Origin of the sequence: Bradyrhizobium sp. B120 (genome assembly GCF_049075665.1) — a bacterium.
Classification (GTDB): domain Bacteria; phylum Pseudomonadota; class Alphaproteobacteria; order Rhizobiales; family Xanthobacteraceae; genus Bradyrhizobium.
Map to the genome: position 1 here is coordinate 4,428,052 of NZ_CP185242.1, position 54,792 is coordinate 4,482,843.

Sequence of the window (54,792 nt, forward strand, 5' to 3'; positions counted from 1 at the left end):
GGGATCCTCGCCACGGCCGATTGCCTGGCCCGTGATCTCGGCGATATCGGCGGCATCGCGCAGCCCCATGTTGAGCCCCTGCGCGCCGATCGGCGGCAGCACATGGGCGGATTCGCCGACCAGCGCGATCCGGTCCTTGGCGAATTGCCGGGGCCGCTCGATGGCGAGCGGAAACACGTGGCGGCCGCCCTGGACCTCGACGCGGCCGAGAATCGAATGCGACTGTCGCTCGGCCGCTTCGGACAACTCGTCATCGCCAAGCGCCTTCAGCCGCTCGGCCTCCTTGGGCGCCGAGACCCAGACCACGCTGCTGCGGTTGCCGCTCAGCGGCACGAACACGCAGGGGCCATGCTCGGTGTGAAACTCGGTCGAGATGTTGTTGTGCGGCCGGCTGTGGCTGATGTTGAAGGTGAGGGCGGATTGGCCGAGCTCGCGGCTGACCACCTCGATGCCGGCGGCCTCGCGCGAGAGTGAATTGCGGCCGTCGGCGCCGACCACGAGCCGGGCCGATAACGTCTGGCCCTGCCGCGTCGCCACGGTGACCGCGGCATCATCCGGCTGCACCGAGGCAGCCTCGTCGTCGAACCGGGTCAGCGCGGCCATCTCGCCGGCACGGTCCTCGAGCGCCGCCACCAGCGAGCGGTTGTCGATGTTGAAGCCGAACTGCTCGCGGCCGATCTCGTCGGAGGAGAACCGCACCTCCGGCGCGCGGATCAGGCGGCCGGTGTCGTCGACGAGGCGCATGGTCTTGAGCGCGGCAGCCTTGTCGCTGCAGCGCCGCCAGACGTCGAGCCGCTCCAGGATCTCGGTCGAGGCGCCAAGCAGCGCGGTGGTCCGGTTGTCGGCATAGGGGGCGCGGCGCGCCAACAGCGCGGTACGCGCGCCGGCGTCGGCGAGGGCAATCGCAGCCGTCAATCCGGCCGGACCACCGCCTATTACGATAACGTCATAATCCTGCGAGCTGTCGGTCATATCAGCACATTTGACATGCCTGGCCCGATTTTCAAGCCATCGGTAACCACCAAGCGTCTCCAACGATCTGCGCGGCGGAACGCCGCAAGACTGCATATGCAAAGGTGGCCGATTCCTGATAGCACTTCGGCCGATGGAGCACTCGAGCCAGCCGGATGCGTTGCCAGAACGGATGCGGACCGCCGCATTCTCCGTTCATATCTTCACGGCACTCGGCGCCGGGGTCGCGCTGCTGGCGATGCTGGAGGCGGTTCGCGAGCACTGGGCCAACATGTTCGCCTGGCTCGGGGTCGCACTGATCATCGACGGGATCGACGGCCCGCTGGCGCGCCGGCTCGACGTGGTACGGCTGCAGCCGAACTGGTCGGGCGAGGTGCTCGACCTGGTGGTTGATTTCGTCACCTATGTGTTCGTGCCGGCCTATGCGATCACCGCGAGCGGCATGTTGCTGCCGCTGGCCGCGCCGGTGCTCGGTATCGGCATCGTGGTGTCCAGTGCGCTGTATTTCGCCGACCGCCGCATGAAGGCCGACGACAACCATTTCCGCGGCTTCCCGGCGCTGTGGAATGCGGCGGCGTTCTATCTGTTCCTGCTGCATCTGCCGCCGGTGCTGTCGACGATCGTGGTCGCGCTCCTGATCGTGCTGACCTTTGCGCCGTTCCATGTGCTGCACCCGTTCCGTGTGGTGCGGCTGCGCTGGCTGACGCTGTGGCTGCTTGGCGCCTGGGCGCTGCTCGGCATGTACACGCTCGCCAACGATTTCGTGGTCGGAGCCCCGATCACCTTCGGCCTCTGCGCCATCGCGGTCTACATCGTCGGCAGCGACACCCTGATCCGCCGGATGAAGGCCTTCAGAGCATGATGCAATTGATCACCAGCCCGGAAGCCTGGGCGGCGCTGCTGACCCTGACTGCGCTCGAGATCGTGCTCGGCATAGACAACGTCATCTTCCTGTCGGTGCTGGTCTCGCGGATTCCGCAGCCGCAGGCCAACCGCGCGCGGCAGATCGGCCTGCTGCTGGCGCTGGTGTTCCGCATCATCCTGCTCAGCGTCCTGGTCTGGCTGATCGGGCTGACGCAGCCTGTGATCACCATCGAGAGTGTCGCGCTGTCGTGGCGCGATATCATCCTGATCGGCGGCGGCCTGTTCCTGATCGCCAAGGCGACCCACGAGATCCACGGCGAGGTCGAGGCGCGTGACGCCGAGGACAATGACAAGCCGAGCCCGAACGCGTTCTTCTGGGTGATCGTGCAGATCATCATCATCGACCTGGTGTTCTCGCTGGATTCAATCATCACCGCGATCGGCATGGCGCAGGACATCGAGATCATGATCGCGGCGGTCGTGATCGCCTGCGCGATCATGTACATCTCGTCGGGACCGGTGGCGCGGTTTGTCGCGGAGCATCCGACCACCAAGATGCTGGCACTGGCGTTCCTGGTGCTGATCGGCGTGGCACTGGTCGCCGACGGATTCAAATTCCACATCCCGCGCGGCTACATCTATTTCGCCATCGCATTCTCGGCGGCAGTCGAGATGTTCAACGTGCTGGCCAGGCGCAACCGCAACAAGCCGGCGGGCTAGTCCCCGGTTCCGGCCGCTTGGTTGACAAGCCGGCGCCGATGGCATTCGCTCGTTTGACGCCGAGATCTGAGGGAGCGACGATATGACCAAGGCTGTGCGGGTGCACAAGGTGGGGGGCCCCGAGGTCCTAACCTATGAGGACGTCGAGGTGGGGGCGCCGGGGACCGGCGAGGTCCGCATCCGCCAGCATGCGGTCGGGCTGAACTTCATCGACGTCTATTTCCGCACCGGCCTCTACAAGGCGCCCGGCCTGCCGTTCATCGCCGGCAACGAAGCCGCCGGCGAGGTCGTGGCCGTCGGTCCGGGGGTGACCAATTTCCACCCCGGCGATCGCGTTGCCTATTACTACAACCTCGGCGGTTACGCCTCAGAGCGCGTCATCCCGGCCGACAAGCTGGTCAAGCTGCCCGACCACATCACGTATGAGCAGGGCGCCGTGCTGATGCTCAAGGGGCTCACGGTCTGGTACCTCCTGCACAAGACCTTCAAGGTCGAGCAGGGCCATCGGGTGTTGATCCACGCCGCGGCCGGCGGCATCGGGCTGCTGGCCTGCCAGTGGGCCCACGCGCTCGGCGCGCATGTCATCGGCACCGTCGGCTCGAAGGCGAAGGCCGATATCGCGCTCGCCAATGGCTGCGACCACGTCATCCTCTACAACGAGGAGAATTTCGTCGAACGCGTCAAGCAGATCAGCCGCGGCGAGCTCTGCGATGTCGTCTATGACGGCGTCGGCAAGACCACGTTCCCGGGATCGCTGTCGTGCCTGCGGCCACGCGGCCTGTTCGTCTCGTTCGGCAACGCCTCCGGGCCGGTGCCGCCGTTCCCGCTCGCTGAGCTGAACAACCACGGCTCGCTGTTCGCGACGCGGCCGAAGCTCAACGACTATGTCGGCACCCGCAAGGAATTGCTTGAAGGCGCCGACACGCTGTTCGCCGCCGTGATCAACGGCAAGCTGCACGTGCCGATCAACCACGCCTATGCGCTCAAGGACGTCGCCAAGGCGCATATCGATCTGGAGAGCCGGGCGACCACGGGTGCGGCGATTCTGCGGCCGTAAGTCTCGCCGTCATTGCGAGCCACCCGGTCGGCGCAAAGCGCCGCCGGATGACAGGCTCCGCGAAGCAATCCACCTCTCCACCCGGGGACAGGTGGATTGCTTCGTCGCTTCGCTCCTCGCAATGACGGAGTGGACGGCTACGCCACCCGCCGCGCCGCACCGACCTTCGTCAGCACCCCATCCAGACAATCAATCATCGCGGAAATCTCCTCCCGCGTCACGTTGAGCGCCGGCATGAAGCGCAGCGTGTCCGGCTGCGGGGAGTTGACCAGCACGCCGGCCGCGAACGCCTCGGCGACGACGGCCGCGCCGATCGGTATCTTGAGATCGAGCGCCAGCAGCAGGCCGCGGCCTCTGATCTCGCCGAGCCCGTGCCGCGCCGACAATCGCTGCAATTCACGCTCGAGCAGCAGGCCGGTGTCGGTGACCGACTTCAGGAAATCGGGCCGGCCGATCTGATCGAGCACCACAAGCCCGGCGGCGCACATCAGGGGATTGCCGTTGAAGGTGCCGCCCTGATCGCCGTGATCGAAGCAGGAGGCATGCTCGGTCGCAAGCAGCGCTGCGAGCGGCACGCCGCCGCCGATGCCCTTGCCGAGCGTCATGATGTCGGGCTCGATTCCGGCGTGCTCATAGCCAAACAGCTTTCCGGTCCGGCCCATGCCGGTCTGGATCTCGTCGACGATCAGCAGCAGGCCACGCTGCTGGGTCACCGCCCGCAACTCTTGCAGGAACGCGTCGGTCGCAGGCCACACGCCGGCTTCGCCCTGGATCGGCTCCAGCATGACCGCGACCGTCGATGACGTGATCAGCTGCCGCACCGACTCGATGTCGTTCAGCCGCGCCTTCCGGAAGCCCGAAACCTTCGGCTCGAACAGCGGCTCGAACGCCTTCTTGCCCGAGGCCGACATGGTCGCGAGCGTCCGGCCGTGGAAGCCGCCTTCGAAGGTGATGATCTCGTGCGCGCCGTTCTTGTACTTGGCGCCGTATTTGCGCGCGAGCTTGATCGCGCCTTCATTGGCCTCCGCGCCGGAATTGGCGAAGAACACCTGATCGAAGCAGCTCTTGTCGACCAGCGCCTTTGCCAGCTTCAGGCTCTGCTCGTTGTAGAACGCCGGGCTCGGCGTGAGCAGCCGCCTGGCCTGCGCGGCCAGCGCGTCGGCAACGATGACCGGCGAGTGGCCGAGCGGATTGACGGCCCAGCCCTGCACGAAATCGAGATAGCGGTTGCGGTTGGCGTCCCACAAATACGAGCCGGCGCCGCGCACGAAGACGACCTCGGGGCGAGCGGTGATGTCCATCAGCGCATCGAACGGATGGGTAGCGTTGGTCATGTCGATCTCCTCTGGGGTCGGTGTGGGAAAGGGCAGGCCGAAAAAGCGAGAAGGCCGCGCTTTGCGGGCGCGGCCTTCTCGAAAACCTTGGCTGATTTAGCTAATCAGCGGTGGCGTCGGACACGGCGCAGCCCAGCATCGTCGCGGGTGCGACGACGGTTGATGGCGCGGCGGTGGGTCCGGTTCAGCTTCATGGCGCAGGGCCATACAGCCGAACGGCCGGTGGTGTCAAGCGGGAGGCGATATCGCGCGCGAGTCGCTCGCGGAGCGTGTTAGACTGCGACGTGGCAATCCTGGAGGTGGCGCCGTGATCAAGCTGCTGATCGAACGAGACCTTCCGGCCAATTTCGACGTAACGGACGATGCGCAAGCGGCGCGTCACGCGCGGATTGCGCTGGACGCTATCAACGCGACGCAGGGCAAGATGCATTGGCTGTGCACCTATGCGACCGACGACCGCAAGCTGTTCGGTCTCGTCGTGGTCGAGAGCGAGGCGGTCATCGATGCCTATGTGCGCAACGCAGGCATCGGCACTTCGGTCCGTATCCATCGCGTGCTTCGCACGCTGGACCCGGCGCTGGCCGCGCCGCCGCCGACCAACTAGCGCTTCATCACAGCGATTTTGACTCTTTGGGTGTTGCTGGATAGGCGCGGCGGAGTTTGCCGGAGGGACGCCATGTATAGTCTCGATATCATTCGGCCCGCGATCGTGTTGGCGTTGTTCACGCTGGCGGTTTTGCTGCTTATGGGGATCAGGAGGGGCCTGTCCAAGGAGACAACCGCAGACGACTACCGGTTCGGCGAATCGCATCGGGTTCCGCCTTCGGTCAGCGTCATCAACCGCAACTATATGAACCTGCTGGAATTACCGGTACTGTTCTACACGATCAGTCTCCTGATCCTTATCCTCCAGAGGTCCGACACCGTTTTTGTGAGGCTGGCCTGGACCTATGTTGCGCTGCGCATTGTTCACAGCGCTGTCCATCTGACGTACAACCGGGTACTTCACCGGTTGCTGATTTTCGTGGCGAGCAATGTCGTGCTCGTCATCATGTGGCTTCGCATCCTGTTCATGACCTGGTGAAGACAATCGACCGTCCTACTCACTGCAAGTGGCGGCTGCCTGCTCGGCTGCTCTTGCCTCAGCGGCGGCTGAGCGCGGCTTCGTCTCCGTATCTCAACCCGAACGCCTGCCGATCCTCCAATGGCTCGGTATCAAAACGTCAAAAATACTGTGATGAACCACCAGGCGGCGTTAGAATCCCGCGACGCTGCCGTGCAGGTCGTATTCGTCGGCGCGCTCGATCTTGGCGGTGACGATCTCGCCGACCTTGAGCGGGCGGCGGCTGGTGAGATAGACGGCGCCGTCGATCTCGGGCGCATCGGCCTTTGAACGACCTTTCGCGACCGTCGGGCCGACCTCGTCGATGATCACCTGCTGCCGGGTGCCGACCTTGCGCTTCAGGCGCTTTGCCGAAATCTTCTGCTGCCGCGCCATCAGCGCATTCCAGCGCTCCTGCTTGACCTCGTCGGGCACGGCATTGCCGATGGCATTTGACGCAGCGCCGGCAACCGGCTCGTATTTGAAGCAGCCGAGACGGTCGATCTCCGCTTCATCGAGCCAGTCGAGCAGATAGGCAAAATCGGAATCGGTCTCGCCGGGGAAGCCGACGATGAAGGTCGAGCGCAGCGTCAGCTCCGGGCATTGCTCGCGCCACTTCTGGATCCGCGCCAGCGTCTTCTCCTGGGCGGCCGGGCGCTTCATCGCTCGCAGCACGTCGGGGCTCGCATGCTGGAACGGGATGTCGAGATAGGGCAGCACCTTGCCCTCGGTCATCAGGCCGATGACCTCGTCGACATGCGGGTAGGGGTAGACATATTGCAGCCGCACCCAGGCGCCGAGCTCGCCGAGCTCCTTGGCAAGATCGAAGAATTTTGCGCGCACGCTGCGATCCTGCCAGGGGCTCTCGGCGTATTTCAGATCGACGCCATAGGCCGAGGTGTCCTGCGAGATGACGAGCAATTCCTTGACGCCGGCCTTCACCAGCTTCTCGGCCTCGCGCAGCACGTCGTTGGCCGGCCGCGACACCAGATCGCCGCGCAGCTTCGGGATGATGCAGAAGCTGCAACGGTTGTTGCAGCCCTCGGAAATCTTCAAGTAAGCGTAGTGGCGCGGCGTCAGCTTGACGCCCTGCGGCGGTACCAGGTCGAGATGCGGGTTGTGCGCCGGCGGCAGCGCGCGATGCACGGCGTCCAGCACGCTCTCATATTGCTGGGGTCCGGTGATCGAGAGCACGCCGGGATAGGCCGCCTCGATCTGCTCCGGCTCGGCGCCCATGCAGCCGGTGACGATGACCTTGCCGTTCTCGGCCATGGCCTCGCCGATCGCCGCGAGCGATTCCTGCTTGGCGCTGTCGAGGAAGCCGCAGGTGTTGACGATGACGATGTCGGCGCCATCATGCTTGCGCGCCAGCTCGTAGCCTTCCGCGCGCAGCCGGGTGATGATGCGCTCGGAATCGACCAGCGCCTTGGGGCACCCCAAGGACACAAAGCTCACTTTCGGCGTAGCGGCCTCTTGCATATCTCTGAATCTGCCTGATTGATGGGCAGGAGCTAGTCCCAATTGCCGAGAATTACAACCCTTTCCGCGCCGTCCCGGCGTGATATGGATGGTTCTTGGCGGGCTTTAAGAGAGCGTTTTCGAGCGAAGTGGATACCGGTTCGCGTGAAGAAAACGCGTCCGAGCAAAAGGATGAAAGCATAATGCGATCCAATTGGATCGTATTATGCTAGGTGGTCGATGAGCGCTGAATCGTCTCCCAAGATCGTCATAGTCGACGAGAGCCCGATCCGTGCGGCTATCCTCGAGGAGGGACTGCGGGAGGCCGGCTATACGGACGTGGTCCATATCAGCGAGATGCAGAGCCTGCTCGCGCGGATCTATGCGCTCGATCCCGACATCATCGTCATCGACCTTGAGAACCCCAGCCGCGACGTGCTGGAACAAATGTTCCAGGTCAGCCGCGCCGTCCGCCGCCCGATCGCGATGTTCGTCGACCAGAGCGACGCCGCCTCGATCCAGGCCTCGGTGGAGGCGGGCGTCTCCGCCTACATCGTCGACGGCCTCAAGAAGGAGCGGATGAAGCCGATCCTCGATCTCTGCGTCTCCCGCTTTAACGCCTTCTCCAAATTGCAGGACGAGCTCGACCGCACCAAGCATGCGCTGGAGGAGCGCAAGGTGATCGACCGCGCGAAGGGCATCCTGATGAAGGTGAAGGGGCTGACCGAGGAAGAGGCCTATGTGCTGATGCGCTCGACCGCGATGCGCGAGAAAAAGAAGATCGGGGAGATCGCGCAATCGATCCTGACGGCGTCGGAGCTGTTGAAATGACCACACCCTTGCACATCGGATTCATTCCGCTGGTGGACGCTGCCGCCCTGATCGTCGCGACCGACAAGGGATTTGCCGCAGCCGAAGGCCTCGACGTCACGCTGGTGCGCGAAGTGTCGTGGTCGAACGTCCGCGACAAGCTCAATATCGGCCTGTTCGACGCGGCTCACCTGCTGGCGCCTGTGGCAATCGCCTCGAGCCTCGGGCTCGGCCACGTCAAGGTGCCGATCGCAGCACCCTTCAATCTCGGGCTCAACGGCAACGCCATCACCGTATCGCCGGCGCTGCACGCGGCGCTGCTGGAAGAGATCGACGGGGACCGCTTCGATCCGATGGCGACCTCGCGCGCGCTTGCCCGCGTCGTGGCCAAGCGGCGCAAGAGCGGGGCCGAGCCGTTGACGTTCGGCATGACCTTCCCGTTCTCGACCCACAATTATCAATTGCGGTTCTGGATGGCCGCCGGCGGCGTCGATCCCGACGAGGACGTCCAGCTCGTGGTGCTGCCGCCGCCCTACATGGTGGACAGTCTCGCCAACGGGCAGGTCGACGCGTTCTGCGTTGGCGCACCCTGGAATTCGATCGCGGTCGATCTCGGCGTCGGCCACATCCTGCACTTCGTCTCCGACATCCTGCTCAGCGCGGTGGAGAAGGTGCTGGCGGTGCGCCAGGGCTGGTCGGAGAAGAACGCCGACGTCGTGGCCGCGCTGGTGCGCGCGCATCTGCGCGCCGCGGAGTTCATCGAGCAGCCGGAAAACCGGCCCGAGGTCGCGCGCATCCTGGCGCAGCCCGAGCGGCTCGGCGTCGACGCCAGCGTCATCCAGCGCACGCTCGACGGCCGGCTGAAGATCTCGCCCGACGGCACCATGCGCGAAAGCAGTCGCTATCTGCTGGTCGGGCGCGAGGCGGCGGCGCGGCCGGACCCGGGGCAAGCGGCCTGGCTCTACGCGCAGATGGTTCGCTGGGGCCAGACACCGTACCGGCCGGAGGCACTGAAGGCAGCCATGGCGGTGTTCAGGCCGGACCTCTACGACGCCGCGGCCGGGCGCCCGACTGACACATCAAACGCCATCGGCGCGTTCGCCGGTCCGCCGTTCGATCCGAACGATGTTCCCGGCCATCTGGCGGCCTTCAAGATCGGGCGCTGGAAGCCCTGAGCGCGGTGCAGCGGCCGCGCCTCAGCGATCCACCTCCGGCTACTTTGCATGGGGTTGATTTCGAGATTTTCGGTAATTGCGGGACCGGCGCGGGTTCCCGACGCCTCGAATTGCAACGAATAAGATTCTCGGGCCAGCGTACGAGAAAGAATTTTCCTCTCGGAACCGTGTTCCCGAAGGCGGCGGCATCGCTATTTTTTCCGCCCGCTTGAATCCGGGCGCGAACGCTATTCCATATGCCCGAGAATGGGGCGTTGGAGATCGACCATGCGCGAGCTATCGGCGGAAGCCCGCCTGCACTTTTACGCGCGACAAATTTCAAGGAAGTCCGGGATCGGAATTCACACTGCGGCGCTCTACAGCGCCTTTGCGGTGATCGGGGCGATCGTGTTCGGCACGCTGTCCGTCCACCCGTTCTGAGCTACGCAGAGAATTGAAAAGCCGCCGTCTGGTGGCCTCAGGCGGCGGCTTTGTGTTGGTTGGATGCTGACGGATCAGTAGCCGTAGCCGCGACCATATCCATAGCCGTAGCCATATCCACCGCCGCAGGTGTTGCAGGTCGGCTGGACCGGCGCGTAGTAGGAATAGCCCGGCGAGACCATCTGCGTGCGTTCCTGGGTGGCGTATTGCGGCGCGATGCGCTCATAGGCGACGCCTTCGGGCGCGACCATCACGGTCTTCGGCACCATCACGGTACGATACTGCGCCGGGGTGCGATGCGCAATGACGCGGCCCGGCGCAACCATCACGGTCTCCTGCACGGTGCGATACTGCGGCGGCACGGTCTGCACCTGATAGCAGGTCGTGCAGGGCTGGGGCGGCGGCGTATAGCAGCTGTAGCAGCCGGCAGAGGCCGCGCTGGTGAAGGCGGCCGTGGCCACCGCAGCAATTGCGAGGGAGAGGCTGGTGCGGAACATGCTTTCGTACCCAATTTCCTGAGAGGACAATCAAAGGCTCGGAAGCTGCACCTAGCAATCAAACGGCAAGTTTGGGTTTAAGAAGACTCTTAACGGAATCTAAAAGGGTCGGCGCGACGGCCGACCCTCTTCAATCGACGTGTTCGCGGCTCAGTGCGCGGTCTTGAACGGCGCGACCGTGATGCCGGCCTTGCTCAGCGCCTCGCGCAGGCCGCGCGCGATCTCGACGACGCCATGGGTGTCGCCATGGATGCAGACGGTATCGGTCTGCATCTTGATCACCTTGCCGGTGACCGAGACGACCGCGCCGTCCTGCACCATCCGCACCACGCGCTCGGCGATCGCCTTGGGATCGTGCAGCACCGCACCGGGCTTCTTGCGCGACACCAGATTGCCGTCGTCCTCGTAAGCGCGGTCGGCAAACACTTCATGCGCCATCCGCAGATTGGCGGCTTCGCCCGCGCGCACCAGCTTCGAGTTGGCGAGCACCACGAAGATGAGATTGCGGTCGACCGCCTTGATCGCATTGGCGATCGCCCGTGCGGTCATGTCGTCCTCGCAGGCGACGTTGGAGATCGCGCCGTGTGCCTTCACATGGGTGACCTTGTGGCCGGCCGCGGTTGCGATCGCCTGCAGGGCGCCGATCTGATAGGCGATCAGGTTCTCGATCTCGGAGGATGTCAGCCCCGGCATCGGGCGGCGGCCGAAACCATGCAGGTCGCGATACCCAGGATGGGCGCCGACGCTGACGCCGCGCGCCTTCGCGAGCTCGACCGTCTTGCGCATGATGTCGGCGTCGCCGGCATGGAAGCCGCAGGCGACGTTGACCGAGGTCGCAAGCTCGATCATCGCGGCATCATTGCCCATTTCCCAGGGGCCAAAACTTTCGCCGAGATCGCAATTGAGGTCGATGGTTGAAGTCATGACGATCGATCCGTTTGTTGTTCGTATTTGATTCAGGGTAGCGCAACTTGCCAGGTCGACACATCGACGGCGCTGACGGCCTGACCCGCGACATTCGCATCCCGCAGCGCCTCGATGTTGAGGCCGAAATCGTCGATGCCGCGGAGGCGATCGGACAGGGAATGCAGCAGCGTGTGGAACTTGATCGCCTCGGCCTGTGCTTCCGCCATCGTCACGGCCTTGAAGCGGAACGGCCGGCCGGCGGAGGTCTGCGCGAAGCGGCCAAGATCGGCCGTGATCACGGTTGCGATCTTCGGATAACCACCGCTGGTGCCGCGGTCCGGCATCAGCACGATCGGCTGGCCGTTGCCGGGCACCTGGATGCTGCCGTTGACGGTGCCGTCGGAGACGATGTTGTGGCCGTCGCGGTGCTTGATGACAGCCCCTTCGAGCCGGTAGCCCATGCGGTCGCTGGTGGCCGAGATCTTCCACTCGCTGTCGAGGAACAGCTGCTTGTTTTCCTCGGTGAACTCGTCGTCCTGCGGGCCGAACACGATGCGGATCGGCGCATCGGTAGCGGCCGGCAATTCGATGCGGCGCTCAGTGGCGCCGCTCGCAGCTTTCGTCTTCAACTCGTCGCCGCTTTGCAGTGGCCGCGGGTAGGGGCTGCCGAGCCCGGCCCGGGCGTTGACGGCGAGGCTGCCGAACATCGGCTCGCCCTCGATACCGTGCTCGATCGCGAGATAGCTGAACGAGCCGCCGCGTGCAAAGCCCAGATTGAGCGTCTCACCTTCGGCGAGCGTTGCCGAACTGTCGAAGGCGACCGGCCGGCCGCCGATATCAGCATTGCGCGATGCGCCGGCGAGCCCGATGCGCACGGCGCCGCCGCGCGCGGTGAAGGTGGCACCGAACGGGCCGATCTCGACCGCGGCGGCGAGCGGCTCATTGCCGACCAGCGTATTGGCGGCCGCGAGCGAAAGCCGGTCCATCGCGCCGCTCGGCGTCAGGCCGTAGCGTTGCGAGCCCGGACGTCCGCCGTCCTGCACCGAGCTTGCCGGGCCGATCGAGGTGACGACGAGCTTGCTCATGGCGTCACCAGTTCAGCGACGAACGCGCCCGCCTCGGCGGCGCGGTCCTGTTCGGCAAAGGTCTTGGCATCCACTGCCGTGAAGCTGACGGCATCGCCGGGCTCCAGCAGGAAGGTTGGGTCGCGATGCAATTGGTAGGTTCGCACCGGGGTACGGCCGAGCAGATGCCAGCCGCTCGGGCCGGCCAGGCACTGCACGCCGGTCTGGATGCCGCCGATCGAGATGGTGCCGGCCGGGGTCAGCAGCCGCGGGTCCTTGCGCCGGGGCAAATGGAGGGACTTGTCCAGCCCGCTGAGATAGGACCAGCCGGGCGTAAAGCCGATCATGGCGACGCGGTAATCGCCAGCGACATGGCGCGCGACGATTTCATCGGGCGTGGTCTGGAGCGCCTTCGCCACATCCTCGAGATCGATGCCGTGCTCGCCGCCATAGGTGATGGGGATCCGCCAGCGCCGCGTTCCGGCCTCAGACGGCGGTGCCTTGGCGGCGCGCGCCAGCAGCTGCTCGCCGAGCGCATCGAAGGTGATCTGCACGGGATCGTAATGCACCAGCAGCGACCGGTAGGTTGGCACGGTCTCGGTGATGCCGGCGATCGGCTCGGCGGCTATCACGCGGTCGAGCGCGAGCACCCGCCGGTTGGCGGCGTCATCGATGGTGCGGCTGAATTCCACCGTGATGGCGCTGTCGCCACTCGGCAAAAGGCGGGGAGGACTTAATGGTTCGGCCATCGGCTCAAGCAGATTGGATCAGCCATCAAGCTAGCGTGTTTCGATTCAAAACGGAATTCGCTTCGTGCAAAATGATCCAGCAACTTCAATAAATTAATCGGCATGCCGGCGATAAATCTGGATGATCGCAGGTTTTTTGCGCAGCCCTTGACGCAGGGCCTTCGCCCGGCAACATGCGCCGGTCTTTTCCTCCCATCGGAGCAAGCTTTCCAGATGTCACTGTCCGCAGAAGTGATCGCGACGCTGTCGCACGTGTCCACCGCCACCATCACCACGGTCCTGCTCAAGAAGGGCCTGCGCAACATCTGGATGCGCGGCACCAAGCCCTTGAAGCCCGGGCAGAAGCGGTTGGTCGGACCGGCCTTCACGCTGCGCTTCGTGCCGGCCCGCGAGGATCTGGCGACGCCGGAATCCTGGTCGTCGCCGATCTCGACCCGTACCGCGATCGAGGCGATGCCTCAGGGCTGCATTGCCGTGGTCGATGCCATGGGCATCACCGATGCCGGCATTTTCGGCGACATCCTCTGCGCCCGCATGGTCAAGCGCGGGGTGACGGCGCTGATCACCGATGGCGTGGTGCGGGACCTCGAGGGCGTGCTCGGCACCGGCCTGCCGGTGTGGTGCGACGGTTACGCGGCGCCGCCGTCGGTTGCAGGCCTGACCTTCGTCGGCTGGGGCGAACCGATCGGCTGCGGCGGCGTTGCCGTGTTTCCGAACGACGTGGTGGTGGCGGACCAGGACGGCGCGGTGCTGATCCCGCAGGCCTTCCTCGACCACGTGCTGGCCGAGGGACCCGAGCAGGAACGGATGGAAGCCTGGATCGTCAACGAGGTGAACAATGGCGCCCAGCTGCCCGGCCTCTATCCGATGAACGCCGAGACCAAGGCGCGCTACGCCGCAACCAAGAAATAACGTCAAGAGAGGGAGGTAACCCCATGGATATCCACGTTTCCGGCTCACGGCCGACCCGCCGCGCGCCGAAGGAAAACTTCACCGGCAGCGTGCTGCAGGACCCGATCAACATGGCGCCGGCGCCGGCCCGGCTGAATGCCTCGCGGGTGTCGTTCGAGCCCGGTGCGCGCACCGCCTGGCACACCCATCCGCTCGGGCAAACGCTGTACGTGATCTCAGGCATCGGCCGCGTGCAGGCCAAGGGCGGTCCGATCCGGGAAATCCGCCCCGGTGACGTCGTCTGGATCCCGCCGAACGAGAAGCACTGGCACGGCGCCTCGCCCGACAACAGCATGACCCATATCGCCATGCAGGAGGCGCTCGACGGCGTGTTCTCGACCTGGATGGAGCACGTCACCGACGAGGAATATAACGGCAAGCTCGGCTGAGGCGCTGTAGCAGGCCAAAGGAAAGCCCCGCGCACTGCGGGGCTTTTTTGTTGTTCGTATGCGTAGCCCGGATGGAGCGAGCGCAATCCGGGGCGATCTCTCCTGCGGTAATAATCCCGGATTTCGCGGCGCTCCATCCGGGCTACGATCTGAGCGTACTCAATTCACCCGCGTCCAGGTCTGGCCGCCGCAGAACATGCCGCCGAACGCGCAGCCCTGGACGCGTAGCGTGTCGGGGCTCTTCAGTGCGATGGTGGAATCATAGGTGCTGCCGCTGTTCGGATCGAAGATCCGGCCGCTCCATTTGTCCTTGCCCGGCTTCATGTTGATCAGCACCTGCTCGCCGTTGGCGTTCGATGTCTTGTCGACCGAGTAACCGCAGAGATTGGCGCCGCATTGCTCGATGCGGACCTTGCCTTCCTTCTCTTCGGTCAACCAGACGCCGAGCGGCGAGTTGGCTACTTGTACGGGGTTCGCTGCCGGCTTGGGTGCAGGCGATGCGGCGCCGACGGTGGGCGCTGAAGCGGGTTTTGCCGTCGGCGTCGCGCTTTGCTGCACAACTGGCGGAGCGGGTGGTGGCGGCGCTGCTGTGGTCGCTGCCGTGGCCGGAGGTGGCGTAACGCTCGTGTTCGCGGGCTCTGTCGTTGTTACTGGCGACGCCGGCGCCGTCGCCTGATCAACGGCCGCCGGAGAGGGCGCGGCAGCGGCCGCGGGTGGCGTGGCAGGCATGGACGGGGAATCCGTTTTGGCGTTCTTCGGAGCCGTCTCGCGCTTCTGCTCGGCGTCCCTGTGCTTGGCGCGCTTGGTGCTGCGGCCGGTATTGTCGTAGACGCCGGGGATCGAAACTGTTCCACGATCGGGATCGATACGAATGGTACGGCCGCCGTAATCGAACGTGTATTGCGCCTGCGCTGTCGCCGTGCTCGCCAGCACCAGCGTGGCGATCGCCAAAAGCTTTCTCATCTCGACCTCCAGTGCAGGGAATCCCGTTCGCAAGGCTATTTGGTGGCCGCCTCGCTGAACGTGCCCCAAATCACGGTCAGAACATGAGTCGTGTCCTCGCGCCCCAGGTTCAAATCACCGGATTGCGATCTGGTTTCAGGCCGCGCGCATCAATTTGCGGCACGCGAGCGGCAGACTTGACGCAGACTATTCAAACCACGCGGCATAGATCTTCGCGTAGCTGCCGTCTTCGCGTGCGATGTGGAGCCACTGGTCGACGAACGCCTTCAACGCGACGTCGCGCTGCATCCAATAGGCCTTTTCCGCGAAGTCGAACGGCTTGTCGGGATGCACGGCGCAGAGCACGCCGGGATGCAGCTTCTGCTGGTAGCGCGTCTCGGACGCGTCGGTCATCATCAGGTCGGCGTCACCCTTGGCGATCTCGTCGAAGATTTTGGTGTTGTCGTTGAAGACGCGGATGTCGGCGGCCTTCACGTTGGCGCGCGCAAAACGCTCGTTGGTGCCGCCGGGATTGACGATGACGCGGGTGCCGGGCTTATCGATCTCGGCGATCGTCTCAAACTTGTCTTTGTCGGCGCAGCGCGTGATCGGCGTCTTGCCCTCGCGCATGATCGGCGTCGAGAACAGGCCCTTCTTCTGCCGGTCGAAGGTGATGGAGACGCCGCCCATCGCGATGTCGAAATTGTCGGCCTCGAAATCCCTGGTCATCTGTGGCCACGATGTCGGAACGAACTCGACCTTGACGCCGAGCGCTTTGCCGAGCGATTGCGCCATGTCAACGTCGAAACCGCGAAACACGTTCGTTTCCTTGTCGAGCGCCGTGAAGGGCAGGTAGTCGCCGGTCATGCCGACGCGCAGCGTGCCGCGCTTGACGATCTCATCGAGCCGGGACGGCGCCGACTGTGCTTGCGCGGCAGAAACAAGCAAAGCGAGAGCGAGGCCGGCCAGCACGCGAAACATCAAGTTTTCTCCATCCGCTTTCTTGCGATGCCCGTGAGCACGTATCGCGTTTCAGGCCTCGTGGCGGTCCCTGCTTGCCTGAAGCGCGGCCGCCGTGCGGCTGACGATCTCGTGCTTGAACTGCTCGAAGCGCCGCCGCGCTTCGGCCTCGCGATCGTCGACGAATTTGATCGCGGCGTCCCTGTCCATCGGGCCGTTGACCAGCGGGGTCGATCCTTCGCCCACGGTTTCGTCGACATAATATTGGGCGCCGTCCTCGCGCACCGTCCAGCGGAAGCGCAGCGCGGCCATCGGGCCTGGTCCGGACTTTGAATAGCCATTGGCCTCGATCGGTTGGGGCGGCTGCATCGGCTCCGGCTCCGGCCCGCTCGGCTCGGGTTCGCTTGGCTCGGTCTCACTCGGCTCAGACTGTTCGACCAGCAGCTCGGGTTCCTCGATCGGCGGCGGCTCGTCCGTCGTCGGCTCGGCAGGCGCGGTCTCCACGGACACAGCCTCGACGGTAACGACCTCGACGGATGTTGGCAGAGGCGGTGGCATCGCTATCGAGACCGGTGGCTCCTCTGCAGGCTCAGGTGCGCTGTCCGCCGCTTTGTCGGACGACTTGGTGTCCGACGACTTGGACTTCTCGGGAGGCGTCGTCGTCTGATCGAGAATGCTCGCGATCGCGGCGAGCGCATTGTCGGTCGGGTCACTCACGGTTCGGTCTCCCAGGCATGACGCCGGCGGAATCGTGCCGGCGCCCTTCCTATCTACCTGATTGGACTGCCCTTTGTCGCGTCCGATCGAGCTAGGCACAAACTGGCGGTCGCCGGTCCTTCCAGGGACGAGCCTGTTCGAGCTGGCTGGCCAGGCGGAACAGCAGCCCTTCCTCGCCAAGCTTGGCCGCGAACATCATGCCGAGCGGCAGACCGGCCTTGTTCCAGGCCAGCGGCACCGACATTGCCGGCTGTCCGGACATGTTGAACATCGAGGTGCCCGGCATGTAGCGGCGCAGCACCGGCGCGATGTGGCTCAGGTCCTCGGACATCGTGTTCAGCTCGCCAATGCGAAGCGGTGGCGCGCACAGCGTCGGGCTGAGGAAGATGTCGCAGCCCTCGAAGAAGGTCGCGAGCCCGCGCGAGATCTGGAATGCCGCAAGTTGCGCGGCGACGTAGTCGGCGGGCGTCATCTTGACCGAATTCTGACCGCTGGCGAGCGTCAGCCGCTCGACATCGTCCGAGGTCAGCGTGCGCCCGACCCGCTGTTCGAGCAGGCGGATGGTCAGCGCCGTGTTGCCGCCGACGATTGTCGTCATGACCGCGGCCGGATCGGCGGCAAGCGGCGGCGCGCGCTCCTCGACATGGTGGCCGAGGCCGGCCAGCAGCTTGGCGATGTCGCGAACCGCCGCGGCGATCTCGGGATCAACAGCATCGCCATAGGGCGACTTGTCGGTGAAGCTGATGCGCAGATGGCCGGGGTCGCGGCCGACCTCCTGGGAAAACGGCCGCTCCGGCGCCGGCGCGACATAGAGGCTCGACGGCTCCGGACCATGGATCGCATCCATCATGACCGCGCTGTCGCGGACGCTGATACTCAGCACATGGCCGACGGAGAAGCCGCCCCAGCCTTCGCCGCGATCGGGCCCGCACGGGTTGCGGGCGCGCGTCGGCTTCATGCCGAACACGCCGGAGGCGGAAGCGGGGATCCGGATCGAGCCACCGCCATCGCTGGCATGCGCGACGGGCAGGATGCGCGCGGCGACCGCAGCCCCCGCGCCGCCGGACGAGCCGCCGGAGGAATGGTCGAGATTCCAGGGATTGCGGGTCGGGCCGAACAGGCGGGATTCCGTCGTCGGCATCAGGCCGAATTCCGGGCTCGCGCTCTTGCCGAAGATCGCAAGACCGGCATCGAGGAAACGCTGGGTCAGCGTACCGTTGTGATCGGCGACGAAGTCCTTCAACAGGCTGGCGCCCGACGTGGTGCGGGTGCCCTCGAGCAGATCGAGATCCTTCAGCAGGAACGGCACGCCGGTGAAGGGGCCGTCAGGCAATCCCTTGGCGATCTGGCGCTCGGCGTAGTCGTAATGCTTGACGACGACCGCGTTGATCTTCGGATCGACGGCGGCCGTGCGCGCGATCGCCTCGTCGAGCAGCTCCTTTGCGGTGACATCCCTCTTGCGGACGAGCTCGGCGAGACCGACCGCATCGTAGTTGCCGAATTCCTTGAAAGCCATGTGCATGCTCCGCATCGCCGGGCCGAGCTCGCGGGATCGGCCGCGGCGTAAACGAGGAAGGCTGAAAGCTCAGCCGAGGACGTCCTGGTTGATCACGTTCTGGCGCAGCGGATTGCCGTCCAGCACGCTCAGGATATTGCGCGCGGTCTGCTCGCTCATGCGATCGACGGCCTCGACGGTCACGCCCGCGACATGCGGCGCCAGGATCACATTCGGCAAAGCGTGCAGGGGCTGGCCGACCGGCGGAGGCTCGACCTCGAACACGTCGAGGCCGGCGCCGGCGAGCTTGCCCGACACCAGCGCGTCGTGCAGCGCCTTCTCGTCCACGATGCCGCCGCGGGCGGTGTTGATGAGATAGGAGGTCGGCTTCATCAGCCTGATCCGCGCGGCGTTGAACAGGCCGACCGTCTCGGGCGACTTCGGGCAGTGGATCGTGACGAAGTCCGCCCGCGGCAACGCTGCTTCGAGGCTCGGCACCGCCTCACAGCCGGCCGCGGTGATCTCGCCGGCCGCCTTGTAGGGATCGTACACCAGCACGTTCATTTCCATCGCGAGGCAGCGCTTGGCGGTGCGGGTGCCGATGCGGCCGAAGCCCACGATCAGGACCGTCTTGCCGTAGAGGTCGAACGGCAGCGCGCCGAGCCGGCTCGCCCAGGTGCCGTCCTTGACCATCGCGTGCATTTCGTTCGCGCGCTTGGCCAGCGTCAGCATCATGAACAAGGCGTGCTCGGCGACCGACGGCGAGTTCGCGGTGCCTGCGACCATCAGCGGCACCTTGCGGCGCGACAATGCCGGCACATCGACCGCGTCATAACCAACGCCGATCCTAGTCACCACCAGCATACCCTTGGACGCCTCCAGCTCCGCCTCGCCGAACCGGGTCGCGCCGAGCGCCACGCCATGGACCGGCGCATGCCGCTCCAGCATCGCCTGGAAGTCCTTGGCCGAGATCAGGTTGGGAAATTCGACGAGTTCTACATCATCCCGTTCATTGAGGAGCACCCGTGCCCCCGGCGACAGAGTCTGGGTGATGAAAATCTTCTTCTTGTTGGTAGCCATTTCCTGCCCTTGAGGTTTCTTGTGCGCCGTCAAAGCACGGCGCCGGTCACCTCGTTTAGCAAATGCATATTGTTGAGGTCCACAGCCAATCGGAGCGGGCTGCCATCCTGCGCGCCGGCATTGGGATTGACCCGGCCGCAGAGCTGGGAGCCTTCGAGCGTGAAGTAGACCAGCGTCTCCATGCCCATCGGCTCGGTGACGTCGAGCATCGCATCGAACGGCTCGATGCCGGGCTCGGCGTGCGGACGCGCCTCCATGACATGTTCGGGCCGCAGACCCAGCAGCAGCTTGTCGGTGCGGGAGAGGCCCTGGTAGCGGGCGGCGCGCGCCGGCGGCAGCGGGAACGAGAGCCGATCGGTCAGCCGCACATTGAGCTTGCCGCCGACGTCCTCGAGCCGGCACGGCACGAAGTTCATCGCGGGCGAGCCGATGAAGCTTGCGACGAACCGGGTCGCCGGCTTGTGATAGAGCTCGTTGGGCGTGCCGATCTGCTCGATCCTGCCGTGGTTCATCACCACCACGCGATCGGCCAGCGTCATCGCCTCGACCTGGTCGTGGGTGACGTAGACGGTCGTGGTGCGGACCTTCTGGTGCACCTTCTTGATCTCGATCCGCATCTGCACGCGCAGCTTGGCGTCGAGGTTGGACAGCGGCTCGTCGAACAGGAACACCTTCGGATTACGGACGATCGCGCGTCCCATCGCGACGCGCTGGCGCTGGCCGCCGGAGAGCTGCTTCGGCTTGCGGTCGATCAGATCGGTGATGTCGAGCATCCTGGCGGCTTCCGTCACCCGGCTCTTGATCTCGGCCTTGGGGTAGTGCTTCAGCCGAAGCCCGAACGACATGTTCTCGGCGACCGTCATGTGCGGATAGAGCGCGTAGTTCTGGAACACCATCGCGATGTCGCGGTCCTTCGGCGGCACATCGTTGACGACATCGCCGCCGATCATGATGTCGCCGTCGGAAATGTCCTCGAGGCCGGCGATCATCCGCAGCGTCGTCGACTTGCCGCAGCCGCTCGGCCCGACCAGCACCACGAACTCATGGTCGGCGATATCGAGGTCGATGCCGCGCACCGCCTCGACCTCGTCGTAACGCTTCACCACCTTGCGCAAACTGACGTCGGCCATGAATCCTACCCTTATCCTACCTTTGTCGCGTTCAACCCTTTGTCGCACCGGCGGTCAGGCCGGCAATGTAGTAGTCCATCAGGAAGGCGTAGATGATCAGCGGCGGCGCGGCGCCGAGCAGGGCGCCGGTCATGATCTGCCCCCAGTTGAAGACGTCGCCCTTGATCAGGGTCGTGATGATGCCGACCGGCAGCACCAGCTGATCGGTCGAGGTGGTGAACACCAGGGGATAGAGGAACTGGGCCCAGGAGACGGTGAAGGCAAAGATCGTCGCCGCGATCAGGCCGGGCAGGGCGACCGGGATGAAGATCCGGGTCAGGGTCTGGAACCAACTCGCGCCGTCGATGATCGCCGCCTCGTCGAGCTCCTTCGGGATCGAGGCGAAATAGCCGATCATGATCCAGGTGCAGAACGGCACCGTCAGCGTCGGATAGATGAACAGCAGCACGTACCAGCGATTGATAAGCTGGATGCCGGTCCAATCGCCGATCACCGCAAACATCTTGAACAACGGGATGAACAGCAGGCTGTCCGGAATGAGATAGGTGAGGAACACCCCGGTCGCGAGCGTGGCCGAGCCCCAGAACTTCATCCGCGCCAGCGCAAAGGCCGCCGGCACACTGATCAGCATCGTGATGGTGACGACGATGATCGAGACCCAGGCCGAATTCCAGAAGAAGCGCAGGAACTGATTGGAGGTCAGCAACTCAACGTAGTTGGAGAGCGTCGGATGATATACCCACCACGGGTTGGTCGCCGCGGAAATCTCCGCGCTGCTCTTCAGCGAAGTGATCAGCATGTAGAACGGCGGCACCAGCGAGAAGATCGCAAACAGCGTCAGGAAGAAATAGGACCAGCGCAGCGCCCAGGTCCGGTCGCGGCTCATGCTGCCGTATTTGATCTTGCGGGTTGGTCCGGACTTGTCGATCGTCACCGTGCTCATCAGGATTCATTCCCGCGTTTGGTGATGTCGCGCAGGATGAAGATCGCCGCGACCGCGAGGATCGGCACCATGAACAGCGAGACGCTGGCGCCGAGCGGAATGTCGCTGCCCTCGATGCCGACGCGGAACGCCCAGGTGGCGAAGATGTGGGTGTGGTCGAGTGGCCCGCCGGCGGTCAGGATGCGCACGATGTCGAAATTGGCGAAGGTCACGATCAGCGAGAACAGCGTCGTGATCGCGATGATGTTGCGCATCATCGGCAGGGTCACGTACCAGATACGCTGCCACCAATTGGCGCCGTCGATCGCGGCGGCTTCATAAAGCTGCTCGGGCACCGATTTCAGCGCCGCCAGATACATGATCATGAAGAACGGCGCGCCGTACCAGACGTTGACCAGGATCACCGAGAAACGCGCCCACATGGCGTCGCCGGTCCACGGGATCGGCCCGATGCCGAAGTACGCAAGCGTGTAATTGAAGGCGCTGTAGGACGGGTCGAACAGCCACAGCCAGGCCAGTGTGCTCATCGCCGGCGGGATCACCCATGGCACCAGCAGCATGCCGCGCCATTTGCGCTGCTTGTTGGCCGGCACGTTGTGCACGAAATGCGCGACGATGAAGCCGATCAGCGCCTTGAACACCACCGCCGAGATCGCGAAAATGCAGGACTGCTTGACCACCAGCCAGAAGGTCTCGCGCTTGAACAGGAACTCGAAGTTGCCAAGGCCGACGAACTTGGTCATCGCCTTGTTCAGCGTCGCCAGATGCAGCGAGTAGATGGCCGGATAGATCACCAGCACGCCGATCAGGAGGATCAACGGCAGCGCCATCAGGAACGCGGACATCGACTTGCGCCGCAGCGCGTTGCGCAGACCGGTGCGCCGTCGCCCAGCCGGGACTGCGGCTGTACGGTTGGATTGGAATGCGACGTCAACCATAACGCAGGTCCCTCGCGCGGGTTGGTTGCACGGCTCGCCGGTTCGGCGGCCGGGATGTGAAGACGAGACCCCGCGCGGCCGGCACTACGGACGGTCGCGCGAAAGCTCGCTCGTCGTCAGCTTCGCATGAAGCCTTCGCACTCGCCCTCGGCCCAGGCGAGGGTCTTCTCCATGCCTTCACCCTGGAAGTAGCGCAGGCACATCTTGGTCAGGGTGGCCTGGAAGTAGATCTGCTGCGCGACCTTGGGCGGCGCCGGCGAGGCCGCCATCGACAGCGTCTGGTGCTTGAAGGGGTTCGGGTAGTGGAAGAGCGTGCCCTTGGGCGGCCCTACCTCTTCCCAGACCTTCAACGTCGTGAGCTTTTCGTAGGCCGGAAGGTCGTAGCCGCCGCTCGCGACCACCATTTTCTCGATCGATGCCGGTTGCGACAGGTGAGACAGCAGGCTCTTGGCGGCCTCCTTGTTCTTGGAGAACGACCAGATCGACCAGAAGAACGGCAGGTAGGGCGCGAAGCGTCCCTTGGGTCCGGCCGGGAAGCCGTGGGTCCAGCATTGCTCCGCGACTTGCGGGGCATCGCGCTTGGCGACTGCCCATGCGCTCGGCGGGTTCATGATCATCGCGCCCTTGCCGGCGACCAGCCACTTGTTGTTGGACGCATCGTCCCATGCGGAGACATCGGGCGGCAGGAAGGCGAGCAGCTTCTTGTAGTACTCGAGCGACTGGCGCACCGCATCGGTCTTGACGGTCAGGTTGCCCTTGGCGTCGACCAACTGCGCTCCGAACGAGTGGAAGATCGCGCCCGCGGTGTCGACACTGTCGCTGGTTTCGCCGAGACCGATGCCGAACGGGAACCCGGCCTTGTGGCAGGCTTCAGCCGCCTTGAGGAACGTATCGAGCGTCCAGTTGTCGGCCTTCGGCGGGCTTCCGGCCGGATACATCTCCTGGACGTCGATATTGGCGTATTTCTTCATCAGGTCGATGCGCGAGCAGGGGCCCTTGATCTGGCTGCCGACGCTGGCGGGAACACCGAGCCATTTGCCGTCGGCCTGGCCGAGATATTTCACCGTGCCGTTGACGTCGCCGTTCAGCTTGAGGAGCGGGTCCATGATGTCGTTGACCGGCTCGAGCAGCTCGGCATTGGCTTGTGGCCACCAGGTCGGCATCTGGAAGATATCGTGACCGGATTTCGCCTGCGCTTCGGCGGCGATGGTCACGATGTTCTTGTTGCCCTGACTGGTGATGTAGTCGAGCTGGACCTCGACCTTTTCCTTGGCGGCCCACTCATTGACGAGCTCGGTGGAGGCACTGTTCGCACCCGGCACCCAGTGATCCCAGAAGCCCATCGAGAGCTTTCCGGCTGCGTAGGCGCCACGCACGTAGGGGGCTGTAATGAGCGCCGCCGATGACAGCGCTGTCGCTGCAACGAATTCTCGGCGCGAAAGCTTCTTCCGTGACATGGCATTCCCTCCCTGGTAGCCGACGGACAAAAGACTTTTTGAATCCCGTTGTTGTTTTTGTGCGTCGCGTTCGCGCGACGTCGCGGGATTTCATTCACACTGATCAGAACAGAATTGCCGGCTGCTGTCGAGAAACGAGATGCCTATGCCAAGTAGTACTAACGTTGTGGTCAAATCGCAGGCAGTGTCATCGGCAACACCACAGCTGCCCCGTGGTTTGCCGTGCTTCCGTTGATCATGCTGCGACGCACGCGGAGGTTGGCGCAGCGACGCTCGCAGACGGCGCGCGGTTGAGCCGCAGGTTTCCGGCCACGCCTGATCGAGCCGCGTTCCGTCATGTTGATGGCCGTCGCGACCGATAGACTTGCCGAAGCCGGAAACGATAAAGTCCGGATTCGTCGAACCTGCCCGCCGCGTCAATCCTGCAATCCACCATCGATCACGGAGACTCGATCATGCTCATCCCGGTAGCGAAGCTGCGAGCGCAATGGAAATTGTGCGTCGCGGTTGGGGCCGCCGCCGTCACGCTGCTTGCAGTGCCTCATATGGTCGATGCGCAGATCGTGCAGGGTGTCGAAAACGGCGCGCGCGAAGGCAACAAGGCCGCCGGCCCGGTTGGCGGCGTTCTTGGCGGAGCAATCGGCGGCGTCGTCGGGGTGGTGACCGGCGTGACCGGGGTCTTGACCGGCAACAACAACGCCGGCAACGGCAAGAACGCACAGGCTCCGGCGTCCGCTGACAAGCAGGGCGCCAAAGCCGCCAAATCGGCCAAGGCCGCCGCCAAGGACAAGGGCGCGAAGCAAGCGCCGACCGTGCTGACCCAGGCCGGCGCACCGCAGCTCACGGGCGAACAGATCGTCGCCAACAGCGACGCGAACATCGAGCGGATCAAGAAGGAGCTCAATCTGACGCCGGAGCAGGAGAAGAATTGGGCCGGCTTCAACAGTGCGATGCACTATCTCGGGCACAATGGCGCCGACCGTCTCAATCTGCGCATTGCCCGCGCGCAGCGCGATCCGCCTGACGACATCATCGAGCAGATGCGCAACGAGGCCCAGTTCCTAAATGACCGCGCCGTCGATCAGCGCGGCGTCGCCGACGCCGCCGAGCCGCTCTATGCGAGCCTCGACGACAAGCAGAAACAAATCTTCATCAACGAAATGGTCCGCCTCAGCCACGAACGCGGGCTCGATTGAGGACCTATCGCCGGCGAAGTGGGGACGAATAGCCGGGCCACCAGGCCCTGGGGTAGGTTAAAGGCGCAGCACCCGGCTATTCTGCCGCAGCGGCGCGGCCCGGTTAATTCGTCATTCAATGTTGAAGAAAAACGGACCGGATCGCGCCCGAGTGATGGCCGAGTCAGGGCCTTGTCGGGAACCGTTTTGCAGACATGAAAATTTGGCCGGCACATGCGCCGGCCGATTGTTGAGCAGCGGAATAATCCGGCGAAGACCGGTTCAGCTCTTCGGGAAGTTCAGCTCCACGCCGACGCCGTCGGGATCGTAGAGGAATATCTGGGTGTCGCCGGTGCGCGGCACGATCTGCTCACGGAAGCTGACGTTCTTCGCCTGCAGGCGCTTGCGCACGGCATCGACGTCGGTGGCGGCGAAGGCAATATGATCGAGCCGCCCGGTGTCTTGATATTTCTTCTCGGTGCCGCGCACCACGATGCCGTCGCGCGGCTTGCGGGTGCCCATTAAATGGACGGTGGCCTGGCCGCCGGAATAGAGCCAGTAACCGGGGAAATCGAGCGGCGGGCGATCGCCATTCTCGAGCCCGAGCACATCGCAATAGAAAGCCTTGGTCTTCTCCAGGTCCTGCGGCTCGATGGTGTAATGCTGTAGTCCGCCCAATGGCATGGTTCTTCTCCCTGAGAATTCAGATCAGACGAAGCTGAGGTCGGCATCGACGCCGAGCATCCAGGCGCCGACGGTCTCGAAATGGCTGAAACGGCCCTGCAATTGTTGGGTCACGGTATGGATGTCGCGGAAGCGCCGTTCCAGCGGATGGCCGTCGAAGATCGCGGTGGCGCCGGCCGTGTTGTAGGCGAAGTCGACGGCTTCCCGCGCCTTGTGGATGGCGTGCGTTGCCGCCATCCGGATCGTCATGCGCTGCGCGACCGTAATGCTGTGGCCGGCAACCAGGTCCTGCCAGATATCCGCCATCGACTGCAGCAGGAAGGCCCGGGCGGCGCGCAGATTGACCTCGGCCTGGGCGAGGCCGGATTGCACCACGGCATTGTCGCGCAGCGTCTTCTTCATGCCGCGCGGCACCTTGTTGCGGGCAACATCAACGAAATTGTCCAGCGCGCTGCGGGCGATGCCGCAGGCGACCCCGGCGAAGCCGACCTGATAGCAGGTGTGGTTGCTCATCCGGTACAGCGGGCCATTCTCGCGGCATTCGCGATCGAACTCGCGGGTGATCGAATGGTCCGCGCGGACGAAGACGTCGTTGAGCGCGAACTGGTCGCTGGCGGTGCCGCGCAGCCCGACCGTGTTCCAGATGTCGGTCCATTCGACGTCTTCGGTCCGCACCAGCATGGTGCGCTCGACCTGCTCGCCATTGGCGTCGCGGCGCGGCGAGCCGTCGGCGGCATAGACCGGGCAGTGGGCGCCAAGCCAGGTGGCGTGCCGCCCGCCTGATGCAAACGACCAGACCCCGGTGACGCGGTAGCCGCCCGCGCACTCGACCGCCCTGACCTTCGGACCGGGTCCCCAGGCGAGCACGGCGCGCGGGTCGGCGAACATCTCCTGCGCGACCGGCAGGTCGAGATAGGCCGCCGACATCGCACAGCCGCCGGCCTGGCTCAGGCACCACGCCGTCGAGGCATCGGCCTTGGCGATGGTCTCGATGACATGGAAGAAGGTGACGGGATCGGTTTCGATCCCCTCGGTCGAGCGCGGCAATAGCAGGCGGAACAGCCGGGCCTCGTGCAGCCGGTCGAGCAGGTCGGGCGGCAGGCGGCGGGTCGTCTCGATCTCGTCGGACGCGGTTGCAACCGCGTGCCTGATTGCCTCGGCGCGGGCGATCACCTCGCGATCGCCGGCAAGATCGGCAGAAGTCACGCTCATATTCACCTCCCTCAGGCGCGCCGGATGGTTGCGGAGGCCGCGACGTCAGCCGTCGCGTTGAGCTCCTTGTCGATCTGCTCGATCGACTTGCCCCGGGTCTCGAGCCCGAAGAACAGATAGACGGCGCCCGCCATCAGGAACCAGCAGCCGAGATAGACGAAGGCGGTCGGGATCTGGGTGAGCGGCACATCCGGCTTGAGATAGTTGTTCGAGCCGACGATCAGGGCAAGCCCGACCGGTCCGATGATCTTGCCGATGCCGCCGAAGCCATAGGCCGATCCCATGCCCGTGGTGCGCAGATGCGACGGCCAGACCTCCGCGGCATAGGGGCCGACGATCGCAAAGCCGCCGTCGGCGAAGAAGAACGCGGCACCGAGCAGCAGCCAGAATGCCGACATGCCGAACAGCGTCGCGTCGTAGTGATAGCCGGCAATGATGGTCAGCGCGCCGGCGCCGAAGCCAAGCAGACCGCCGGCGATGCGCCGTCCCAGCAGTTCCGAGAACCAGGAGAACGAGAGGCGGCCGAGGAAACCGGTGATGCTGAGCAGGATCATCATCTTGGCGGCCTCCTGCGGCGTGACCTTCAAGAGCAGAACGAACAGCGCAGGCGCCCACAGCGTGATGCCGTAGACGCCGGTCTGTGCGCCGGCATTGCCGAGCCAGGAGACGATCAGGCTGCGCGGATATTTGAACAGGTCGAACCAGCTCGTCTTGACGATCGGGCCGGCGTCGGCCGCGCTCGGCAAGGGCAGCTCGGATGGCGGCACCTCGAGCGCCCAGGCCAGCGACTTGCGGGCTTCGTCATAGCGTCCCTGCCGGCACAGCCAGCGTGGCGACTCCGGAACCCAGAGCCGGACCAGCAGCACCAGGACAGCGGGCAGCACGCCGATCGCAAACAGCAGCCGCCACTGGTCGGTGCCCATCACGGCTCCAAGCACCGCACCGAGGCCGACGCCGAGCGGGATCACGCAGGTGACGAGCCCGCCGACCCAGCCGCGCTTGTGCGAGGGCATGAACTCCTGCACCAACGGCAGGTCGACGCAATAAAGTCCGCCGACACCGGTGCCGACAAAGAAGCGCAGGATGGCGAGATAAACCCAGCCATTGTCAGGCGTGAAATAGAGCAGGCCGGTCGCGATCGAAAAGTTCAGCACGGTGCCGATGAAGACGATGCGGCGCCCGACCCGGTCGGCGAGCCAGCCCCAGAGATAGGCGCCGAGGATGGCGCCGATGCCGGAACTCATCAGCACGGTGGCCGATTGGCCAAAGGTGAGTTTCCACGGCCCGATCAGGAATGCGAGCACAAAGCCGATCAGGAAGTAGTCGAAGAATTCCAGCGCATCGCCGATGATGGCCGCCGCAAGGATCTTGATCTGGTTGCCGGTCAGAGTCGTCCGGCGATCGAGAATCTCGAACATGGCGCGTCTCCCCATGGCGCCTGTTCGTTGTTGTTGGGAGCGTGCGTCGCGCCAGCGCATCGCCCATAGGGTGAGGCTATCCTCGCGCCGTCGCGAACGGCAAGCCCGCACCGACGCGGGGCTCATCTGCACGGGCGCGATACACAAGTCGGCTTACTGCTGCGCACAAATCGTGGTGCGAAAGCCTGATGCAAGCCGCGGGAGCCGTTGACTCCGGCAATGCCGATCGCCCACGTTTGCGTGAAGAAAGTTTAGGGGGCAGGCCGGGTGGACGAAAAGCGCAAGCATCCGCGAACCGAGGTCAACGAACCCGGCTATGTCTCGTCGGGCGGTTCGGTCATGCATTGCACGATCGTGAACATGTCGCCGGAGGGAGCGGCCATCGAGGTCGAGAATCCGGCCTTCGTCCCGCACCGATTCCGCCTCGTGATGGCCCGGGACGCCTCGGTTGTCTATGAGTGCCAGGTGATCTGGAGCAAGAAGACGCGGATTGGAGTGAGTTTCGTGACGACCGCCTGAGCGCGGCAATCTCGTGGGGACGCCATGACCGACCGAGCCAGGGTGGGACGGTTTCGTTGCTGGAACAGCAGGTGACACGCCGATGACTCCGGAACCCGCAACGATCTGCCTTGGCTGCTGGCAAAACCTGCACATGCCGATCCCGCTGCGCGGCCCGTTGTCGGCGCCGTTCCGTCTGTTCGGTGTCCGGCCGAGCCGTATGAATCCGAACACCTGCACGATCTGCGAGATGGCCTTCTCGAAGATCATGAAGGCACGCGCCGTGACCATCGACGCCACCATCCTGTTCGCCGATCTGCGCGGCTACACCACGCTGACCCAGACCATCGCGCAGGACGGGCTGACATCGCTGCTCGATGCGTTCTACGACGACTGCGCCGCCGCGATCTGGCGCTATGACGGCATTCTCAACAAGACGATCGGCGATGCCGTGTTCGCGATCTTCAATTTTCCGGTGCGGCGGGAGGACCATGCCGTGCAGGCCTTGCTGGCAGCGCGCGACATCCAGCGCCGCTTCCAGGAAAGGCATGACGCCCTGGTGCGGACGATCGGCGCCGGCGACATCGAGCTCGGCATCGGGATCGGGATGGACAGCGGTGACACCAATTTCGGAGAGTTCGGGCAGACCCATCGCGACCTGACCGCGGTCGGCACGGTGGTCAATCGGGCGGCGCGCGCGCAGGCGATGGCAAAATCCGGCGAGATCCTGGTCACGACGGCCGTACGCGACCGAACCCGCGACATGATCACCGCGGCCGGTTCCGATTATACGTTGAAGGGCTTCGACCAGCCGGTGACGCTGTTCTCTGCCTGAATTGACGCGGCGCAAAAAAGACGGCTCCAGCGTGCCATTGCGCGCCGAAGCCGTCGGGATGGTCGTTTGCCGATTACGAACGTCGCCTCAACGCCGGACCGGCGGCTTCGTTCCCGCCCACGTGAAATCCTTTTGAACCGGGTCAGCGCCACATGCCGCGCATCCGGGCGCCGATGTCGATCGGCGGCGCGCGGCTGGCGGAGGAGGCCTGCGCGGCCGCGGCGCGCGGCCATGTGGTCCGTTCGAACATCGGCAGCAGCCGCTCCGGGATGAAGCGGGTGCGCGAGGCGTACATGTGGCGGTCGCCCTTGGCGGCCTGGCCGTGGACGAAAAAGCGCTGCGGCACCAGCAGATGCAGATCGTCCTTGGCACGGGTCATGGCGACATAGAGCAGGCGGCGCTCCTCCTCGAGCTCAGCCGAGGTGCCGGCGCCGAGATCGGAGGGCATGCAGCCGTCGACGACGTTGAGCACGTAGACGGATTTCCATTCCTGCCCCTTGGCGGAGTGGATGGTCGACAGGATCAAATAATCCTCGTCGAGCAGCGGCACGCCGGCCTGGTCGCTGGTCGCGTCGGGCGGATCGAGCGTGAGCTCGGTGAGGAAGCGTTCGCGCGACGGATAGCCGGCGGCGATCTGCTCGAGCTGAATGAGGTCGGCGCGGCGGACTTCGCTGTCCTCGTGGATCCGATCGAGATGCGGCTCGTACCAGAGGCGCGCGCGTTCGATGTCGACGGGCCATTCCGAGTAGCGGAGGTTCTCGATCGCCTCGACGAACAGCCGCCAGTCGGCGCCGGCGCGGGGCGGGGCAGGCAGTGCCACGAGTGCTGCGATCGGATCGGCGGCCTCGGCCATGCGGTCGAGCACGCGCTGCGCCGAGGCCGGCCCGACGCCGGGCAACAGATGCAGGATGCGAAAGCCGGCGACCCGGTCGCGCGGATTGGCGGTGAAGCGCAGCAGCGCCAGCATGTCCTTGACGTGCGCGGCGTCGAGGAATTTGAGGCCGCCGAATTTCACGAAGGGAATGTTGCGGCGGGTCAGCTCGATCTCCAGCGGACCGCTGTGCGAGGAGGTGCGGAACAGCACCGCCTGGTGCTTCAGCAGCGCGCCTTCCTCACGGTTGGCCAGCACCTGCTCGACGATGTAGCGGGCTTGATCGGCTTCGTCGCGGATCGTGACGAGCAGCGGCCTGCGGGTCGAGGTCCGGTCGGTCCACAGGTTCTTGGTGAAGCGTTCCTTGGCGAGCGAGATCACGCCATTGGCGGCCGCCAGGATCGGCTGCGTCGAGCGATAGTTGCGGTCGAGCGTGACGATCTCGGCGGCCGGGCTGAACTGGCTCGGGAAGTCGAGGATGTTGCGCACGGTGGCGGCGCGGAACGAGTAGATCGACTGCGCGTCGTCGCCGACGACGGTGAGCCCGCGTCCAGCCGGCTTGAGCGCGAGCAGGATGGAGGACTGCAGGCGGTTGGTGTCCTGATATTCGTCGACCATCACATGGTCGAAGCGGCCGCCGATCTCCTCGGCCAGCGCCGTATCCGTCACCATCTGCGCCCAGTAGAGCAGGAGGTCGTCGTAATCGAGCACGTTCTGCCGCTGCTTGGCTTCGACATAGGCCGCGAACAATTGCTTCAACTCGCTGGCCCAGCCGGAGCACCACGGGAAGAACTGGCCGAGCACGGCCTCGATCGGCATCTCCGCGTTCACGCAGCGCGAATAGATTGCAAGGCATGTGCCTTTGGTGGGAAACCGGCTTTCGGTGCGGGAGAAACCGAGATCGTGGCGGACCAGGTTGATCAGGTCGGCGGAGTCCTCACGGTCATGGATCGTGAAAGCCGGATCGAGCGCGATGCGTTCGGCAAATTCCCGGAGCAGTCGTGCGCCGATGCCGTGGAAGGTGCCGGCCCAATTCAGCGCATCGGTCATGATCGAGGCGCGATCGCCGAGCACGCGCCGCGCGATGCGCTCGACGCGGCCGGCCATCTCGGCGGCTGCGCGTCGTGAAAAGGTCATCAACAGGATGCGGCGCGGATCAGCGCCCGCGACGATCAGATGCGCGACGCGATGGGCGAGCGTATTGGTCTTGCCGGAGCCTGCGCCCGCGATCACCAGCAACGGGGCGCCCACGATGCCATCCTTGCCGACCCCGTGTTCGACGGCGCGGCGCTGCTCGGAATTGAGCGCATCGAGATAGGCTGTGTTGGCAAGATCAGGCACGAATCACCCCCACGAAACGCTAACAGACATTGCGATTCCGTGGAGCCGGCGCACCTCGATGGGAGCAGAGAAATTAGATTGACATTAACGCGCCGCGGAGCACAACCGCGCCATGGCTGATGTTTCCAAATCCGACACGCCGCTGAAGGCGACATTCAGAGTGCGGCTGAACGGCGAGACGGTGACGCTCGCGACCGTCGGTCAGGCCTACCGCTTCATCAGCAATCTCAGCGCCGTCGAATGGATGGAGTTCCGCTCACTGCATGACGACGCGCTGGTCGCGCTGGAGCGCGCGGCCGGCAACGCCATGCTGACGGTGCAGGCAACCTCCGCGCTGCGGGTGCTGTTCGTCCGCGCCAAATTGCTTTGAAAAGAAATGGGCCGCCTTGGCCCTCCGAAGGCGGCCCGAGAGTGCGGCCGAAGCGCATCGCGCCCCCGGCCGTCGCGTGTACCGCCGTTACCTTGTTTGCGGCCATAACGGACGGGCCTTACGAAAGGCGCGCCGATTCGGCTGTAGCGGCAACACCACAATCAGTGGCCGACGTCGTCGACGAGGCGGTCGTACACAAGGGCAGAGCGCAGGTTCATCGTTGCGATCCTCAGATAATTGGGTTCGCGCATGGCGTTGTTGAACATCATGATCGCCGTCTTCCAGTAGCCGCGCTCGCGCTGATCCGCGCTCAATGCTGACAGGTAGTCCGCCGCGTCGCCGACGGTTGCGAGTGTTCGCCCGTCCCTCAGCGTGATCGGGAACGCAAGCGGCGACCGCTTCTCCAGCTCCAGCACAAAAGGCTCCCCCCAAGACAAAGTAGCAATAGCAGAAACAGACCTAGCTGCGCCGCTATATCAAAGCCTTAAGGGAGTGTCCGGGTCGGGCGGTTCAGAAGGAATCCGCCAGTGCGATCTCGGCCCTGAGGGCATCGATGCGCCGTTCGGCTTCCTCCGACGTCAGGTCGCGCGCGTACTGGTTCGGCTGATAGGCCTCCTCGGCCAAGGTCCGCAACCGCAGCGCCTGGGCACGCGACATCAGCCCGCCAAGCCGCTCCGCAACCCCGCCAAATCTCACCGCTGCCATGCTCATCGCTCACCTCGCTTGCCGGATCGTGACTTGACAATATGTTCTATTTTTGTTCTAACAAGCCATGGACAACAAGATCAATGAAATTCGTCGCAAGATCAGCACTTTGCGGGCTGAGATGACCCTGGTCGAGGCGTCGATCCGGGATCAGGTCAACCGCGATCTGGATTGCAGCGAAGCGTCCTACCGGCTGATGGCGATGCGCGCCGAAGTAACCGAGCTCATCGGCCGCTGGAAGGCCGCCGGCGGCGGCGAGCGCCTCCCCACGGTTCGAGAGCGGCTGAGCCGAAGCTTTGCGGATCGCTCCGTTGCGACCGGCAAGCCGGCTGCCGACAAATCGGCTCCCGTCAAACCGGACAAAGGCAGGCTCAGGCCGGGCCAGAGCAACGCGAGGGTTTGACCGGTCCGCCCGAGCGGGAGGGCGCGTCACACACCGGCTCGAGTCCGAATCTGGTTTCGAGCCGGGAACCCTGGCCGCGGGTGGGCATTTTCTTGTGGTGAGAGCCAACGCCATAGCATCGCCCAGCGCCATGATCGCCGATCCGACCGCGCCACCGCGGGTATCGATGAATGACGATCGCAGCCCGTTGCTGACGCTGATCTCCTGCATCAGCTGCATCAGGACGATGCGGCTTGAGAGCAGCTCTCCGGGCAGCGAGGGCAGGGACATCCTTCAATATCGCTGCGAGCAATGCAGCCGCATCGAACGGGTGCAATTGGTGCGCCGGACCTGGCCGGCGGACCGTTAGCCCTCCATTTGAAAATTATGACCGCGCTCTCGCCTTCCTGGGTAGATATTCATCTGCCGGGAGATCGTTCGACACGCTTTCGGAACGTTGCCCCGTCAGCTTCGAGAGTTCGCGGCTGAGGTCTTGAATGCGGTACGGCTTGCGCAGGACCGGAAAGTCGGACCGCACGTTGCGCGCACTGTCGCTGTAGCCTGTCGTCAGCAGGATCGGCAGCTCGGGCTTCCTGTCCCGGATCGTGCGCGCGAGCTTCAGCCCATCCATCTTGCCGGGCATGACGATGTCGCTGAACACCACGTCGACCCCGTTGGTCTCGATTTCCGATAAGGCAGCCTCTGCGTTCGAAGCCCAGCGCACGGTGTAGCCGAGCTGTTCGAGCAGGCCCGTGCTCGCATCGGCGACCGCCGGATTGTCCTCGATCAGCAGGACGGTTGCGGAGCCGCGCACGCTGTGGCCCGCGGTCGTACCCGTTGCGGCCGCGGTCCCGCGCGGGAGGTAGATGCTGACCGTGGTGCCCTTGCCAAGCGTGCTGGCAATCTCGATCCGGCCGTCGGCCTGGTGGGCGAAGCCGTGGACCTGGGACAGTCCGAGGCCGGTCCCTTTGCCGACCGGCTTGGTGGTGAAGAACGGGTCGAAGACCTTGCTCAGCACATCCTGGGGGATGCCTTCGCCGGTATCGGCGACGCTGACGGCCACCTCGGTGGTTGCGGGTACGCTTCGGGCCGAGACCGTCAGTGTACCGCCACTAGCCATCGCGTCCCGCGCATTGACGACAAGGTTGATCAGCGCGGTCTCGAATTCGTTCGGATCGACGAAGATCGGCCAGAGATCCGGCTGGATCTCCAAGTTCAGCTTGATCGCGCCGCCGAGCGCGCTGCTCAGCACCTCGCGCACCGCGGTGATCCTGTCGGCGACATCGATGGTCTGCGGGTTGACGCTCTGGCGGCGCGCGAAGGTGAGCAGCTGGCTGGTCAGGGATGCGGCGCGCTCGGATGCGGTTTCGATCGCGCTCAGGGCAAGCTGGCCGCGCTGGCTCGTCACCTCGCGCTTGATCCGGTGCAGATTGCCCGAAATGATCATCAGCAGGTTGTTGAAGTCGTGCGCGACGCCGCCGGTCAATTGGCCCAGCGCATCCATCTTCTGCGATTCCGCCAGCTGTCGCTGCACCAGTTCGAGCTTCTGCTGCGCCTCACGCCGCTCGGAAATGTCCCGCGTGATCTTGGCAAAGCCGACCAGGCTGCCGTCGCTGTCGCGGATCGGATCGATCACGACGCTGGCCCAGAAGAACGAGCCGTCCTTGCGGACCCGCCAGCCATCCTCCTCGTAGTGCCCGGTCTCTTCCGCGATCTTGAGCGCGCGGGCCGGCCTGCCCGCGGCCTGGTCGGCCGGCGTGTAGAACCGCGCGAAGCTCTGGCCGATGATTTCGCTCGGCGAATAGCCCTTGATGCGCTCGCCGCCGGCGTTCCAGTTGGCGACGATGCCGGCCGGCGTCAGCATGTACAGCGCGTAGTCGGTGACGTTGCTCACCAGCAGGCGGAACTGGCTTTCGCTGGCGTCGAGATCCGCGCGCGCCTGTTGGCGCTCGGTTACGTCGCGGGTGACCATCGCGTAACCGATCAGCTTGCGCTTCTCGTAGATCGGATCGATGACGACAGAGGCGTAGAATTGCGTGCCATCCTTGCGGATGCACCAGCCCTCGGCCACGGCGTGTTTTTCCTTCCGCGCCATCTGCAACGCCTTGGCGGGAAGGCCCGACGCACGATCCTCCGCCGGATAGAAGACCGAGAAGTGCTTGCCGAGGATTTCCTTGGCGGGATAGCCGGTGATGCGCTCGGCGCCCTTGTTCCAGTTGGTCACCCGTCCATCGGGGCCGAGCGTGCAAATCCCATAGTCAATTGCCCCTCCAGCCAACAGCCGGAAGCTGCGCTCGCTTTCGAAAATGCCCCGCTTGAGCTGGTCTGATTTCTTAACCATCACCAATCCTGCCAACGCCGGGAACGTTCCGGCGAGGCCAATGTTCCAATGCGATCAAATGCGCCGATCGAGCCCAAGCAATACGAACGGCTTACGCTACTGCGCAAAAAGTTCCAATGCGCATTGGAACTTTTGGTTCCATTGGCGATTAAGCCCCTCGGTTTGCGTCACAAATCGCGGTTTTGGCGTTTTCCCGCTTGAATAGATCAAGGGCAGTCATTCTTATGGTCACACTGGCTTCTCCGAGTCCCTGGATTCGTGGCCAGCGCGTAGGGGAAATTACATGACCGATCTCGGTTCGCCGCCTCGTCCCCGTGCTGATACACGCCGCACCCAATCATCGAACGGAAGCCTCGATTCCTCGCACGATCTGCTGCAATCGCTGCAGGCGATGCGCGGTGGCGACTTCTCGGTTCGGATGCGTGGCGACTATCTCGGTATCGACGGCAAGATCGCCGACGCCTTCAACGAAATCGCAGCCGCCAACGAGCGCATGGCGCAGCAATTGGCGCGCGTCGGACAGGTCGTCGGCCGTGAGGGACAGACCCGCCAGCGCGTCAATTTCGGCCTCGCCAGCGGCGCCTGGGCCGATATGGAAAGCTCGGTCAACACCCTGATCGACGATTTGCTGTGGCCGACCCGCGAAGTCACCCGTGCGGTCGCCGCGGTGGCGCAGGGCGACCTGCTGCAGACCGTGCAGCTCGACGTCGAGGGCAGGCCGCTGCGCGGCGAATTCCTGCAGTCGGCGAACATCGTCAACACGATGATCAAGCAGCTCTCGGTGTTTACCTCCGAGGTCACGCGCGTGGCGCGTGAAGTCGGCACCGAGGGCAAGCTCGGTGGTCAGGCCCAGGTGCCGGAGGTGACCGGCGTCTGGAAGGACCTGACCGAGAGCGTCAACTCGATGGCCAACAACCTGACCGGCCAGGTCCGCAACATCGCCGAGGTGACGATCGCGGTCGCCAACGGCGACTTGTCCAAGAAGATCACGGTCGACGTCCGCGGCGAGATCCTGCAGCTGAAGGAGGCCATCAACACGATGGTCGATCAGCTGCGTTCATTCGCTTCCGAAGTGACGCGCGTGGCGCGCGAGGTCGGCACCGACGGCAAGCTCGGCGGCCAGGCGATCGTGCCCGGCGTTGCCGGCACCTGGAAGGACCTGACCGACTCGGTGAACGCGATGTGCGGCAACCTGACCGCTCAGGTCCGCAACATCGCCAACGTGACTACGGCCGTGGCGCGCGGTGACCTGTCGCGCAAGATCACGGTCGACGTCAGCGGCGAGATCCTCGAGCTGAAGGACACCATCAACACGATGGTGGACCAGCTCAACTCGTTCGCCTCGGAAGTGACGCGCGTGGCGCGCGAAGTCGGCACCGAAGGCAAGCTCGGCGGCCAGGCCCAGGTGCCCGGCGTCGCCGGCACCTGGAAGGACCTGACCGACAACGTCAACTTCATGGCGTCGAACCTGACCGCGCAAGTCCGCAACATCGCCGACGTCGCGACCGCGATCGCCGGCGGCGACCTGTCGAAGAAGATCACGGTGAACGTATCGGGCGAAATCCTTCAGCTGAAGGAAACGCTCAACACGATGGTCGACCAGCTCAACGCGTTTGCGTCCGAAGTGACGCGCGTGGCGCGCGAGGTCGGCACCGAGGGTAAGCTCGGCGGCCAGGCTAACGTGCTCGGCGTCGCCGGCACCTGGAAGGATTTGACCGACAACGTCAACTTCATGGCGTCGAACCTGACCGCGCAGGTCCGCAATATCGCAGGCGTCACCACCGCGGTCGCCAATGGCGACCTGTCGAAGAAGATCACGGTGGACGTGCGCGGTGAAATCCTCGAGCTGAAGGACACCATCAACACGATGGTGGACCAGCTCAACGCCTTCGCCGGCGAAGTCACGCGCGTGGCGCGCGAGGTCGGCACCGAAGGCAAGCTCGGCGGCCAGGCCGAGGTGCGCGGCGTCGCCGGCACCTGGAAGGATTTGACCGACAGCGTCAACTCGATGGCCTCGAACCTGACGGCCCAGGTCCGCAACATCGCCGAGGTCGCGACCGCGGTGGCGAAGGGCGACCTGTCGAAGAAGATCACCGTGAACGTGTCGGGCGAAATCCTTCAGCTGAAGGAAACCCTCAACACGATGGTCGACCAGCTCAACGCCTTCGCCGGCGAAGTGACGCGCGTGGCGCGCGAGGTCGGCACCGACGGCAAGCTCGGCGGCCAGGCCGAGGTGCCCGGCGTCGCCGGCACCTGGAAGGATTTGACCGACAGCGTCAACTCGATGGCCGGCAACCTCACGGCGCAGGTCCGCAACATCGCCGAGGTCGCGACCGCGATCGCCGGCGGCGACCTGTCGCGCAAGATCACGGTCGACGTCCGCGGCGAGATCCTTCAGCTGAAGGAAACGCTCAACACGATGGTCGACCAGCTCAACCGCTTCGCGGGCGAGGTGACGCGCGTGGCGCGCGAGGTCGGCACCGACGGCAGCCTCGGCGGCCAGGCCAACGTGCCCGGCGTCGCCGGCACCTGGAAGGACCTGACCGACAGCGTCAACTCGATGGCGGGTAACCTCACCGCGCAGGTCCGCAACATCGCCGAAGTGACGACCGCCGTGGCGCGCGGCGACCTGTCGCGCAAGATCACGGTCGACGTGAAGGGCGAAATCCTCGAGCTGAAGAACACCATCAACACGATGGTCGACCAGCTCAACGGCTTCGCCGGCGAAGTCACGCGCGTCGCGCGCGAGGTCGGCACCGAAGGTAAGCTCGGCGGCCAGGCCGAAGTGCCTGGCGTAGCCGGCACCTGGAAGGATTTGACCGACAACGTCAACTTCATGGCGTCGAATCTCACGGCGCAGGTCCGCAACATCGCCGAGGTCGCGACCGCGATCGCCGGCGGCGATCTGTCGAAGAAGATCACGGTGGACGTGCGCGGCGAGATCCTGCTGCTCAAGGACACCCTGAACACGATGGTCGAGCAGTTGCGCTCGTTCGCCGCCGAAGTGACGCGCGTGGCGCGCGAGGTCGGCACCGAGGGGCGGCTGGGCGGCCAGGCCGTGGTGCCCGGCGTCGGCGGTACCTGGAAGGACCTCACCGACAACGTCAACCTTCTCGCCGCGAACCTGACCACGCAGGTCCGCAACATCGCGGAAGTGACTACCGCCGTGGCGCGCGGAGACCTGTCGCGCAAGATCACGGTCGACGTGAAGGGCGAGATCCTCGAGCTGAAGAACACCATCAACACGATGGTCGACCAGCTCAACGCCTTCGCCGGCGAGGTGACGCGCGTCGCGCGCGAAGTCGGCACCGAGGGCAAGCTCGGCGGTCAGGCCGAGGTGCGCGGTGTTGCCGGCACCTGGAAGGACCTCACCGACACCGTCAACGTCATGGCGGCGAATCTGACCGAGCAGGTGCGCGGTATCGTCAAGGTGGTGACCGCGGTCGCCAACGGCGACCTGAAGCAAAATCTCACAGTGAAGTCGAAGGGCGAGGTGGCCGCGCTCGCCGACACCATCAACAACATGACCGAGACGCTGGCGACCTTCGCCGAACAGGTGACCAGCGTGGCGCGTGAAGTCGGCGTCGAGGGCCGGCTCGGCGGTCAGGCCAACGTGCCCGGCACCGAAGGCACCTGGAAGGACTTGACCGGCAACGTCAACCTGCTGGCGGCCAACCTGACCTCCCAGGTGCGCGCGATCGCGGAAGTGGCGACCGCCGTGACCAAGGGCGACCTGACGCGCTCGATCCAGGTCGACGTGCGCGGCGAAGTCGCGGAGCTCAAGGACAACATCAACACGATGATCGGCAACCTCCGTCTCACCACGGAGCGCAACACCGAGCAGGACTGGCTGAAGACCAATCTGGCGCGCTTCACCAACATGCTGCAGGGCCAGCGCGATCTTGCGACCGTCGGCCGCCTGCTGCTGACCGAGCTGGCGCCGCTGATCAACGCGCATATGGGCGTGATCTACCAGGTCGACAATCCCGAGAATGCGCAGCTGCGCTTGCTGTCGGCCTATGCCAGCGACAGCAGCAATCCGCATCCGCAAATCGTCCAGTTTGGCGAGGGGCTGATCGGCCAGTGCGCGCTCGACAAGCGCCAGCGCCTCGTCTCGGATATTCCCGGCGACGCGGTGCCGATCAATTCAGCGCTGATGCGGATCATGCCGAAGAACCTCGTCGTGTTCCCGGTGCAGTTCGAGAACCAGGTCAAGGCGGTGATCGAGCTGTCCTCGATCTCGTCGTTCACGACATCGCAGATCACCTTCCTCGAACAGCTGACCGACAGCATCGGCATCGTGCTCAACAGCATCGAGGCGACGATGCAGACCGAGGCGCTGCTCAAGCAGTCGCAGCAGCTCGCCGGCGAACTGCAGACCCAGCAGAAGGAGTTGCAGCAGACCAACGACCAGCTCGAGCAGAAGGCCCAGCAGCTGGCCGAGCGCAACGTCGACGTCGAGCGCAAGAACCAGGAAATCGAGCAGGCCCGCCGCGCGCTGGAGGAGAAGGCGACCGAGCTGTCGCTGACCTCGAAGTACAAGTCCGAATTCCTCGCCAACATGTCGCACGAGCTGCGCACGCCGCTGAACTCGATCCTGATCCTGGGCCAGCAGCTCACCGAAAATCCGGACGGCAATCTGACCGGCAAGCAGGTCGAGTTCGCCCGCACCATTCATGGCGCCGGCACCGACCTCTTGAACCTGATCAGCGACATCCTCGATCTGTCCAAGATCGAGTCCGGCACGGTGACGGTCGATGCCGAGGAAATCCTCACCTCGAGCCTGCTCGAGACCGTCGGGCGGCCGTTCCGGCACGAGGCGGAGAACCGGCATCTCTCCTTCAGCATCGATGTCGACGGCAACCTTGCGCGCAGCATGGTGACGGACTCCAAGCGGCTGCAGCAGGTGCTGAAGAACCTGCTGTCGAATGCGTTCAAGTTCACCGCGGACGGCGGCGTCAGCCTGACCGTGTCGGCCGCACTCGGCGGCTGGAGCGCCGAGCATCCGATCCTGAACGCCGCATCGGCCGTCGTCGCATTCGAAGTGTCGGATACCGGCATCGGCATTCCCCAGGACAAGCAGAAGCTGATCTTCGAGGCGTTCCAGCAGGCCGACGCCGGTACCAGCCGCAAATATGGCGGCACGGGCCTTGGCCTTGCCATCAGCCGCGAGCTGGCCGGCCTGCTCGGTGGCGAAATTCATCTGCGAAGCGCGCCGGGCAAAGGCTCGACCTTTGTGCTCTATTTGCCGCTGAAATATGCCGGACCGTCGGTGGCGTTGCGCCCGCAGGCGCTGGCGATGCCGCACACGGCGGCGCCGGCGCTGCAGTCGTCAGGCGCACAGGAGCGCGTGATCGAGCAGCTGGCGGACGACCGGCTCGATCTCGAGCCCGGCGACACGATCCTCTTGATCGTCGAGGACGACCCGCATTACGCGCGGGTGCTGATCGATCTGGCGCGCGACAAGGGCTTCAAGGTTCTGGTCGCAAGCCGCGGCGCCGAGGCGCTCGATCTCGCTAAGCAGTTCCAGCCGAGCGCGGTTTCGCTCGACGTCTTCCTGCCGGACATGCTGGGTTGGACGGTGCTGAGCCAGCTCAAGCACAATCCGTTGACCCGTCACATTCCGGTCCAGATCATTACGCTCGACGAGGACCGGCAACATGCGCTGGCGCGCGGCGCCTTCTCCTTCGTCAACAAGCCGACCACGACCGAGGGCGTCAGCGCGGCGCTGTCGCAGATCAAGGAATACGCCAGACCGCGTCGTAAGCGTCTGCTGATTGTGGAGGACAATGCGGCGGAGCAGCTCAGCATCACCGAGTTGCTCGGCCACGAGGATATCGAGATCGTGACCAGCGGAACCGGGGCAGGGGCGCTCGCAACGTTGCGTGAGCACCCGTGCGACTGCGTCGTGCTCGATCTGCGCCTGCCCGACATGAGCGGCTTCGAGGTGCTGGATCATATCCGCAACGACGAGACGCTCGCCAATATTCCCGTTGTGGTGTTTACCGGCCGGGAACTTTCGGCCGAAGAGGACGCGGAACTGCATACGATGGCGCGCAGCATCGTCGTCAAAGGCGTGGAGTCGCCGGAACGTCTGCTCGACGAAACGTCACTGTTCCTGCACCGTGTGATCACGGAATTGCCTGTCGAAAAACAGAGGATGCTGGAGAAGCTCAATAGTTCCGATGAGGATCTTATTGGCAAGACCGCGCTTCTGGTCGACGACGACGCCCGCAACATCTTCGCGCTGTCGAGCGTGCTGGAGCGGCGAGGTATGAAGGTGTTGACTGCGACAACCGGTCACGAGGCGATCTCGCTGGTCGAGTCCAATCCGAAGATCGCGATCGTGCTGATGGACATCATGATGCCGCAGATGGACGGTTACCAGACCATCGGCGCCATCCGGCAAAATCCCGCCTTTGCGCGGCTGCCGATCATCGCGCTGACCGCGAAGGCGATGAAAGGTGACCGGGAGAAATGCCTGGAAGCAGGCGCATCCGATTATCTGGCGAAACCCGTGAACACCGAGCAACTGCTGCTGGCGATCCGCATGTGGCTGCACCGCTGATCGGCGATCGAACATGATGGACCATGAAAAGGTGAACATCCTTCTGGTCGATGATCAGCCGGCCAAGCTGCTGGCCTATGAGGTCATCCTGAAGGAGCTCGGCGAGACGCTGGTTGCCGCTTCGTCGGGCCGCGAGGCGCTGGAGTTCCTGCTCAAGAACGAAGTCGCGGTCATCCTGGTCGACGTCTGCATGCCCGAGCTGGACGGCTTCGAACTCGCGGCGATGATCCGCGAGCATCCGCGCTTTCAAAAGACCGCGATGATCTTCATCTCGGCAATCCAGGTCAGCGACATCGACCGGCTGCGCGGCTACGAAATGGGCGCGGTCGACTACGTGCCGGTGCCGGTCGTGCCGGAAGTGCTGCGCGCAAAAATCCGCGTGTTCGCCGAGCTCTACCGCAAGACACGGCAACTTGAGCGCCTCAATGCCGAGCTCGAGGACCGGGTGCGCGCGCGCACCGCCGAACTCGAGCAGTCGACCACACGGCTGGTCGAGAGCGAGGCGCGCCGCAGCATGGCGATTGCCGCGGGCAAGATGGGCTCGTGGGACTGGGATTGGGTCAACGGCGACTGGATGTGGGACGAAGGGCAATACAAGATCTTCGGCGTCGATCCGAAGTCCTTCGCACTGAACTCCGACAATATCCAAGCGCTGTTTCATCCCGACGATGTCGAACAACTCCGCCAGGGCTGGACCGGCTTCGGCAACGGCCACACCTCCTATGAGGCCGAATTCCGCGTCGTGCGGCCCGACGGCGAGATCCGCTGGTGCGTCGGCACGGCTGCGGCCACCAGCGACAGGAGCGGCAGGGTGGTGCGGGTCAGCGGCGTCACCGTCGACATCACCGATCGCAAGAAGGCCGAGGAACGGCAGAGCCTGTTGACCCGCGAGGTCGACCATCGCGCAAAGAACGCGCTCGCGCTGGCGCAGTCGATCGTGCGCCTGACGCGCGCGCAGAACGTGACCGCCTATGTGCGGGCGGTCGAGGGCCGCATCACGGCGCTGGCGCGGGTTCACACCGTGCTGTCGCTGTCGAGCTGGCAGGGCGCCGAAATCCGGCGGCTGGTGACCGAGGAGATCGCGCCTTATTCCGAGGCCGGGCAGATCCGGATCGCCGGCGGAGAGGTGCAGTTGCAGCCCGCGACCGCGCAGACGCTGGCACTGGCGCTGCACGAGCTCGTCACCAACTCCGCCAAATATGGCAGCCTGTCGGTGTTGCCGGGCCGGCTCGCGATCACCTGGGAAGTGGCGGACGACACCCTGATCCTGGCCTGGGTGGAATCCGGCGGGCCTCCGGTGACCAAGCCCAAGCAGAAAGGCTTCGGCACACGAAGTGTCATCGCCAGCATCGAGACCCAACTCGGCGGACGGGCCGACTTCGATTGGCGTGCCGAGGGCCTGATCTGCCGGCTCACGGTTCCCCTCAAGCCGCTTGTTGGAGATACGCCGGCGTTCCGCGACCCGACGACGGCCGAGCGCAAGCCCATGGTCCGTTCCAGGGCCGTGTAGTGCATTCTGCGGAGCAGCTCGCCTGCTGATGTGACGGCGCCTCCCGATGAACATTGATGCGGACGACATTGTGAACGCAGCTTGCGGGCGAACTGCGCTATGAGCTGCGCGTCTGACAGGGACCTCGCGCGAGAGCAAATGCGTAAGACAAATCTTGCCGGCGCCTGCATTTCCGTCGTCATCCTCGCAGCGACCAGCATCGCGCGGTCGGGCGCTGAACCTGTGCTGAAAGGCGCGGAGGCGTTCGGCGACTGGCAGCGCGACAGACCGGGCACAGTGCGTCTGATCACGCCGCAGGACTTGCCCAAGCCGGGCGCAACGGCCTCCAGCAGCAATTCGTCCCGCGTCGTGTCGCGCCCCGCAACGGCGGTGCCGCAGGCGCCGGCGGGGTTCAAGGCCGAGTTGTTTGCGAGCGGGCTGAGTGGTCCGCGCATTATCCGGACCGCGCCCAACGGCGATATCTTCGTCGTGGAAACCAGCTCCGGCCGCATCCGCGTCCTGCGCAGCGCCGACGGCGCCACCAGGCCGGCGACCAATGAGGTCTACGCAACCGGACTGAACCGGCCATTCGGCATCGCGTTCTTTCCAAACGGCGACAATCCGCAATGGCTCTACGTCGCCAACACCGACAGCGTCGTGCGCTTTGCCTACCGCAACGGCGATCTCAAGGCGTCGGGAAAGCCTGAGAGCATTGTCGCAAATCTTCCGCACGGCTACGGCCATTCGACGCGTGACATCGTGTTCACGCCAGACGACAAGCGCATGCTGGTGTCGGTCGGCTCCGCCGGCAACGCAGGCGAAGGCCTTGGCCGGCCGCCGGAAGGTATCGAAAGCTGGAGCCGCGATCACGCGCTTGGCGCGGCCTGGGGATCGGAAACCGACCGTGCGGCTGTGCTGGCCTTCGATCCCGACGGCAAGAACCAGAAACTGTTCGCCACCGGTATCCGCAACTGCGTCGGACTTGCGATCCAGCCTGGAAGCGGCACGCCATGGTGCTCGACCAACGAGCGCGACGGCCGCGGCGACAATCTCGTGCCCGACTATGTGACGCGTGTCCGCGAGGGCGCGTTCTACGGCTGGCCCTGGTACTATATCGGCGCCAACGAAGATCCGGCGCATGCCGGCGCGCGGCCCGACCTCAAGGACAAGGTCACGATTCCCGACGTGTTGTTGCAGGCGCACTCGGCTTCACTCGGCCTGACCTTCTACACCGGCAGCAGCTTTCCGGTCGAATATCGCGGCGATGCGTTTGCAGCCGAACACGGCTCGTGGAATCGCGCGAAGCGCACCGGCTACAAGATCATTCGCATCAGGTTGAAGGACGGGATGCCGACCGGCGAGTACGAGGATTTCGTCACCGGTTTTGTCATCGGCGACAATGAGGTCTGGGGCCGTCCGGTGGGTGTCACCGTGGCGCGGGACGGCGCGCTGCTGGTCTCCGAAGACGGCAACGGCACGATCTGGCGCGTCAGCCACGACTAACCGTTCGGCGGCCGCTACCCCAGCCCATCCTTGAGGCCGTATTCCTCATAGATGGTCAGGGGATCGGTATCGGGAAACAACCGGCACTTGGCTTGTGCAAGATGCAGCGTGACGGCTCCGGCCTCACATCTCGCGGTCAGGAGCTTCCGGACGTCCTCCATATGCGCGCGCGGCTGATGCTTCGACGGCAACTGCTCGAGCGCGACCAGCGCGGTGGCCAGAGCTTCCGTGACCACCCACTCGTCGTGTCCGGTAATTCCCTTTCGCGGCATCACCACACCCTCCGTCGCACCGGCTGCGACATTGTAGCGCGAGAAGGGTGGGGGCTGTCATCAGCCAACATGGGCAGGCGGCCAGGAACCGGTTGGCGCGGCCCTGCCACGATGCGCCGCAGGGAACCAGCGTGGCGGCGCGCGCGGGCAATGCTTAGAACGACGGTTGCGTCCCTTCACCACCCGGTCAGCCCGCCCGATGTTCGAACCCTATCTCTCGGCCTGGAGCCTCGTCCCCGACGGCGATCCGATCGTAACGCACGCCGCACGGTTGCTGCCGGTGCGGCGGCACGGCGATCCGGCAATGCTCAAGCTCTCGAACGAGCCGGACGAGCGCCTCGGCGCCATCGTCATGGAGTGGTGGGATGGCGACGGTGCGGCGCGTGTCCTTGCGCGTGACGGCGAGGCGCTCCTGCTCGAACGGGCGATGGGTACCGCTTCGCTCGGCGACATGGCGCGAACCGGCCGGGACGATGAGGCCTGCAGGATTCTCTGTGCAACGGCCGATCGGCTTCACGCCCGGCGAACGAAACCGCGGCCGGACCTGACGCCACTGAAGGACTGGTTTCGCGAACTGTGGCCGGCGGCGAGGGCGCATGGCGGCATCCTGAACCGATCGGCTGACATCGCCGAAGCGCTGTTCGGCGATGTCAGCGAGATCGTGGTGCTGCACGGCGATCTGCACCACGACAATGTGCTCGACTTCGGCGCGCGCGGTTGGCTTGCGATCGATCCCAAGCATCTCGTCGGCGAGCGCGGCTTCGACTTCGCCAACATCTTCACCAATCCGGATCTGGCCGATCCGGCAGGGCCGGTCGCAACCGAACGCGGACGATTTGCACGGCGTCTCGACATCGTCGTGGAAGCAGCAAAGCTGGATCGTCGGCGCTTGCTGTCATGGATCGTCGCCTGGACCGGCTTGTCGGCAGCATGGTTCCTCGGCGATGACGATCCGCTCGCCGAAATCGACCTGCAGATTGCAAACCTTGCCGCGGCTGAACTCGACCGGATGGCGTAGGGCGCGCAGCGACTACGCCGCGGCGGCGCTGGCTCCGCTCAGCGACACACTCAAGATCCGCCACTTCGATATGTCGAAGAAATAGGCCGCCTTGATGCGTGCGGACGCGGGATCCGGCGCCTGAATCGCCGTGTGGAATTTTCGCTCCCCATCGCTCAGCGAAATCCGGAATGTCTGCATTGGTCGAACCTCCACGCGCGGATGCTGCGGCAAGGAGGGTTAAGATCCGGTTGCTGACAGCGGTCCCGCATGGCGCACGCGCGTCTCACGCGCTGCCGTTCTCAGGTGAAGACTGCGGCAGCCGCACCAAGGTGTCTTCTGCGCCGACGACGCGTCCGTCCTGCGCTCTCAGCTCGAGCCGGCGCACCGGCAGTCCGTTCTTTCGATCAACCAGCAGCACATGCGCCTCGTCGGGCTCGAAGAAGAAATCCTCACCCCACTGCCGGAGCGCGACAAGGAGCGGGAACAGCCCGCGTCCCTTTTCGGTCAGCACATATTCCTGATACGGGCTGCCGTCCGCCGCAGGCACGGTCTCCATGATTCCGTGCGCCAGCAGATTACGGAGCCGGGCGGAGAGGATGTTCTTGGCAAGCCCGAGGCTCTTCTGAAATTCGCCGAACCGGCGCAGCCCGTCGAATGCATCGCGGACGATCAACAGCGACCACCAGTCTCCGATCGCATCCAGCGGCCGGGCCACGCCGCACATCGAGTCCCTGTGGCTCACTCGCTTCGCCATCGTGGTCCGCCTGACGCTCCTCAATCCACATTCTGATCGGTGCGCGGCCCGAAGGACCGCCTCGTCGGGACCTCGATATATCGGTTGCAAAGTAAAACCACAAGCCGTACACGGTGGTTTCAATCTAAAACCATCCGAGGCCGAGCCATGATCCAGTCCGACGCCACCTTCGACGGCACCTTTCCGTTCGCGCCGCATTTCAGCGCGGCGCCAGGTTTCCGGATGCATTATGTCGACGAGGGCCCGCGGGACGGCGAGGTGGTGCTTTGCCTTCATGGCGAACCGACCTGGGGTTATCTGTTTCGCCATCTGGTGCCGGCCGTCAGCGCGACGCGGCGCGTGATCGTTCCGGATCACATGGGGTTCGGCAAGAGCGCGACGCCGGCAGAGCGCAGCTATTGGCTGCAGGACCATGTCGACAATCTCGAAGCGCTGGTCCTTGCGCTCGATCTCACCGACATCACGCTGGTCATGCATGACTTCGGCGGCCCCGTCGGCATGGGGTTCGCGGTGAGGCATCCGGATCGCATCCGCCGCATCATCTCGGCCAACGGGCCGACGCCGTTCGGGCAGAGCGATCTGTTCGAGCGCGTCACCGCCAATGCGCTGGCTTCGCCGTGGTTTCAATGGATTGCGAAGGCCGAGGCGAACGGCGAGCTCGAGCCGGTTCTCGGCCAACTCGGCTTCAACATCCTGAGCACGCTCAAGCTCAACGGCTTCGAGAACAACGCCGTCATCACCGACGCCTGGCTCGCCGCCTACGGCGCACCCTTCGCACGCCCGGCCGACTGCCTCGGGGCGATCGGATGGGCCAGGGGCTTTGCGACCGGTGCGCACAGGTTCGACGCGCCGGATCCCACCGCCGACCGCGCGATCCGCGGCAAGCCAGCGCTCGCCATCTGGGGCGAGGCGGACCGCACACTGGGCGCAGAGCATTTGCTGCCGCTGTTTTCCGCGATCTTCCCGGCGGCACCGGTCAGCGCCTTGCCGGCGTCGGGCATTACTGTCTTGAGGATGCCCCGGAGGAAATCGGCGGCCTGATCGCGGAGTTCATCCGGCAGACCTGACTGCGTGCGCGATCGCATGCGCGGGGGCAGGGCAGCAATGGCGCTGGTTAGGCGGCAGAGGGTTCGGGCGTTGATCGGGTCACGCTTGCTCGCACGGAACGAGCAGGACGGTCACATCGCTAAATCTCGATTGGCGTGTCGGTGGTTCAGCTCGCGCCCGCGATAATGACGAGGTTGTTGATGACAGGCGTTGAGCAAAACGCCACCACAAAGGCGATCCTGGAAAGGCTTTGGCTGCGCCAAAGCAACGCGATGACGAGGAACGTCAAACCCAATTTCGGGATCAGCCACCAGGCGCCTAACCAGGTCTGGGCCATCTCCATGAACGGGTTTGCCTCGCCGAACCCGAGCTCCAAAATCCGGTTGGTGGTCGCGAGGTCCGCGCATCCAAGGAGCAGCACGGAGAGCAGCAGCAGTGCCTTGACCCAATTCATTTCAGCCCCTCGGTGCCGAGCGCCAGACTGGCAACGACCCCATCATTCAAGCTGATTCGTTAATTGTTGGTTTGGGCAGGGGATTCAACCGCGGCACCTGGATGGGCTCCCAGCCAGTCAGCATACCGCCGCTCCGGTTACCCCCCTTGCATTTGCGCTAAACGACACCACCGCCCCTGATCGTCCCTGGCCCGGCTCTCGCAAATCTTCTCCTCGCGTGGCCGATCAGCGGGGACTCGATCGTGCGCCAGGTGATCTCCGGACGAGACGCAGACAACCGGAAGCGCAAGGCAACCTGCAAGCGGACGGCCGAAGCCAAAGAACACGTCGTAGACAACCATGTGGAATAGGTAGAGCGAATAGCATCTGCGTCCCGGCCATATGAACGGACGGAGCAGCTCTGTCCGTTCCATGTTGGCGCCCAACCACACAATCGCGCAGCATGCCAACGCTGCGATGGAGAGAAAGCCGAAGGGTTCAACCGTTGCGGCATACGCCACATCGCAAAGCGGCGGCACGCAGTGATCTGGCGGAAGGGGTGTCCTTCGTACTATCCATTGCCAACGCTTCCTTGTGTCCTCTGTTGTTTGCAAAAGTGCCTATTTCATAGGGGTTTCTTGTTACGCCTGTCTTTCGTTGTTTGTCGTCCTCCTCTACAATCCGGCGGAAGTGCTAGGGCACGAAGTAGGGCAGAGGGAGGGAGCGATGGCTCGGAAAATCAACCGGCTCAACGCGAGATCGGTCGCAACGATCAAGGAATTCGGCCGTCATGCTGACGGCGGCGGCTTGTATCTTTCGATCTCGCCGAACGGCGGCCGGCGCTGGACCTTCCTGTATCGCTGGCACGGAAAGCCTACCGAGCTGGGGTTCGGCTCCGCGCGCGATGTGTCGCTGGCACGCGCACGAGAGCTTGCCGGCGAGGCGCGCGCGCAGATCGCAGAAGGTGTCAATCCAAAGGGCGCTCGGAAGCCGGCAGGAGGCTCCACATTCGGCGAATGCGCTGACCGGCTAATTGAGACCATGAAACCGTCGTGGCGCAACGAGAAGCACGCTGCGCAGTGGACAATGACCCTCCGAGACTATGCCGCCCCCCTTCGACGCCTACCCGTAGGGGAGGTGAGCGTTGATAACGTGCTCGAAGTCCTCAAGCCAATCTGGCAGAGCAAACCGGAGACGGCTTCTCGCCTTCGTGGTCGGATCGAAAAGGTTCTGGATGCCGCCAAGGCGCAAGGGCTGCGGGCTGGCGAAAACCCGGCGCGCTGGCGCGGGCACCTAGACCATCTGTTGCCGAAGCAATCCAAGCTGACGCGAGGCCATCACGCGGCGATGGCCTATGCGGATGTCCCGGCATTCATGAGCGACTTGAAGTCTCGCCAAGCCGTCGCGGCGAGCGCGCTCGAATTTGCGATTCTCACCGCAGCCCGCACCGGCGAAGTGCTGGGCGCACGTTGGGAAGAAATCGATCTCGATCGCGGCGTGTGGACTGTGGCGCCGCAGCGGATGAAGGGCGGCATCGAGCATCGAGTCCCGCTACCGAAGCGCGCGGTCCAGATTTTGAGGGCGCTGAACGAGGTCCGAGTCGGCGAGTATGTTTTCCCCGGTCACAAGCCTAAGAAGCCGCTGTCGGGAATGGCGATGGAAATGATGCTTCGTCGCATGAAGATCGAAGACGCAACGCCGCACGGCTTTCGCAGTTCGTTTAGAGATTGGGCTTCCGAGTGCACCAACTTTAGCAGGGAGGTGTGCGAGGCTGCACTTGCCCATGTGATCGAAAGCAAGGTGGAAGCCGCGTATCGGCGCGGTGATCTATTCGAGAAGCGGCGCAAGCTTATGGAAGCTTGGGCGATGTTTTGCTCAACGCCCAAGAATAACAAGGTGGTCCAGTTCAGCGGCAGACAAAATGTGCGTCCAACAAAGCTGTAGTGCGGTCCACGCTGGATTTCGCTTTTGACGCGCTATGGTAGGCTGCCGCGTGTTGAGCGGGCGGCAACGTGCCAGCCTGCCTAGCGGCAAGGGATGAACTATGACGCGCGTATTCTATTTGCTGTCGCTAGTCCTTGCGGTCGCAGTTGCGACCAATGCCAGCGCTCAAACTCCGGCACTCTTATTGTTCGGAGGCAAAGACCATAAGGTCTTTTTGGGTTGTTTCAATTGCAACAGGTATGACTCAGGGTCGATTTGCAACAAGTACGGCGACGTCGGTTCCAAATATAGCGCCGACAGCATTTGGAATGCTTACGGAAACTTCGGATCGAAATATTCCGGCGACAGCCCTTGGAATAAATACTCATCATCGGCGCCAATCATTGTGGATCGATCGGGCAACTCGTACGGATATTTTTCTGCAAACGCGTACCTGTCCAATCGGACGCAAATCGATGCATTGGCGCGGCTCGCAGATTTCGTAGCGGAAAAAGACGATCTCGACAAAGCTCGCGATTTATTTTGCGGCGACTAATGTCCGCTCATGGTCCTAACCGGGCGTGCGACAGTGGGCGGACGCTTCGTCCGCCACATCGGAAGCCTAAGGTCACTGAAATCAATCAACAATCCCATGGGGAGGGCGTGCGTGCCCCAACGCAGGCCCTAGCATCGAGATGGCCGCACGAGCCAGATCAATTGGATGGCGACAACACCCCCTCAACCTCAGCGGTTGCTTCGATGCCGGAGTGAGCGGCCGGAGCCGTGAGCACGGCGTGCAGCTCTTTGAACACAGCGTGCACCACAATGTCAGCGGACAGCGGTCCACCGTAATCTCTGCCCATCGCGAGAAAGGCCGCCGCTAGACGCTCCTCGGGGTTTCCGCAGATGCGCGGTCTCCAGTCGGGCGCCTCAATTGGCGGCCCGACGTCGCCAAACATGTGGAGCGACCGTTGGCCTCCGGGGCCGCGATCGTCGTTGGGCTCGGCTTTCTCGCGCTTCGTGTGGGTGGCTACCATCGGGGCACCCCACGCGATGGCTCGCACGGCGGGACGCCATCGTCGGTCAGCAGCCACGCGTCATAAGCAGCCATCGCTACGTCCTGTTGCGCCTGCGTCGCCGGCAGGCCGCCAATCACCAGCAGCGGCTCCTTCAGCTCCAGCGCGGCCGCGCGCGCCCGATCAGCGAATGCATCGAGGTCTTCTCCCGGCTCGCGCAGCCATTCATGAGCGCCCGCCGTGGCAAACAGCGGATCGCCCGGCGGCAGCCCGCCGTGGATAATCGTCACTCGAAGCGGACCGCCCGGCGGCAACGTGCCCGAAGGTCGTTCTGCATTCATCCGGCGCTCCAATGCCTCAAGACGGCGAATGAGATCGTTGGTCATCTAAATCGATCCTCTAGTGCGTGGAGTCTGGTCTCCAACTGTTGCGTTTCGATCGCGCGCCGCTGCATTTCAATGACGCCAGCGACCTCTACGGCCTCAGCCGGCGAGAGCTGCCCCGCCGCCATCGCCTTTGCGACGGCCGCCAGTGCGCTAACGACGTCGGCCGAGGTTTCCATCTTCGGTAACGGAAACCGCACGGTGCGGCCCCGGCGCGGCGGCATGACGCGGTCCAAGATCAATCGGGCCGCCTGCATGTCTCCGCGCTTCGCCTTTGAGACAACTTTGCCGATCACGGCCTCGATGTCCTGGCTGAGCAACGCCTCAGCCATGACCGTCGTCTTGTTCCGAGCGCCTTTCGGTCGGCCGGCATTGCCGGGGGCGAACGGGCGCCCCCGCGTTCTCTCCGCGTTTTTACGCGAGGCAGCCATTCTGCTTTGACGTTACACGGGGCTGGACGCACCGGCCGCTTGAACACTGCCGCCAGCCGAGCGGCCATACCGATCGTCGGCGCCGAACGAACGCACTCGCATGGGCCGCCGAGACATTTGCGCGTAGATCGTGCCGTTGCCGATAAAGCGCCGAACGGTATGGCCGGACTCCGGACGTTCGACGATCATGCGATGCTCGAACGGCTTCAGGTCGGGCGGATTGAGACCGGCCTGCAAAGCATCTGCACGGATGTCAGCGCATACGTTCGAAAGCACCCTCTGATCGTTGCTCAGGGATCTCAGGTCGGCGCCCTTCCACCGCGCGCTGTGCTTCTGCAATTGGCGGTGCAGGCGAATTTCATAGTCGACGTGGTTCTCACCGTTCATCGGCGGCTCAGCCGGGCCGCCCAGAGCCCGGAAAACGCTGTCACAGCGCGATTGCGTCTCCGCGAGCTTGTCGACGTCCGTCTTGCGATACATGCGGTCATGAAGCTGGCCTACACGCGATGCCAACGCCGCGAACTCTCCATGACCAACTGCGTCGGCTGCGACCCGTTCAGCCATTACACAATCATCGCCTCCGTCCATCCGGCCGCCCACGCCCCGCGACTCGATGACGGCGTCGCATCGTCGCTCGATCTCCGCGAGTTTCGCATCGACTTTTTCGGTGTGAGCGGAGAATGCATCTGCGAGCGCAGTGAGCCCGGCCAGCAACTTCTCGGCATCGAGAGTCTCGTTCTTTTCGTCAGCCATTTTCACAGTCCTTTGTGGGTTGCGTGATGTGGCTCCTGTGAATTGCAAACCTACAGCATGTCGCGATCGCGCGCGACTTCCTTCGCCCTTGTTACCCTGTAGTTGCGCGATGTTGTGCACGCTTCGATATCGTGCGATGATGATCATGGTCTCCAAGATCGTTGCTGATCGTGACCGCAGTCCTCTTCGTGTTGGATCGCCCGCCGTCCCAAACCGGCGGGCGATCTTTTTGAGTCGAGATGCGGCGCCGGATGTACGCGCCGTCGATCGCGATGCCCGCTGCGTTTCGAGTCATGGCGCAGCGGGTCATTGCTTCGGAAGGCGGAGATGCTGTCCGCCACACATGGCGCGCGCCGGCCGTGCTTTTCCGATGATTGTCGCCGCGCGCTCGACGCTGTCCTAGCAACTGCCCCAACCGTCATGCGCGCGATCAGGATGTCGGCCAACCGCGCGCGCAAAATTTTCCTTGTTACCGGACTAGCGCGCGTACGCTCTTTGTGATTGCTTGCATCCGTCCACAGGAGCACTTGCCGGTCGCCCCGTTTCACAGACGGTCCGCGCCCGCCAACTAACCCCGGTTTTTCCGGGGGAAAGGCAATGTGCTATGGACCAACGGAAACCCTTTGTATCGCGGCAGATCGCTCCCTTACCGCCGGAGCACATAGAGCCGCTGTGTTTCATGATCGATGAAGCGTGCCTAGTTGCGAGGGTCGGGCGCAACACGCTTTACAAGGCCGTCGATTCAGGCGCTCTGCGCGCGCGTAAGCTCGGCAAAAAAACCTTGATCCTGCGCGAGGATCTTCAGCGCTGGCTGGAGGACTTGCCGAGCTACGAACCCAAGCACCGTCTGATCGCAGCCGAGTGAATCATGACCGAAAGGCTTCTTGTCGCGCAGCTCAACGCGGACTGGCGCGTGACCTTCGTCCACGACAAGGGTGTGTGGAAATGCGCGGCGTGGAGGATCGAACAGCTAGATGAAGACGGAGCATGGCGCGGCCTCTACGCTATCCGGAGTCGCGAAATGCTGCTCGAATTCGTCAGACACCGCTGTGGCGACATCGATCCGGCCGCCGTCACGATCCTATCCGCGTTGCCGCGCTACTCGTACCGCCGCGAGAACGGCGAGTCCGGGCCGCATCGCTACAAGCGGAAAAAACCAATTGCCTCGCAGGTGGTCGAGCGCAAGCCGGCCGCGCCGGTAGCAGCAGCCCTTGGGCACAGCAAAAAGAAGAGCCCGCACAGCCTGTGAACTGTGCGA

The 54,792-nt window shown here is 64.3% G+C and carries 56 protein-coding genes (1 of these 56 only partly in view); 25 read left to right on the plus strand and 31 right to left on the minus strand.

Annotated features, from left to right (window positions below):
- A protein-coding gene (locus ACOIX3_RS20205; protein WP_420971562.1) for a UbiH/UbiF family hydroxylase crosses the window boundary here: on the minus strand, window positions 1–972 show its 5' portion. 213 nt of this gene lie to the left of the window's left edge; only the first 972 of its 1,185 coding nucleotides appear in the window; its start codon is at window positions 970–972; the stop codon falls past the left edge of the window.
- 133 nt (window positions 973–1,105) lie between these two features.
- On the opposite strand from ACOIX3_RS20205, the gene pcsA reads away from it, so the two are divergent.
- From pcsA to ACOIX3_RS20220, 3 genes are all read left to right on the plus strand, one after another.
- Window positions 1,106–1,834 carry a phosphatidylcholine synthase gene (gene pcsA, locus ACOIX3_RS20210; RefSeq protein ID WP_298379892.1) on the plus strand — a complete coding sequence of 243 codons (729 nt, stop codon included), beginning with the start codon at window positions 1,106–1,108 and terminating at the stop codon, window positions 1,832–1,834.
- Window positions 1,831–2,556 (plus strand): TerC family protein, encoded by a 726-nt coding sequence (locus ACOIX3_RS20215; RefSeq protein WP_420971563.1) that lies wholly within the window; start codon window positions 1,831–1,833, stop codon window positions 2,554–2,556. The genes pcsA and ACOIX3_RS20215 overlap by 4 nt, the downstream gene beginning before the upstream one ends.
- A gap of 82 nt (window positions 2,557–2,638) precedes the next feature.
- Entirely contained in the window at window positions 2,639–3,613 is a 975-nt protein-coding gene (locus tag ACOIX3_RS20220; protein WP_092114426.1) for a quinone oxidoreductase family protein, read from the plus strand.
- Between the two features lie 137 nt (window positions 3,614–3,750).
- Here ACOIX3_RS20220 and ACOIX3_RS20225 read toward each other — a convergent pair whose 3' ends face one another.
- Window positions 3,751–4,947, minus strand: a complete 1,197-nt coding sequence (locus ACOIX3_RS20225; protein ID WP_420971564.1) for an acetylornithine transaminase — start codon at window positions 4,945–4,947, stop codon at window positions 3,751–3,753.
- Between the two features lie 307 nt (window positions 4,948–5,254).
- Between ACOIX3_RS20225 and ACOIX3_RS20230 the strand changes: the two genes are divergently transcribed.
- Together ACOIX3_RS20230 and ACOIX3_RS20235 are read left to right on the plus strand one after the other, a co-directional pair.
- Window positions 5,255–5,551 carry a hypothetical protein gene (locus ACOIX3_RS20230; RefSeq protein ID WP_420971565.1) on the plus strand — a complete coding sequence of 99 codons (297 nt, stop codon included), beginning with the start codon at window positions 5,255–5,257 and terminating at the stop codon, window positions 5,549–5,551.
- Between the two features lie 72 nt (window positions 5,552–5,623).
- Window positions 5,624–6,031: an MAPEG family protein gene (locus ACOIX3_RS20235; protein WP_420971566.1), complete on the plus strand. Its 408-nt coding sequence runs from the start codon at window positions 5,624–5,626 to the stop codon at window positions 6,029–6,031.
- Between the two features lie 171 nt (window positions 6,032–6,202).
- Here ACOIX3_RS20235 and rimO read toward each other — a convergent pair whose 3' ends face one another.
- Complete coding sequence (rimO, locus tag ACOIX3_RS20240) at window positions 6,203–7,528, minus strand: 30S ribosomal protein S12 methylthiotransferase RimO (protein WP_420971567.1); 1,326 nt, start codon at window positions 7,526–7,528, stop codon at window positions 6,203–6,205.
- 219 nt (window positions 7,529–7,747) lie between these two features.
- Here rimO and ACOIX3_RS20245 point away from each other — a divergent pair, with 219 nt between their 5' ends.
- The 3 genes from ACOIX3_RS20245 (at window position 7,748) to ACOIX3_RS20255 (ending at window position 9,912) form a co-directional block, all read left to right on the plus strand.
- Complete coding sequence (locus ACOIX3_RS20245) at window positions 7,748–8,338, plus strand: ANTAR domain-containing response regulator (protein WP_420971568.1); 591 nt, start codon at window positions 7,748–7,750, stop codon at window positions 8,336–8,338.
- On the plus strand, window positions 8,335–9,492 hold the full coding sequence (locus ACOIX3_RS20250; RefSeq protein ID WP_420971569.1) for a CmpA/NrtA family ABC transporter substrate-binding protein: 1,158 nt from the start codon (window positions 8,335–8,337) through the stop codon (window positions 9,490–9,492). The genes ACOIX3_RS20245 and ACOIX3_RS20250 overlap by 4 nt, the downstream gene beginning before the upstream one ends.
- A 267-nt stretch (window positions 9,493–9,759) precedes the next feature.
- Entirely contained in the window at window positions 9,760–9,912 is a 153-nt protein-coding gene (locus ACOIX3_RS20255; protein WP_420971570.1) for a hypothetical protein, read from the plus strand.
- Window positions 9,913–9,986: 74 nt separating this feature from the next.
- On the opposite strand, the gene ACOIX3_RS20260 is transcribed toward ACOIX3_RS20255, so the two are convergent.
- The 4 genes from ACOIX3_RS20260 to pxpB form a co-directional block, all read right to left on the minus strand.
- A complete protein-coding gene (locus ACOIX3_RS20260) occupies window positions 9,987–10,409 on the minus strand; it encodes a hypothetical protein (RefSeq protein WP_420971571.1) in 423 nt (140 codons plus the stop codon).
- Window positions 10,410–10,559: 150 nt separating this feature from the next.
- The gene (locus tag ACOIX3_RS20265) at window positions 10,560–11,333 is read right to left on the minus strand and encodes a LamB/YcsF family protein (RefSeq protein ID WP_420971572.1); all 774 of its coding nucleotides are present in this window, start codon (window positions 11,331–11,333) and stop codon (window positions 10,560–10,562) included.
- Between the two features lie 32 nt (window positions 11,334–11,365).
- Window positions 11,366–12,400, minus strand: a complete 1,035-nt coding sequence (locus tag ACOIX3_RS20270) for a biotin-dependent carboxyltransferase family protein (RefSeq protein ID WP_420971573.1) — start codon at window positions 12,398–12,400, stop codon at window positions 11,366–11,368.
- Window positions 12,397–13,128 carry a 5-oxoprolinase subunit PxpB gene (gene pxpB / locus ACOIX3_RS20275; RefSeq protein WP_420971574.1) on the minus strand — a complete coding sequence of 244 codons (732 nt, stop codon included), beginning with the start codon at window positions 13,126–13,128 and terminating at the stop codon, window positions 12,397–12,399. The genes ACOIX3_RS20270 and pxpB overlap by 4 nt, the downstream gene beginning before the upstream one ends.
- A gap of 213 nt (window positions 13,129–13,341) precedes the next feature.
- Here pxpB and ACOIX3_RS20280 point away from each other — a divergent pair, with 213 nt between their 5' ends.
- Together ACOIX3_RS20280 and ACOIX3_RS20285 are read left to right on the plus strand one after the other, a co-directional pair.
- On the plus strand, window positions 13,342–14,040 hold the full coding sequence (locus ACOIX3_RS20280) for a ribonuclease activity regulator RraA (RefSeq protein ID WP_420971575.1): 699 nt from the start codon (window positions 13,342–13,344) through the stop codon (window positions 14,038–14,040).
- 23 nt (window positions 14,041–14,063) lie between these two features.
- Complete coding sequence (locus ACOIX3_RS20285) at window positions 14,064–14,468, plus strand: (R)-mandelonitrile lyase (RefSeq protein WP_166205030.1); 405 nt, start codon at window positions 14,064–14,066, stop codon at window positions 14,466–14,468.
- Between the two features lie 159 nt (window positions 14,469–14,627).
- Here the strand turns inward: ACOIX3_RS20285 and ACOIX3_RS20290 are convergent, their stop codons facing one another.
- From ACOIX3_RS20290 to ACOIX3_RS20330, 9 genes are all read right to left on the minus strand, one after another.
- Window positions 14,628–15,431, minus strand: a complete 804-nt coding sequence (locus tag ACOIX3_RS20290) for a DUF2147 domain-containing protein (RefSeq protein ID WP_420971576.1) — start codon at window positions 15,429–15,431, stop codon at window positions 14,628–14,630.
- 186 nt (window positions 15,432–15,617) lie between these two features.
- Window positions 15,618–16,391 (minus strand): transporter substrate-binding domain-containing protein, encoded by a 774-nt coding sequence (locus ACOIX3_RS20295; RefSeq protein WP_420971577.1) that lies wholly within the window; start codon window positions 16,389–16,391, stop codon window positions 15,618–15,620.
- Window positions 16,392–16,442: 51 nt separating this feature from the next.
- Window positions 16,443–17,087 (minus strand): hypothetical protein, encoded by a 645-nt coding sequence (locus tag ACOIX3_RS20300; RefSeq protein WP_420971578.1) that lies wholly within the window; start codon window positions 17,085–17,087, stop codon window positions 16,443–16,445.
- A 91-nt stretch (window positions 17,088–17,178) separates the two neighbouring features.
- Window positions 17,179–18,603, minus strand: a complete 1,425-nt coding sequence (locus ACOIX3_RS20305; RefSeq protein WP_420971579.1) for an amidase — start codon at window positions 18,601–18,603, stop codon at window positions 17,179–17,181.
- A gap of 69 nt (window positions 18,604–18,672) precedes the next feature.
- Window positions 18,673–19,662, minus strand: a complete 990-nt coding sequence (locus ACOIX3_RS20310) for a hydroxyacid dehydrogenase (RefSeq protein WP_420971580.1) — start codon at window positions 19,660–19,662, stop codon at window positions 18,673–18,675.
- A gap of 29 nt (window positions 19,663–19,691) precedes the next feature.
- The gene (locus ACOIX3_RS20315; RefSeq protein ID WP_420971581.1) at window positions 19,692–20,792 is read right to left on the minus strand and encodes an ABC transporter ATP-binding protein; all 1,101 of its coding nucleotides are present in this window, start codon (window positions 20,790–20,792) and stop codon (window positions 19,692–19,694) included.
- Window positions 20,793–20,823: 31 nt separating this feature from the next.
- Window positions 20,824–21,735, minus strand: a complete 912-nt coding sequence (locus tag ACOIX3_RS20320; RefSeq protein WP_420971582.1) for a carbohydrate ABC transporter permease — start codon at window positions 21,733–21,735, stop codon at window positions 20,824–20,826.
- Window positions 21,735–22,673 carry a carbohydrate ABC transporter permease gene (locus ACOIX3_RS20325; RefSeq protein ID WP_420971583.1) on the minus strand — a complete coding sequence of 313 codons (939 nt, stop codon included), beginning with the start codon at window positions 22,671–22,673 and terminating at the stop codon, window positions 21,735–21,737. Before ACOIX3_RS20325 ends, ACOIX3_RS20320 begins: the two co-directional genes overlap by 1 nt.
- 116 nt (window positions 22,674–22,789) lie before the next feature.
- Entirely contained in the window at window positions 22,790–24,130 is a 1,341-nt protein-coding gene (locus tag ACOIX3_RS20330) for an ABC transporter substrate-binding protein (protein WP_212314438.1), read from the minus strand.
- 455 nt (window positions 24,131–24,585) lie between these two features.
- Here ACOIX3_RS20330 and ACOIX3_RS20335 point away from each other — a divergent pair, with 455 nt between their 5' ends.
- Window positions 24,586–25,326, plus strand: a complete 741-nt coding sequence (locus ACOIX3_RS20335) for a Spy/CpxP family protein refolding chaperone (protein WP_420971584.1) — start codon at window positions 24,586–24,588, stop codon at window positions 25,324–25,326.
- Window positions 25,327–25,587: 261 nt separating this feature from the next.
- On the opposite strand, the gene ACOIX3_RS20340 is transcribed toward ACOIX3_RS20335, so the two are convergent.
- The 3 genes from ACOIX3_RS20340 to ACOIX3_RS20350 are packed head-to-tail and all read right to left on the minus strand — an operon-like array spanning window position 25,588 to window position 28,619.
- Complete coding sequence (locus tag ACOIX3_RS20340; protein ID WP_420971585.1) at window positions 25,588–25,989, minus strand: VOC family protein; 402 nt, start codon at window positions 25,987–25,989, stop codon at window positions 25,588–25,590.
- A 24-nt stretch (window positions 25,990–26,013) separates the two neighbouring features.
- Window positions 26,014–27,201, minus strand: a complete 1,188-nt coding sequence (locus tag ACOIX3_RS20345) for an acyl-CoA dehydrogenase family protein (protein ID WP_420971586.1) — start codon at window positions 27,199–27,201, stop codon at window positions 26,014–26,016.
- Window positions 27,202–27,212: 11 nt separating this feature from the next.
- On the minus strand, window positions 27,213–28,619 hold the full coding sequence (locus ACOIX3_RS20350) for an MFS transporter (RefSeq protein WP_420971587.1): 1,407 nt from the start codon (window positions 28,617–28,619) through the stop codon (window positions 27,213–27,215).
- Between the two features lie 267 nt (window positions 28,620–28,886).
- On the opposite strand from ACOIX3_RS20350, the gene ACOIX3_RS20355 reads away from it, so the two are divergent.
- Both ACOIX3_RS20355 and ACOIX3_RS20360 read left to right on the plus strand, forming a co-directional pair.
- Complete coding sequence (locus ACOIX3_RS20355) at window positions 28,887–29,138, plus strand: PilZ domain-containing protein (RefSeq protein WP_420971588.1); 252 nt, start codon at window positions 28,887–28,889, stop codon at window positions 29,136–29,138.
- A gap of 82 nt (window positions 29,139–29,220) precedes the next feature.
- Window positions 29,221–29,952 (plus strand): adenylate/guanylate cyclase domain-containing protein, encoded by a 732-nt coding sequence (locus ACOIX3_RS20360; protein WP_342721989.1) that lies wholly within the window; start codon window positions 29,221–29,223, stop codon window positions 29,950–29,952.
- 142 nt (window positions 29,953–30,094) lie between these two features.
- Here ACOIX3_RS20360 and ACOIX3_RS20365 read toward each other — a convergent pair whose 3' ends face one another.
- Window positions 30,095–32,164: an ATP-dependent helicase gene (locus tag ACOIX3_RS20365; protein WP_420971589.1), complete on the minus strand. Its 2,070-nt coding sequence runs from the start codon at window positions 32,162–32,164 to the stop codon at window positions 30,095–30,097.
- A gap of 112 nt (window positions 32,165–32,276) precedes the next feature.
- On the opposite strand from ACOIX3_RS20365, the gene ACOIX3_RS20370 reads away from it, so the two are divergent.
- Window positions 32,277–32,534: a hypothetical protein gene (locus ACOIX3_RS20370; RefSeq protein ID WP_420971590.1), complete on the plus strand. Its 258-nt coding sequence runs from the start codon at window positions 32,277–32,279 to the stop codon at window positions 32,532–32,534.
- A 161-nt stretch (window positions 32,535–32,695) separates the two neighbouring features.
- Here the strand turns inward: ACOIX3_RS20370 and ACOIX3_RS20375 are convergent, their stop codons facing one another.
- The gene (locus ACOIX3_RS20375) at window positions 32,696–32,950 is read right to left on the minus strand and encodes a hypothetical protein (RefSeq protein WP_420971591.1); all 255 of its coding nucleotides are present in this window, start codon (window positions 32,948–32,950) and stop codon (window positions 32,696–32,698) included.
- A gap of 94 nt (window positions 32,951–33,044) precedes the next feature.
- A complete protein-coding gene (locus tag ACOIX3_RS20380) occupies window positions 33,045–33,245 on the minus strand; it encodes a DUF3072 domain-containing protein (protein WP_229166414.1) in 201 nt (66 codons plus the stop codon).
- A 61-nt stretch (window positions 33,246–33,306) separates the two neighbouring features.
- Here ACOIX3_RS20380 and ACOIX3_RS20385 point away from each other — a divergent pair, with 61 nt between their 5' ends.
- Window positions 33,307–33,642: a hypothetical protein gene (locus tag ACOIX3_RS20385; RefSeq protein WP_420971592.1), complete on the plus strand. Its 336-nt coding sequence runs from the start codon at window positions 33,307–33,309 to the stop codon at window positions 33,640–33,642.
- 130 nt (window positions 33,643–33,772) lie between these two features.
- Window positions 33,773–33,991 (plus strand): hypothetical protein, encoded by a 219-nt coding sequence (locus ACOIX3_RS20390; protein ID WP_229186530.1) that lies wholly within the window; start codon window positions 33,773–33,775, stop codon window positions 33,989–33,991.
- A 15-nt stretch (window positions 33,992–34,006) separates the two neighbouring features.
- Here the strand turns inward: ACOIX3_RS20390 and ACOIX3_RS20395 are convergent, their stop codons facing one another.
- Entirely contained in the window at window positions 34,007–35,962 is a 1,956-nt protein-coding gene (locus ACOIX3_RS20395; protein ID WP_420971593.1) for a PAS domain S-box protein, read from the minus strand.
- 283 nt (window positions 35,963–36,245) lie between these two features.
- Between ACOIX3_RS20395 and ACOIX3_RS20400 the strand changes: the two genes are divergently transcribed.
- The 3 genes from ACOIX3_RS20400 to ACOIX3_RS20410 all read left to right on the plus strand — a co-directional run bounded on the left by ACOIX3_RS20400 (window position 36,246) and on the right by ACOIX3_RS20410 (window position 45,522).
- Complete coding sequence (locus ACOIX3_RS20400; protein WP_420971594.1) at window positions 36,246–42,530, plus strand: HAMP domain-containing protein; 6,285 nt, start codon at window positions 36,246–36,248, stop codon at window positions 42,528–42,530.
- A gap of 16 nt (window positions 42,531–42,546) precedes the next feature.
- Complete coding sequence (locus ACOIX3_RS20405; RefSeq protein ID WP_420971763.1) at window positions 42,547–44,040, plus strand: sensor histidine kinase; 1,494 nt, start codon at window positions 42,547–42,549, stop codon at window positions 44,038–44,040.
- Between the two features lie 138 nt (window positions 44,041–44,178).
- Window positions 44,179–45,522: a PQQ-dependent sugar dehydrogenase gene (locus ACOIX3_RS20410; protein WP_420971595.1), complete on the plus strand. Its 1,344-nt coding sequence runs from the start codon at window positions 44,179–44,181 to the stop codon at window positions 45,520–45,522.
- 14 nt (window positions 45,523–45,536) lie between these two features.
- Here the strand turns inward: ACOIX3_RS20410 and ACOIX3_RS20415 are convergent, their stop codons facing one another.
- Window positions 45,537–45,794 (minus strand): hypothetical protein, encoded by a 258-nt coding sequence (locus ACOIX3_RS20415; RefSeq protein ID WP_420971596.1) that lies wholly within the window; start codon window positions 45,792–45,794, stop codon window positions 45,537–45,539.
- A gap of 199 nt (window positions 45,795–45,993) precedes the next feature.
- On the opposite strand from ACOIX3_RS20415, the gene ACOIX3_RS20420 reads away from it, so the two are divergent.
- The gene (locus tag ACOIX3_RS20420) at window positions 45,994–46,812 is read left to right on the plus strand and encodes an aminoglycoside phosphotransferase family protein (RefSeq protein ID WP_420971597.1); all 819 of its coding nucleotides are present in this window, start codon (window positions 45,994–45,996) and stop codon (window positions 46,810–46,812) included.
- 12 nt (window positions 46,813–46,824) lie between these two features.
- On the opposite strand, the gene ACOIX3_RS20425 is transcribed toward ACOIX3_RS20420, so the two are convergent.
- Together ACOIX3_RS20425 and ACOIX3_RS20430 are read right to left on the minus strand one after the other, a co-directional pair.
- Complete coding sequence (locus ACOIX3_RS20425) at window positions 46,825–46,992, minus strand: hypothetical protein (protein WP_176531327.1); 168 nt, start codon at window positions 46,990–46,992, stop codon at window positions 46,825–46,827.
- Window positions 46,993–47,077: 85 nt separating this feature from the next.
- Entirely contained in the window at window positions 47,078–47,548 is a 471-nt protein-coding gene (locus ACOIX3_RS20430) for a winged helix-turn-helix transcriptional regulator (RefSeq protein WP_420971598.1), read from the minus strand.
- Between the two features lie 147 nt (window positions 47,549–47,695).
- Between ACOIX3_RS20430 and ACOIX3_RS20435 the strand changes: the two genes are divergently transcribed.
- Window positions 47,696–48,589, plus strand: a complete 894-nt coding sequence (locus ACOIX3_RS20435; RefSeq protein ID WP_420971599.1) for an alpha/beta fold hydrolase — start codon at window positions 47,696–47,698, stop codon at window positions 48,587–48,589.
- A 172-nt stretch (window positions 48,590–48,761) separates the two neighbouring features.
- Here ACOIX3_RS20435 and ACOIX3_RS20440 read toward each other — a convergent pair whose 3' ends face one another.
- Window positions 48,762–49,049 (minus strand): DUF5658 family protein, encoded by a 288-nt coding sequence (locus tag ACOIX3_RS20440; RefSeq protein ID WP_420971600.1) that lies wholly within the window; start codon window positions 49,047–49,049, stop codon window positions 48,762–48,764.
- A gap of 705 nt (window positions 49,050–49,754) precedes the next feature.
- Between ACOIX3_RS20440 and ACOIX3_RS20445 the strand changes: the two genes are divergently transcribed.
- Window positions 49,755–50,972: a tyrosine-type recombinase/integrase gene (locus ACOIX3_RS20445; RefSeq protein ID WP_420971601.1), complete on the plus strand. Its 1,218-nt coding sequence runs from the start codon at window positions 49,755–49,757 to the stop codon at window positions 50,970–50,972.
- Window positions 50,973–51,072: 100 nt separating this feature from the next.
- Window positions 51,073–51,507 carry a hypothetical protein gene (locus ACOIX3_RS20450; protein WP_420971602.1) on the plus strand — a complete coding sequence of 145 codons (435 nt, stop codon included), beginning with the start codon at window positions 51,073–51,075 and terminating at the stop codon, window positions 51,505–51,507.
- A 157-nt stretch (window positions 51,508–51,664) separates the two neighbouring features.
- On the opposite strand, the gene ACOIX3_RS20455 is transcribed toward ACOIX3_RS20450, so the two are convergent.
- From ACOIX3_RS20455 to ACOIX3_RS20470, 4 genes are all read right to left on the minus strand, one after another.
- A complete protein-coding gene (locus ACOIX3_RS20455) occupies window positions 51,665–51,988 on the minus strand; it encodes a hypothetical protein (protein WP_420971603.1) in 324 nt (107 codons plus the stop codon).
- Window positions 51,982–52,353: a hypothetical protein gene (locus ACOIX3_RS20460; RefSeq protein ID WP_420971604.1), complete on the minus strand. Its 372-nt coding sequence runs from the start codon at window positions 52,351–52,353 to the stop codon at window positions 51,982–51,984. Before ACOIX3_RS20460 ends, ACOIX3_RS20455 begins: the two co-directional genes overlap by 7 nt.
- On the minus strand, window positions 52,350–52,682 hold the full coding sequence (locus ACOIX3_RS20465) for a hypothetical protein (protein WP_375783032.1): 333 nt from the start codon (window positions 52,680–52,682) through the stop codon (window positions 52,350–52,352). Before ACOIX3_RS20465 ends, ACOIX3_RS20460 begins: the two co-directional genes overlap by 4 nt.
- 111 nt (window positions 52,683–52,793) lie before the next feature.
- The gene (locus ACOIX3_RS20470; RefSeq protein ID WP_420971605.1) at window positions 52,794–53,534 is read right to left on the minus strand and encodes a hypothetical protein; all 741 of its coding nucleotides are present in this window, start codon (window positions 53,532–53,534) and stop codon (window positions 52,794–52,796) included.
- 679 nt (window positions 53,535–54,213) lie between these two features.
- Between ACOIX3_RS20470 and ACOIX3_RS20475 the strand changes: the two genes are divergently transcribed.
- Both ACOIX3_RS20475 and ACOIX3_RS20480 read left to right on the plus strand, forming a co-directional pair.
- Entirely contained in the window at window positions 54,214–54,399 is a 186-nt protein-coding gene (locus ACOIX3_RS20475; RefSeq protein ID WP_375783030.1) for a helix-turn-helix domain-containing protein, read from the plus strand.
- 3 nt (window positions 54,400–54,402) lie between these two features.
- Window positions 54,403–54,783: a hypothetical protein gene (locus ACOIX3_RS20480; protein ID WP_375783029.1), complete on the plus strand. Its 381-nt coding sequence runs from the start codon at window positions 54,403–54,405 to the stop codon at window positions 54,781–54,783.
- Window positions 54,784–54,792 lie beyond the last annotated feature (9 nt).

Bases quoted from the DNA above. Each gene is read 5' to 3' on its own strand.
- ACOIX3_RS20295 (WP_420971577.1), bottom strand. From the start codon at position 16,391: ATGTTTCGCGTGCTGGCCGGCCTCGCTCTCGCTTTGCTTGTTTCTGCC.
- ACOIX3_RS20455 (WP_420971603.1), bottom strand. From the start codon at position 51,988: ATGGTAGCCACCCACACGAAGCGCGAGAAAGCCGAGCCCAACGACGAT.
- ACOIX3_RS20280 (WP_420971575.1), top strand. From the start codon at position 13,342: ATGTCACTGTCCGCAGAAGTGATCGCGACGCTGTCGCACGTGTCCACC.
- ACOIX3_RS20480 (WP_375783029.1), top strand. From the start codon at position 54,403: ATGACCGAAAGGCTTCTTGTCGCGCAGCTCAACGCGGACTGGCGCGTG.
- rimO (WP_420971567.1), bottom strand. From the start codon at position 7,528: ATGCAAGAGGCCGCTACGCCGAAAGTGAGCTTTGTGTCCTTGGGGTGC.
- ACOIX3_RS20220 (WP_092114426.1), top strand. From the start codon at position 2,639: ATGACCAAGGCTGTGCGGGTGCACAAGGTGGGGGGCCCCGAGGTCCTA.
- ACOIX3_RS20385 (WP_420971592.1), top strand. From the start codon at position 33,307: ATGGACAACAAGATCAATGAAATTCGTCGCAAGATCAGCACTTTGCGG.
- ACOIX3_RS20370 (WP_420971590.1), top strand. From the start codon at position 32,277: ATGGCTGATGTTTCCAAATCCGACACGCCGCTGAAGGCGACATTCAGA.
- ACOIX3_RS20390 (WP_229186530.1), top strand. From the start codon at position 33,773: ATGATCGCCGATCCGACCGCGCCACCGCGGGTATCGATGAATGACGAT.
- ACOIX3_RS20465 (WP_375783032.1), bottom strand. From the start codon at position 52,682: ATGGCTGAGGCGTTGCTCAGCCAGGACATCGAGGCCGTGATCGGCAAA.
- ACOIX3_RS20445 (WP_420971601.1), top strand. From the start codon at position 49,755: ATGGCTCGGAAAATCAACCGGCTCAACGCGAGATCGGTCGCAACGATC.
- ACOIX3_RS20400 (WP_420971594.1), top strand. From the start codon at position 36,246: ATGACCGATCTCGGTTCGCCGCCTCGTCCCCGTGCTGATACACGCCGC.
- ACOIX3_RS20405 (WP_420971763.1), top strand. From the start codon at position 42,547: ATGGACCATGAAAAGGTGAACATCCTTCTGGTCGATGATCAGCCGGCC.
- ACOIX3_RS20215 (WP_420971563.1), top strand. From the start codon at position 1,831: ATGATGCAATTGATCACCAGCCCGGAAGCCTGGGCGGCGCTGCTGACC.
- ACOIX3_RS20360 (WP_342721989.1), top strand. From the start codon at position 29,221: ATGACTCCGGAACCCGCAACGATCTGCCTTGGCTGCTGGCAAAACCTG.
- ACOIX3_RS20225 (WP_420971564.1), bottom strand. From the start codon at position 4,947: ATGACCAACGCTACCCATCCGTTCGATGCGCTGATGGACATCACCGCT.
- ACOIX3_RS20270 (WP_420971573.1), bottom strand. From the start codon at position 12,400: ATGAGCAAGCTCGTCGTCACCTCGATCGGCCCGGCAAGCTCGGTGCAG.
- ACOIX3_RS20325 (WP_420971583.1), bottom strand. From the start codon at position 22,673: ATGGTTGACGTCGCATTCCAATCCAACCGTACAGCCGCAGTCCCGGCT.
- ACOIX3_RS20290 (WP_420971576.1), bottom strand. From the start codon at position 15,431: ATGAGAAAGCTTTTGGCGATCGCCACGCTGGTGCTGGCGAGCACGGCG.
- ACOIX3_RS20410 (WP_420971595.1), top strand. From the start codon at position 44,179: ATGCGTAAGACAAATCTTGCCGGCGCCTGCATTTCCGTCGTCATCCTC.
- pcsA (WP_298379892.1), top strand. From the start codon at position 1,106: ATGGAGCACTCGAGCCAGCCGGATGCGTTGCCAGAACGGATGCGGACC.
- ACOIX3_RS20235 (WP_420971566.1), top strand. From the start codon at position 5,624: ATGTATAGTCTCGATATCATTCGGCCCGCGATCGTGTTGGCGTTGTTC.
- ACOIX3_RS20435 (WP_420971599.1), top strand. From the start codon at position 47,696: ATGATCCAGTCCGACGCCACCTTCGACGGCACCTTTCCGTTCGCGCCG.
- ACOIX3_RS20340 (WP_420971585.1), bottom strand. From the start codon at position 25,989: ATGCCATTGGGCGGACTACAGCATTACACCATCGAGCCGCAGGACCTG.
- ACOIX3_RS20440 (WP_420971600.1), bottom strand. From the start codon at position 49,049: ATGAATTGGGTCAAGGCACTGCTGCTGCTCTCCGTGCTGCTCCTTGGA.
- ACOIX3_RS20350 (WP_420971587.1), bottom strand. From the start codon at position 28,619: ATGTTCGAGATTCTCGATCGCCGGACGACTCTGACCGGCAACCAGATC.
- ACOIX3_RS20245 (WP_420971568.1), top strand. From the start codon at position 7,748: ATGAGCGCTGAATCGTCTCCCAAGATCGTCATAGTCGACGAGAGCCCG.
- ACOIX3_RS20450 (WP_420971602.1), top strand. From the start codon at position 51,073: ATGACGCGCGTATTCTATTTGCTGTCGCTAGTCCTTGCGGTCGCAGTT.
- ACOIX3_RS20330 (WP_212314438.1), bottom strand. From the start codon at position 24,130: ATGTCACGGAAGAAGCTTTCGCGCCGAGAATTCGTTGCAGCGACAGCG.
- ACOIX3_RS20320 (WP_420971582.1), bottom strand. From the start codon at position 21,735: ATGAGCACGGTGACGATCGACAAGTCCGGACCAACCCGCAAGATCAAA.
- ACOIX3_RS20470 (WP_420971605.1), bottom strand. From the start codon at position 53,534: ATGGCTGACGAAAAGAACGAGACTCTCGATGCCGAGAAGTTGCTGGCC.
- ACOIX3_RS20310 (WP_420971580.1), bottom strand. From the start codon at position 19,662: ATGGCTACCAACAAGAAGAAGATTTTCATCACCCAGACTCTGTCGCCG.
- ACOIX3_RS20335 (WP_420971584.1), top strand. From the start codon at position 24,586: ATGCTCATCCCGGTAGCGAAGCTGCGAGCGCAATGGAAATTGTGCGTC.
- pxpB (WP_420971574.1), bottom strand. From the start codon at position 13,128: ATGGCCGAACCATTAAGTCCTCCCCGCCTTTTGCCGAGTGGCGACAGC.
- ACOIX3_RS20425 (WP_176531327.1), bottom strand. From the start codon at position 46,992: ATGCAGACATTCCGGATTTCGCTGAGCGATGGGGAGCGAAAATTCCAC.
- ACOIX3_RS20255 (WP_420971570.1), top strand. From the start codon at position 9,760: ATGCGCGAGCTATCGGCGGAAGCCCGCCTGCACTTTTACGCGCGACAA.
- ACOIX3_RS20395 (WP_420971593.1), bottom strand. From the start codon at position 35,962: ATGGTTAAGAAATCAGACCAGCTCAAGCGGGGCATTTTCGAAAGCGAG.
- ACOIX3_RS20345 (WP_420971586.1), bottom strand. From the start codon at position 27,201: ATGAGCGTGACTTCTGCCGATCTTGCCGGCGATCGCGAGGTGATCGCC.
- ACOIX3_RS20380 (WP_229166414.1), bottom strand. From the start codon at position 33,245: ATGAGCATGGCAGCGGTGAGATTTGGCGGGGTTGCGGAGCGGCTTGGC.
- ACOIX3_RS20415 (WP_420971596.1), bottom strand. From the start codon at position 45,794: ATGCCGCGAAAGGGAATTACCGGACACGACGAGTGGGTGGTCACGGAA.
- ACOIX3_RS20260 (WP_420971571.1), bottom strand. From the start codon at position 10,409: ATGTTCCGCACCAGCCTCTCCCTCGCAATTGCTGCGGTGGCCACGGCC.
- ACOIX3_RS20430 (WP_420971598.1), bottom strand. From the start codon at position 47,548: ATGGCGAAGCGAGTGAGCCACAGGGACTCGATGTGCGGCGTGGCCCGG.
- ACOIX3_RS20250 (WP_420971569.1), top strand. From the start codon at position 8,335: ATGACCACACCCTTGCACATCGGATTCATTCCGCTGGTGGACGCTGCC.
- ACOIX3_RS20475 (WP_375783030.1), top strand. From the start codon at position 54,214: ATGATCGATGAAGCGTGCCTAGTTGCGAGGGTCGGGCGCAACACGCTT.
- ACOIX3_RS20305 (WP_420971579.1), bottom strand. From the start codon at position 18,603: ATGGCTTTCAAGGAATTCGGCAACTACGATGCGGTCGGTCTCGCCGAG.
- ACOIX3_RS20420 (WP_420971597.1), top strand. From the start codon at position 45,994: ATGTTCGAACCCTATCTCTCGGCCTGGAGCCTCGTCCCCGACGGCGAT.
- ACOIX3_RS20315 (WP_420971581.1), bottom strand. From the start codon at position 20,792: ATGGCCGACGTCAGTTTGCGCAAGGTGGTGAAGCGTTACGACGAGGTC.
- ACOIX3_RS20265 (WP_420971572.1), bottom strand. From the start codon at position 11,333: ATGACTTCAACCATCGACCTCAATTGCGATCTCGGCGAAAGTTTTGGC.
- ACOIX3_RS20285 (WP_166205030.1), top strand. From the start codon at position 14,064: ATGGATATCCACGTTTCCGGCTCACGGCCGACCCGCCGCGCGCCGAAG.
- ACOIX3_RS20460 (WP_420971604.1), bottom strand. From the start codon at position 52,353: ATGACCAACGATCTCATTCGCCGTCTTGAGGCATTGGAGCGCCGGATG.